We start from the raw sequence: 57,441 nt of genomic DNA on the forward strand, positions 1-57,441 counted from the left end.
GTCGCCAAAGACGAGCGCGTGCTGACCATTCAAGCTTCGGCCAACCGTGACGAGGCGATTTACGGCGACACCGGCGAGGACTTCAACGTTTTCCGCGAAAAACACCCGCATCAGTCTTTTGGCAGTGGTCCGCACCATTGCGCGGGCGCGCAGGTGGCGCGCCGGACCTTGGGGCAGATTATGTTGCCGCTGCTGTTTGACCGCTTTCCGAACATGACGCTCGAGGACCCGTCCAAAGTGGTCTGGAGCGGGTTCGGGTTCCGCGGTCCGCTGAACCTGCCGGTCACGCTGAACTAAGCGGGCCAGCACACCATTCTTTGAGGGAGGAATTTATGGCGAAGATTACGTTCGTTCAGCCAGGTGGCGCGAGCCAGACCGTCGAGGCCCGCGAGGGCGACAGCATCATGCAAACCGCACTGGCCCACAGCATCGACGGCATTTTCGCTGAATGCGGCGGGGCCATGATGTGCGCGACGTGCCACTGCTATATCGACGACGACCGTACTGGCGCAGCGTCCGAGGGCGAGCAAGATATGCTGGAGTGCGCCGAGGATGAGGTCCGCGACACATCGCGACTGAGTTGCCAGATCACAGTGACCGAAGGGCTGGACGGCTTGATCGTTCATCTGCCGGTTCCGGTCGAATGATCGGCCAGATTGTTATCGTTGGCGCGGGGCAAGGCGGATTTCAGGCCGCAGCCTCTTTGCGGCAAGAAGGCTATGACGGGCGGATCATCCTGATCGGCGAAGAACCCGAGGCGCCCTATCAACGGCCGCCCTTGTCCAAAGCCTATATGAAGACCGGAGACGCAGGCCAATTGGCTCTGCGTCCTGCGGCGTTTTACGACACAAATGCCATTGAGTTGCGCAAGGGCACACGGGTCGATGCGATCGATCGTCGGGCACAGCGCATCCAGATCGGCGACGAGGATCTGGCCTATGATCATCTGATCCTCGCGACAGGGACGCGCAACATGCGTCCTCCGATTGCGGGGTTAGAGAATACCCGCGATCTGCGTACCTTGGCAGATGCAGCCGCGCTGAGGGATGCCTTGGCGCGTGCAGAGAGGATCGGCGTCATCGGCGGCGGCTTCATCGGTCTGGAATATGCGGCTGTTGCGCGAGCGGCAGGGCACCATGTCACTGTCGCAGAGGCTGGTGCACGGCTGATGGGCCGCGCAGTGTCATCCCAGATGTCAGACCGCTTTGCCCAGAAACACGGGGAAATGGGAACCGACATTCGCCTTGCCAGTCCTGTGGCAGCTGTCACGCCGGACGGGATGACCTTGGCGGACGGCACGCAGATTTCGGCAGATTTCGTTTTGCTGGCCGCTGGCGTCGTCCCGAACGTTGAACTGGCGCTGGATGCGGGGCTGGACGTGGATAACGGGATCGTTGTTGGGAACACGCTGTTGACTAGCGACCCGTCAATCTCGGTCTTGGGCGACTGCGCCTGTTTCCCCGATCCCGCGACAGGGCGGCTTGTCCGCCTCGAGAGCGTTCAGGCCGCAACAGACCACGCCCGATTGATCGCCAAGCGCCTCGTGACAGGGGACCAGAGCGCGTATCGGGCCGTCCCTTGGTTCTGGTCGGACCAATCCGATTGGAAATTGCAGATTGCGGGGCTTGCCGAAGCGACCGATGCAGCCGAAACTCTGCCTGATGGCACCGTGCTGCGCCTGAAGGGAGATCAGGTGACAGCGGTTGAGACCGTCAACAACGCCAGAGCGCACATGAGGACGCGCAAGGGGATGGGGCAGGGGAGCATCCTGACCAAGGAGGATTTTGTTTCGGCGCAGGTCTGACCAGCGCCGACGCAGAAGGGTTTATGCCCATAACAATGGGCCGGCAGGGAGAGCCGGACCAACACGGAGGAGAACTATGACCATGAACATGACACGCCGGACTGCCTTGGCCAGCTTGGGCGCTGCACTCGCCGCCCCCGCTTTTGTGCGCCGCGCCAACGCTGCCGAAGTCACGCTCAAGCTGCACTGCATGCTACCCGCGCCCGCACCGATGAACTCGGTGTTCTTTGCCCAGTGGATCAGCGATATCGAGACCGCGTCCGAAGGCGGGATCAAGATCGACCTGTATCCGTCCATGCAGCTGGGTGGCAAACCCCCGCAGCTGGCCGATCAGGTTCGTCAGGGCATCTGCGACATCACTTGGACACTGCCCGTATACACGCCCGACCGCTTCCCTGTCGCGGAAACGCTGGCGCTGCCCTACATGGTCACTAACGCCGAAAAGACCTCGGTCGTGATGCACAAGCTGATGGATGAGTTCGGTCAGGACGAGTATCGCGGCACCAAGACGCTGGCCTTCCACACCCATGATGGCGGCAAGATCCACACCCGCGAGGGTCTGATCCAGACCGCTGATGACCTGAAGGGACTGAAACTCCGCGCTCCGAACCAAGCGACCGGTAAAATGCTGGAAAACATGGGGGCAGAGACTGTGTTCTTCCCCGTGACCGACATGGTTGTGGGTCTGTCCAACGGCGTGATCGACGGCTGCTGTCTGCCCTATGAAGTTGTTCCTGCCTTCAAGCTGCAAGAACTGACCAAGTACACCTCGGCGCCGGCGCCTGCGGGCCGCGGCCTTTATGCCAACACCTTCTCGCTGTTGATGAACGAACGCGCCTACGAGGGCATGCCCGACGATCTGCGCAAGGTGATTGACGACCACTCCGGCATTGGCCTGTCCGAGCGTATCGGCAAGCAGTTCGACGCATTCGAAGCCAAGGGCAAAGAGGTCGTCGTCAACAACGGCAACACCATCGGCGAAATCGCAGCCGAAGAGATCGAGAGCTGGCGCGAACTGGCCGCTCCGGTCCACGATGAGTGGGTCCAGAAGCTGAACGATCGCGGTCTGGATGGCGCCGCCATTCTGGCCCGCGCAAACGAGCTGCTGGATGCAGGACAGGCGTCCTAATCTCTGGCCAAATGATTGCAAGAGGGCGCTTCGGTGCCCTCTTGTTGCCTAAGGTAACCAAGTGAAGGGCGCTATCAGCCTTTCTACGCAGCGTACCGCGCGGCAAAGGATCCTTAAAAATATTGCTTTTTAGGGTCCTTCTGGGTTATATCCTGTCCCTACAATATAATCAGGCTCTCAAAAGCGCCAATAAAGCAGGCAAATGCGACTTTTTTGTAGGAAGTTACAGGGCGTTAACTGGCGCTTTGTCGGACTATGCCTATTTGAATGGTATGTTTGTTGCTTCAGACGAGCAGGTTAAAAATGAACAATAAGAAAGGCCAAGATTTGAACAACGGCATCGCCGCTCTCCTCAAAAGCTCTTTTAACGACTACGTCCTTCCTATGATGCAGCGGCCAAGCCAGCTGCAAACAGCAGCGCTGTGCTATCGCGAGGCCGAGGGTGAGAAGCAGGTGTTGCTGATTACCAGCCGCGGCACAGGGCGTTGGGTGATCCCCAAAGGATGGACGATGCGCGGGCTGAATGCAGGGCAGGCGGCCGTCGTCGAAGCATGGGAAGAAGCCGGAGTGCGCCCCTACGCTGAACCTGCCGAACCGCTTGGATCGTTTAACTACAAGAAGATTAAGGGCAGCGGACTGCCGGTCGATGTCGAAGTTCTGGTGTACCCTGTGCGCGTCACCAAACTGGAAGACGACTTTCCAGAGGCCACGCAGCGTAAGCGCGCGTGGGTTCGCCCCCGTGATGCGGCGAATATGGTTGATGAACCCGGTCTTCAGGACATCCTGCGCGATTTCTAATTAATTGGGATAGGTCCGCAGGGCCATTGTTGTAAAACTGTCGTAATTGCCCTAACGCCCTCTGGAACCAAGGAGGGCAAAATGTCGAACAACGATATTGATCCGCGCCATCTAGAGACGCTGGATCGCGATTTGGGGCGTCTTTCGACGCTGGAACAAGCCACCGGCTACGTCAGCCGTCCGTTGATCGGCCTTGGCGCTGGTCTCTTGTTTGTCGTCTTCGCTGCGATTGTGGCTGCCGTTCTGTTTGGCGGCGCAGACCATTCTCTGGTCGTCATCATCGCTGCGGCTTTCGGTGCGTATATGGCGCTGAACATCGGTGCGAATGACGTTGCAAACAACATGGGCCCCGCTGTTGGTGCAAACGCGTTGACCATGGGCGGCGCCATCATCATCGCTGTTGTTTTTGAAAGCGCCGGTGCGCTGATCGCGGGCGGGGACGTCGTTTCGACGATTGCCAAAGGCATCATCGCCCCCGAAAGCATGGGAACCTCTGGCTCTTTCGTCACTGCGATGATGGCAGCGCTGCTGGCTTCGGCGCTTTGGGTGAACCTTGCCACCTGGATCGGCGCACCCGTTTCGACGACACACTCTGTTGTCGGCGGCGTGATGGGCGCAGGCATCACCGCCGCAGGCTTTGCCGCGGTCAGCTGGGGCAAAATGGGCGCGATTGCGGCCTCTTGGGTGATCTCGCCGCTGCTGGGTGGCGTGATTGCTGCAGCCTTCCTGTGGTTCATCAAGTCGAACATCATCTACCGCGAAGACAAAATCGCGTCGGCCCGTCGTTGGGTACCGGTGCTGGTCGGGATCATGGGCGGTGCCTTTGCCACTTACCTGTCGGTCAAAGGCGTGAAAAAGATCGTCAAGATCGACTTCAGCGACGCCCTGCTGATCGGTCTGGCCTCGGCTATTTTGATCTGGCTGGTGATGATCCCGGTCATTCGCAAGCAATCCGAAGGTCTGGAGAACCGCAACAAATCCCTGAAAAAGCTGTTTGGCATTCCGCTGATCGTCTCGGCGGCACTGCTCAGCTTCGCCCATGGTGCGAACGACGTGGCGAACGCGGTTGGCCCCTTGGCGGCCATCGTGCAGGCGACGGAAACCGGTGATTTCACCCATGCCTTCGGCATCCCGACTTGGGTTATGGTCATTGGCGCGCTGGGGATTTCGTTCGGCCTGTTCCTGTTTGGCCCCAAACTGATCAAGATGGTCGGCAACCAGATCACCAAACTGAACCCGATGCGCGCTTACTGTGTGGCGCTGTCAGCAGCGATCACCGTGATCGTGGCCAGTTGGCTGGGTCTGCCCGTCAGCTCAACCCACATTGCTGTGGGCGGCGTGTTTGGCGTGGGCTTCTTCCGCGAGTGGGATGCGGCCCGCCGGATGCGCGCAGCCAAAGCCGTGGTTGGCAACCCCGAGATCGCCCCCGAAGAGCGCCGCCGCCGCAAACTGGTGCGCCGCTCGCACTTCATGACCATCATCGCCGCGTGGGTGATCACGGTGCCCGCAGCAGCTCTGCTGTCGGCTGGCATCTACATGGCCATCAACGGCGTGGTGGGCGCGGGCTTCTAAGCCTCGCCATCAGGTTAACACGACATGTCACCGTCCTTGGGTCGCCCAAGGGCGGTGATTGTTTTTTGGGCGACTTGGCGCGCGCAATACCGTCTTGCTGGTCCGGCGGAGCAGAAGTCTTTGACAGCGCCGCTTTCAAAATGAACCACTTGGTCAAAACTCAATCACAAAGACCAACTGGGAGCCCAATCGTGTTCAAATCGTCGTTCCAGACCCCGTCGCGCCGGTCGTTTCTGAAATCCTCGATCGCGGGGGCTGCTGTCGCTGTGGCGCTGCCCGCCGGAGCCTTTGCCCAAGACGGCAAAGTTCTGAAAGTCGCGGGTATCTACACGGTGCCCGTCGAACAGCAGTGGGTCAGCCGCATCCACATTGCGGCCACCGCCGCCCAAGAGGCTGGCGACATCGAATATACTTACTCGGAAAACACCGCGAACACCGACTATCCCCGCGTGATGCGGGAATACGCCGAACAGGGCTACGACCTAATTGTCGGCGAGATTTTCGGGGTAGAGGCCGAAGCGCGCGAAGTGGCTGCGGACTATCCCGACGTGGCTTTCCTGATGGGCTCGTCGTTCAAAGAGGACCCAGCCGTTCCGAACCTATCTGTCTTTGACAACTACATTCAGGATGCATCCTACCTGTCTGGCATCATTGCAGGCGCCATGTCCGAAAACGGTAAGATCGGCATGGTCGGCGGCTTCCCGATCCCCGAGGTGAACCGCCTGATGCACGCCTTTATGGCGGGCGCCAAAGAGATGAAGCCTGACATGGAGTTTCAGGTGTCCTTCATCGGCAGCTGGTTCGATCCGCCCAAAGCCAAAGAGACCGCCTATGCTATGATCGAGAACGGCGCGGACCTGCTTTATGCAGAGCGTTTCGGCGTGTCCGATGCCGCGGCGGAGAAGGGTATTCTTGCCATCGGCAACGTCATCGACACGCAGCCCGACTATCCTGAAACAGTTGTTGCCTCGGCCATTTGGCACTTTGAGCCGACCCTGAACGCTGCCATCGCCAAGGTCAAAGACGGCACCTTCACCGCCGAGGACTACGGCATCTACTCGTTCATGAAAGAGGGCGGTTGCTCACTCGCCCCTTACGGCACCTTCGAAGGCAAAATCCCTCAAGAGGCGCTGGATCTGGTGGCCGAGCGCGAAGCCGCGATCAAGTCCGGCGAATACGTGGTCGAGATCAACGACGAAGAGCCGAAATCCTCGTAAATGACCGCACTGAGAATGGGCGCGGAACGGGGTGATCCCGTTCTGCGCATGCAAGGCATCACCAAGCGGTTCGGCTCTGTCACCGCGAATGAAGACATCAGCTTTTCCTTGCACAAAGGAGAGGTCATCGCGCTGCTGGGTGAAAACGGGGCGGGAAAAACCACGCTGATGAACATTCTCTTTGGCCAGTATTTGGCGGACGAAGGGATGGTCGAGGCGTTTGGGAAACCTTTGCCCGCAGGCGCTCCTCGTGCGGCCCTAGATGCAGGCGTGGGGATGGTGCACCAGCACTTTACCCTAGCGGATAACCTAACCGTTTGGGAGAACATCGCCCTTGGCACGCAAGGACTAGGGGCATTCAGCCTGCGTCCCGCGCGGGTCAAAGACAAAATCCGCGATCTGTCCGCGCGATTTCATCTGAGCGTTGATCCAGACGCCCGCGTCGGTGCGCTGACCGTTGGCGAACGGCAGAGGGTCGAAATCCTCAAGGCACTGTACCGCGAGGCAAAGGTGCTGATTTTAGACGAGCCGACCGCCGTTCTGACGCCCCAAGAAACCGACGCCCTGTTCGCGACCCTGCGAGAGGCAATCAGCATGGGCCTGTCCATCGTCTTTATCTCTCACAAGCTGCACGAGGTCATGGCGATTGCCCACCGTGTCTTGGTCCTGCGCCACGGGCGTCTGGTGGCCGAGCGCGGGATTGGCGATACCAGCGCCGAAGAACTGGCCAGCATCATGGTCGGCGGCGAGGTGCGCGCACCAGACGTGCCCGCCATGCCTGCCGGCCCCGCGCTGCTCACATTGTCCAAGGCCTCTGCCGGGGTCTTGCAGGACGTGAACTTGTCGCTGAATGCAGGGCAGATCACCGGCATTGCTGGTGTGTCTGGCAACGGGCAGGGGGCTTTGTCGGACCTGATCAGTGGCGTCCTGAGTTTGCAGTCGGGCGAGATGCAGATCGCAGGCCAAACACCTGCGCAATGGGACGCGCGCACGGCCATTGCCCACGGTGTCGGCCGTATCCCCGAAGATCGGCACAAGACCGGTACTATCGCTGATTTTGACCTGACCGAGAACGCAATTCTCGAGACCTACCAGACTGATTTCGCTCGCGCCGGGTGGATGGATTGGACCAAAGCGCGTCGCCATACTGAACACTTGATCCAGACCTACGATGTCCGCTGTCCGGGACCCGACACCCGCATCCGGCTCTTGTCTGGGGGCAACATGCAGAAGCTTATCTTGGGCCGCGTGCTAGAAGAAAACCCACAGATCATTGTGGCGAACCAGCCTGTGCGGGGCCTTGATATCGGGGCGGTGAACTATGTCCATGCGCGGCTCGCCGCTGCGCGCGAAAGCGGATCGGCCATCTTGCTGATCTCCGAAGACCTGGACGAGATTATGAAGCTGTCGGACAAAATCCATGTGATCTCCGAAGGGCGGCTGAGCCCTGCGTTCCAACGCGGCGCTCTGACGGTTGCCGAACTGGGGAAATGGATGGCAGGACAAGGGTTTGCCCATGCGTCTTGAAGCGATTTCTCAGCCAAGTGTCAGCCGCCGGATCTTTCCGCCAATGCTGGCCATAGTGGCGTCTTTTGTTATCGCCGCGCTATTAGCGCAAATCGCCGGTGGCAACCCGTTTGCGGTCTTCGGCCTGATTTTCAAAGGGGCTTTGGGTTCCCAATTTGCGCTGCTTGAAACCTTGAACCGCGCGACGCCGCTGATTTTCACAGGCCTCGCCGTGGCGGTCGCCTTCCGCGCCAAGCTGTGGAACATCGGGGCCGAGGCGCAGCTTTATGCGGGGGCAGTGATCACCGTGGTTTTGGGGACTGGCGCTTTGGCGTGGCCTGCGCCGGTCCTGTTGCCAACGCTTGCAATTGGCGCGGCGCTTGCGGGCGCCATCGTGCTGCTGATCCCGGCTATGCTGAAAACCCGTTTCGGCGTGGACGAAGTCGTCACCACGCTGCTCTTTAACTTCATCTTTTTGCTGTTTGTCTCTTACCTTCTCGAAGGTCCGCTGAAGGATCCGATGGGCATGGGATGGCCCAAATCCGCCCGCCTGATCCCCGAGGCCCGCTTGCCCCGCATCGTCGAAGGCTTGCGCCTTCACTGGGGGTTCGCATTGGCTTTGATCTGCGCGGTAGCGATCTGGGTGATTGACCGAAAAACGACACTCGGGTTCGAGATGCGCGCTGTCGGCCAGAACCCCGAAGCGGCGCGCTTTGCGGGCATTCCAGTCACCAAAGTCATCCTGAAAACGGCGCTGCTGTCTGGTGGCTTGGCGGCGTTGGGTGGCTTTTCCGAAGTCGCAGGGCTCAAGGGATCGCTGACGCTCGATCTGTCTCCGGGCTTTGGGTACACCGGCATCGTGGTCGCAATGCTGGCGCTGCTGAACCCGCTCGGGGTTGTGGCGGCGGCGCTGTTCGTCGCGATCATTTTCGTCGGCGCAGACAGCATGAGCCGCGCTATCGGTGTGCCGACCTATCTGGCAGACATCATGCTGGCCTCGGCGCTGCTGCTCATGGTTCTGGCGATCCTGTTCACCAAATTCCGCGTCAGGAGGGACTGATGGAGCTGCTTGATATCCTGCTCTCGGCGTCCTTTTGGGCGGCGGCGATCCGTATCGCCAGCCCACTGATCTTTGCGACAATCGGCGAGCTGATTTGCGAGCGGGCAGGTGTGCTGAACCTCGGGATCGAGGGGATCATGGTCGCGGGCGCCTTTGCCGGTTGGATTTCGGTCTGGGCCGGTCTGCCCCTGTGGGGTGGGGTTGCGGTCGCGATGTTCGTTGGGATGGCGTTTGGGTTGCTGCATTCGGTGCTGTCCGTGCCGTTCGGGCTGTCCCAACACGTGGTCGGCGTGGGGATCACGCTCTTGGCGACGTCGGTGACATTCTACACCTACCGCGTTGTTCTGCCCGAAGTCTCTTCGCCCCCGAAAATTGAGGCGTTCCAGCCGTTTGAAATCCCGCTTTTGTCGGACATCCCGCTGCTGGGGCCTGCGCTCTTTTCCCAGACGCCATTGACCTATGCAGCGTTCGTCGTGGCGGCCCTGACGGCATTTGTCCTGTTCCGAACACCTCTGGGGCTGGCTGTCCGCGCCGCGGGCGAGAATCCATCTGCCGTCGCGGCCCAAGGGCTGTCCGTCACCGCCATCCGCATGGGCGCTGTGGTCGTTGGCAGTGGCTTGATGGCCGTCGGCGGGGCGTTCCTGACCATGTCCGCGTTCGACAGCTTCTTTTTCGATATGGTCGGCGGGCGCGGCTGGATCTGTATCGCGCTGGTGGTGTTCGGGGCATGGCGACCGGGCAAGGCGCTGCTGGGTGCGATCCTCTTTGCCGCCTTTGACGCGCTGCAAATCCGCGTACAGCAGACCAGCCTCGGCACGGTCATTCCCTACCAGATCTTCTTGATGATGCCCTATGTGCTGTCCATTCTGGCGCTGGTTCTGATGTCGCGTAGCGCACAGGTGCCCGCGGCCCTGATGGTCCCATTCAATAAAGGAACACGATGATGTTCGATCTCTTGGTCAAAGGCGGCACACTGCCCGACGGCTCTGTCATGGATATTGCAATCAAAGGCGACCGGATTGCCGATATCGCCCCTATGATCGAGGACGAGGCCGCCGAGGTCATTGATGCCAGCGGTGATCTGGTGTCCCCACCGTTTTGCGATCCCCATTTCCATCTGGACGCAACGCTCAGCTATGGGCTGCCGCGGGTGAACGCCTCTGGCACGCTGCTCGAAGGGATTTCTCTGTGGGGCGAGTTGCGGGATATCGCGACGGTGGACGAAATGGTCGAGCGCGCGCTGACCTACTGTGATTGGGCGGCGTCGATGGGGCTGCTTGCCATTCGCAGCCATGTGGACACGACGCCCGATCACCTGAACACCGCCACCGCCATGTTGGAAGTGCGCGAAAAGGTCAAAGACTACATTGATCTACAACTGGTCGCCTTCCCGCAGGATGGCCTTTACCGTGCGCCGAACGGGCGCGAGAACCTGATCCGCGCGCTGGATATGGGGATCGAGATTGTCGGCGGCATTCCTCATTTCGAGCGGACGATGCAGGCGGGCGCGGACAGCCTGACCGACCTCTGCCAGATCGCAGCGGATCGGGGCTTGCGCGTGGATATCCATTGCGACGAAACGGACGACCCACTTAGCCGCCATATCGAGACATTGGCCTATGAAACCCAGCGTTTGAGCTTGCAAGGCCGGGTTGCCGGATCGCACCTGACTTCGATGCATTCGATGGACAATTACTATGTGTCCAAACTCTTGCCCCTGATCGCCGAGGCAGAGATCGCGGCGATCCCGAACCCCTTGATCAACATCGTGCTGCAAGGGCGTCATGACACCTATCCCAAACGCCGCGGGTTGACGCGGGTCAAGGAGATGCAGGCGGCTGGGATCACCGTAGGATGGGGGCAGGACTGCGTTCTGGACCCTTGGTATTCACTGGGGACGGCTGACATGCTGGATGTTGCTTTTATGGGGATGCACGTGGCGCAGATGACTCACCCGGCCGAGATGGCGCGCTGCTTTACCATGGTCACCGAAACGAACGCGCAGATTATGGGGCTGTCCGATTTCGGTCTGCGCAAGGGCGCGCTGGCCTCGCTGGTGGTGCTGGATGCAGCAGGGCCGGTGGATGCGCTGCGCTTGCGACCTGCGCGGTTGGCAGTCGTATCCAAAGGCAAAGTCATCTCGCGTAGTCCGCGCGGAGACGCAACATTGTCTTTGCCCGGTCGGGGGGCGAGCGTGCGCCGCCGAGCACCGCGCCACGCCTGATTAGGGGGCGGGGGCAGAGGCGGCCCAGAGCCTACCGACGCCGTTGGCCTGCTCCAGCAGACCGGCCTGCGCAGCCATATGCCAAGCCAAGGTTTGGTTGGAGCTTAGCACGGGAAGCGCCAGTTCAGTCTCCAGCTTGGGGATGATGTCCAGCGTTCTAAGATTGGTGCAGGACAAGAAAATGCCGTCGATCTCGCCCTCTTGGGCGAGGGCTCGCGCTGCGTCGCAGATGGATGCGGGCGCGATGCGTGCGACGTTGGCCTCTTGCTCTTCGCCAAATGATAGGGTGGCGGGAACAGAGATGTCCCGCCTTTCTAACGCCTCTTTCACTGGCCCCGCAACGGTGTCGATGTACGGCGACACCAGTCCCAATCGACGGATGCCCAAGGCCTGCATTGCGGCGAGCGTTGCGGTCAACGGGTTACTGACTTGCTGCGTCGAGACTGCGCCAGACACCAGCTCTGCGACGCGGCCTTCGCCAATCAATGTTGTGCCAGAGGTGCAGCCATAGCCGACGCTCTCGAAATGTGCGGTCGCGGGGAACAGAGCTGCGGCCGAGGGCAACGCAGCCTCCATCGCGTGGATCGTATCGGGGTTCAGAGCGGTGTCTGACGGAATACGCGTCACGTGGAGCCGCGCGACATCTGGCGGGAAGATGCGGCGCATGTCTTCCTCTAGCGTTTCGTCTGCGGCCAGAACGATCAAACCCAGTTTGGGCAATGTGCTGGGGGCCAGCGTGTAGGGAAAGGGCTGCATCCTAGATCTCCGGCAGAGTGCGCGGGGCGCGAGGAGACAGCAGGACCGCGCCTGCGTCGGTCAGATGTATGTTCTCTTCGTGCACGATGTAGGTGCCGTCCGAGACTTGCGCGCCGGGTTCGAGAGTCAGGACCATGCCCGCTTGCAACGGTGTCGTGTCAAGCGGGGTGAAGGACGGCCATTCCGTCAACGTGATCCCAAGGCCATGACCCAGACGTCCCCCGCCTGGGGTAACGCCTTGGGCGGTCAATCCCTGTGCAAAGAGCGCGTGGACATCGCAGGCCAGCATGCCAGGGTGCAAGCGGGTCAGGACATCTTCGGTCGTGTGCCAGAGGGCGTCCTGCACGCGGCGCGCGGCGTCGGACGCTCTCCCGACAGCGTAGTTTCGATCAAAATCGCAGAAGTAGCCGTCGCGCACAGCGCCCGTGTCCAGCATCAGAACATCACCCGCGGCGAGGGGCGTGGGCGGCGCAGGCGAGATCACGTCGCCGTAGCCGTCCGGACCTGCACCGCCCGCCACGTAGCTGATCCAATCGGCGCCCTCTTGCAGGAGCGCGATTTGAAAGTCGCGGAACACAGCGTCCAACGGGCGGCCCACATGGGCAAACTCGGGCACGCGATCATAGGCGCGGCCTGCGATTGCGCAGATCTCTTGGATTTTGACGACTTCGGCGGCGGACTTGATCTCCCTGACCCGCTGGACGGTTGCTGTCCCATCCGCGAAACGGCGGGGGGCAATGCGGCTGGACAGACGGGCATAGTCGGAGAGCGGCATCCGCAGATGCGTTTCCAGCCCCATCGGCACGCCGATCCGTGCATCAACGGCCGTCAAGTCACACAAGGTCTGGGCCAGCAGGCTCACACCATCATCCTCGGGGTGGGGCGCATCCCACGTGATAATGTCCTGCAGCCATGTCCGCCCCATCAGGTCTGCTCCGATCGCCGGAATGACAGCCACGGGGTCGCCTTCTGCAGGTAGGATGATGAACCACGGCCGCGCGGGGCTCTCCCAGAAACGGGTCAAGAAACCGGTGACGTAGAACACGTCCGCTGGTGTGGTCAGGAGCAGCGCATCCAACCCATCCTGCGCCATGCGGGTCTGCAGGTTCTGGACACGCGTGCGATACTCGGCAGCTGGAAAGATCAGGGACCTTTCAGTCATCGGCAGGCCCTTCGCTAAGGATCGCGAGCACGCGCGCGTCAGGGCCCAATTCCAACCCAGCCAGCAAAGCGGCCAGACCTGCGCCGCCAGACGGAGATGTCGCGACCCCCATCGCTGCCAGAGCCGTGATCCCTTGCGCTGCCTCGTCCTCGGTGATGGTGGCAAAGGTATCGGCATCGCGCGACAGGCCATTTAGCGCGATCATTGACGGGGTTTTGCAATCGAGCCGTCCCATGGCGGACACAGGCCCCGTGGTGTCGACGACTCTGCCGTTCTTGACGCTCTCGACCAAAGCAGGGGCGGCGTCGGGCTCGACCACGATGATGTGCGGCAGCTCCGCCCATTTGGCCCGAAACAGGGCAGCGGCGGCGGCAGCCAAGCCCCCCACGCCTGCTTGGAGCAGAATGTGTGTCGGCGGGGCAGGCATCTGCGCCACGGTCTCTTCGGCTAGCATCAGGTAGCCTTCCATCACGCGGTAGGGCAGGTCCATGTAGCCGGGCCAAGAACTGTCAGACAGAAGGGTCCAGCCGTTCTCTTTGGCGGCCTGCGCGGCAGCGGTCATGCTGGCTTCGTAATCATCGCCTTCGATCACCACGCGCGCGCCCTTGTCCTTCAATCGCCCTGCAAATGCGGCGGGCACGGTTTTTGACAGATACACCACTGCCTGCGCGCCAAAAAGCGCGGCACCTGCGGCCACAGACAGCCCGTGATTGCCCGCGCTGGCCGTGACATAGGTGCAACCCGAGAGTGCGGTAGCGATGTCCCCACCGGCGGCAGCGGCCTCTCGGGCGATGGCGTGGGCGGCCCCCAGCGCCTTGAAACTTCCCAGACCCATGCGCTCGCGCTCGTCCTTGGCGTAGACCTCGGTAACACCAGCGGCTTTGGCGACGGCGGGCAAGGACAAGAGCGGCGTTTCGGCGTGGGCAGGGCACCGACGCAGCAAGGCCGCGACGCCGCTCGCGTCATCGCAAGGCATCGGTGCGTCCAGAGCGAGCCCCGTGCCGCGGTATGGATTGGCGAAAGTGATGGGCATGCTCGGACCTCCGGGACTTGGTTTTGACCTCAGACTATCGGAAATGGCGCTCATGTCGCCGGATCAATTCGGGTGCTTTGGGCCGATTTTCAGCGTGATTTATCGGGTTTGGTCCGAAATAGGGATCACTCTGCGAATTGGGCTTCGTCAGTGGCCGATATTCAGACATCCTGCCGCTATGGACAGATTCGACGCACACATCCTGAATGCCCTGCAAACCAATGCCCGCCTAACCGCCGAGGCGCTGTCAGAAACCGTGGGCCTGTCGCCGGATGCCTGCCGGAAACGTCTTGCCAAACTTCGCGCCTCTGGCGTGATAGAGGCAGAAATCGCGGTTCTATCGCCAGAGGCTGTCGGACGGGGGCTTTTGCTGATTGTCGAGGTGTCTCTGCAAAACGAGCGGATGGCCGATATCGACCGCTTCAAAGAGCTGATGCAAGCCGCACCAGAGGTCATGCAGTGCTACTACGTCACTGGGGCCGAAGATTTCGTGCTGATCCTGTCCGCCAAAGACATGGCTGATTACGAGGCGTTTACGCGGCAGTATTTCTTTGCCAACGAGAATGTGCTGAAATTTCGGACAAGTGCTGTGATGGACCGCGTGAAAACGGGCTTTGCCCTGCCGGTCGAGGGCCATTGACCGCGCCCACGGCGTTGTGAACGGACGTTTGTGGACAGGCGCGCAGGGGCAGTCAACCTAAGCGTCATGATACACCGACGTTTTTTCATGATTTCCGCCGCTGCGGCTGTGGCAACCCCGTCTTTGATCCGCGCGCAATCTGGGGGGCTGGATGCTGCGATCTCTGGGCTGTCCCAGTTGCACTCGCTTCAGGTCCAGCAGGGGGACGAGGTGATTTATGCCGCTGCCCCGCGCGGGCCGGGGCTGGACCGCGCGGCCAACATCAAATCCTGTTCCAAGAGCATTGTGGCGTTGCTACTGGGCTCTGCCATTGATCAAGGGGACATTCCGTCCGTCGACGCCACATTGGGGCAGGTGGCTCCAAGCATTTTGCCCGCAAACGCCACCGACGGTGCGGATGAGATCACGATGGAGGATTTGGTCACCCTGCGTGCGGGGCTGGAACGGACGTCCGGCGGCAATTACGGGGCGTGGGTCAGTTCACGAAACTGGCTCGCCGACGCTCTGAGCCGACCGATGGTCGCAGAGCCAGGCGGGCGCATGCTGTATTCAACAGGATCGACCCACATTCTGGGCGCCGCTTTGGCCGAAGCAACGGGGCAGAGCCTGCTGTCCTTGGCGCGTGACCGGCTTGGGCGCCCGATGGGGATCGAGATACCGCCGTGGACCCGCGATCCACAAGGTTACTACATGGGCGGCAACGAGATGGCCTTGCGCCCGCGTGATATGCTGAAAATCGCGGCGATGGTGCGGGATCGTGGCATGTACGACGGCACCCAGGTGATTTCTGAACGCTGGATCGCGGAGTCGGTAAAGCCGCGCGCCCGTTCGCCGTGGTCGGGCTTGGCCTATGGATACGGGTGGTTCTTGTCTGACACCGGCTACATCCTTGGCCGCGGATACGGCGGCCAGATCATTGCGGCCCATCCCGAGCGGGACTTGGCAGTTGCAATCACATCGGACCCCATGCAGCCCGCGCGATCGGGGGGCTATTTCGGCGATTTGATGCAGTTGCTCGAAGGTCCGGTTCTGTCTGTCAGCTAAAATAGTGGCCCGAGGGGATACCTCGGGCCACTGTTTGATTTGGCCTAGCTTTTCACCAGCATCTTGCGTGGCAGGTCGCAAAAGACCTCGGGTGCGCCGTCGGTGATGGCGATGGACTCTGTGGTCTCGTAGCCCCAAGTCTCCATCCACAGGCCCGTCATGAAATGGAAAGTCATCCCGGGCTGCAACTCGGTCATGTCGCCGCGGCGCAGGGACATGGTGCGCTCGCCCCAATCCGGCGGGTAGCTCAGACCGATGGAGTAGCCACAGCGGTTGTCCTTGACGATCCCACGCTTCTCCAAAGACTTAAAGAATGCATCTGCGATGTCGTGACAGGTGTTGCCTGCCCGCGCAGCCTCTAGGCCCGCGTCCATGCCCTCGAGCACGGCCTTTTCCGCTTCGATGATCTCTTGCGGCGGTTTGCCCAGGAAGATCGTCCGCGATAGGGGCACGTGGTAGCGCTGATAGCAGCCCGCGATTTCAAAGAACGTGCCTTCGTTCTCTTTCATGGGCAGGTCGTCCCACGTCAGGTGCGGGGCGGCGGCGTCTGGGCCCGATGGCAGCAGGGGCACGATGGCGGGATAGTCGCCGCCATGGCCGTACCATTCGTCGTAGCGCAGGCCCGCATCGTAGATTTCCGCCACCAGATCGCATTTCCGCACGCCGACCTCAATCTTGTCGGCAATGCGGTGGTGCATCCGCTCGACGATGCGGGCGGCTTGGCGCATGTATTCCAGCTCTTTTTCGGATTTGACCGCGCGCTCCCAGTTGATGAAGCCGGTCGAGTCCTTAAATTTCGCGTTGGGCAGGCCGTTTTGCAGACGCTCGAAGGCGCGGGCCGAGAACCAGTAGTTGTCCATCTCGACGCCGATGGTGCCCTTGTCCCAGCCCATATCGGTCAGGCGGTCGCACAGGTATTCCATCGGGTGGATTTCCGTCGACTGCACGTAATGGTCGGGATAGCCGATGACGTTGTCGCGGCTAACCCAGACCGTGCGATAGGCGCCTTGGGCGTCCTGAGAGCGGCCAAACCAGACCGGATCACCCGTGGGCCCGATCACAACGCACTGGTGCACATAGAAGGACCAGCCCCCATAGCCAGACACCCAAGACATGTTCGAAGGGTCGCTGACAATCAGCATATCGAGCCCTTGCTTTTCCATCTTGGCGCGGATTTTGACCAGCCGCGCGCGGTACTCTTCGGTGGTGTACCGCTCTGGTGTTCGTTGCAGTTTGTTCATGTAGGCCTTTCGTTCAAGTCGTGCCGACCTGCGTTTTGGCTGGGCCAAAAACAGGGCGGGGCATCGCGCCAGAGGTGTCCCAAGGTGGCCTTGCCTGATCGGGTCAGGCGGTCGGGCTTGGTCTCGGTCGGGACCAAATCGGCCCGCCGGTCATGCGATAGCGCGATCCTGTCAATCTCATGAACGCTCGGCAAGTGGGAGAGATGAAAATTCTGGGTCCGCCCATACGGAAGGACAGATTATGTCTTGGATTGACAAATCCTTGCGCCTCGCGGAACAACCTGTGCATGGACCGCACCCGCCTTGATGACCGAGATATCGCCATTCTAGCCACCCTCAGCCGCGAGGGCCGGATCGCCAAAACCGAATTGGCGGCGCGGGTGAACCTGTCTCCGACGCCATGCTGGGAACGGATGAAGCGTCTGGAAAAGGCGGGCCTGATCCGCGGCTACCGCGCCGAAATCGACCTAGAGGCGTTGGGTCCCCACGTGCAGGTCTTTGTCACGGTCGAGTTGGAAAGCCACAAAGCAGAGAGTTTTCAACTGTTCGAGCGTACCGTGGGCCGGATGGACGCAGTGACGGGCTGTTGGGCGATCGGTGGCGGCTATGATTATCTGATGCAGATGGTCACGACAGATGTCGCCACTTTCCAAGAGCTTATGGACGGTCTGCTGGAAAGCCGCGCGGGCGTGCGCCGCTACTACAGCTATATCGTGACCAAGCCGATCAAAGCCGATCCGCCCGCCATGGGCCTCTTGCGCGGGGACTAGAGATTTCCTCTAGCCAAGGCCGCGGGAAAAGAGAACCTCTCTGCCGTTTTCACTTAGAACAGCGAAAACCTCTCTCTGGGGCGGTCTAAGGTCGTGGTGAAAGGAGACCACAGCCATGACCGAGATGTCGAAGCGTTTGACGCCATGGATTACTGACGCGGCCCTCCTGCGCGGCAACGGAGATTTCGCAGGGCAGGGGCGGCTGGCCGTCCGCGATCCTGCCACTGGTGATCTGGTGGCGCAGGTCGCTCTAAGCGACGCCATCGGTGCCCGCGCTGCCGTGGATGCGGCCGATGAGGCTTTTGGCGATTGGGCGGGGATGCTGCCGCAAGATCGCGCTAGCCTGCTGCACCGTTGGCACGACCTAATCCTCGATGCCAAAGAGGATTTGGCCCAGATCATGGTCGCCGAGCAGGGCAAGCCGATCAGCGAAGCGCGGGGCGAGATTGACTACGCCGCCAGCTTTGTCCGGTTCTATGCCGAAGAGGCGCTGCGCCCGAATATCGAGGGCGTCACCAGCCATCTGCCCGATGCAGAGATGGAATTGTGGCGTGAACCCGTGGGGGTGGCTGCACTGATTACGCCGTGGAACTTCCCCAGTGCGATGATCACCCGCAAAGCCGCCGCCGCCTTGGCTGCGGGCTGCACGGTCATCATCCATCCCTCTGCCGAAACGCCGCTGTCCGCGCTGGCTCTGGCCGAACTGGCCCGCCGCGCAGGCTTCCCCGAGGGGGTCATGAGCACTGTGGTGGGCGACGCCGCCACCATCGTAGGCGAGTGGACTGCTGATGCGCGTGTGCGGGCGCTGTCTTTCACTGGGTCAACCGAAGTGGGCAAACTGCTCTATCGCCAGTCCGCAGATACGGTGAAACGTCTGGTGCTAGAATTGGGCGGTCACGCGCCATTCATCGTCTTTGATGACGCTGATTTGGACCGCGCGGTCACTGAAGCTGTCAAAGCCAAGTTCGCGACCTCTGGTCAGGATTGCCTAGGGGCCAACCGCATTTACGTGCAGCGCGAGGTTTACGCCGAGTTTTGCGCACGTTTCACCCAAGCGGTCCAAGCCCTGAGCATGGGAAGCGGCCAGAACGACCCCGATATCGGACCGTTGATCAACGAAAAGGCGATCCAGAAGCAGGTCGAGCAAGTCACCGATGCACTGGCCAACGGCGCCAAAGTGCTGACCGGCGGCGCTGTGGACGAGAGCCTTGGCCCGCTGTTTTTCCAGCCGACGGTGCTGGCCGATGTGCCCGACACCGCTGCGATCATGAGCCAAGAGAACTTTGGCCCTGTCGCGCCAATTACCGCCTTTGACACCGAAGAAGAGGCGATTCAGCGCGCCAATGCCACAGAATACGGACTGGTCGCCTATGTGCACAGTCTGGACCCGCGCCGCATCTACCGCCTGACCCGCGCCCTGCAATTCGGCATGGTGGCGGTCAATCGGACCAAGGTGACGGGCGCGCCGATCCCCTTTGGCGGGGTCAAACAATCCGGTCTGGGGCGCGAAGGTGCGCGCCAAGGCCTCGAAGCATTCACTGACATCAAATACGTCTGCCGCGATTGGGGCTGACAGGAGAGGACCTATGCTAAGAAACGATATGCTCGAACAGTGGGATCGCGAAAACTTCTTCCATCCCTCGACCCATCTGGGCCAGTTTGCCCGAGGCGAGGCGCCCCAGCGCGTGATCAAAACCGCGACCGGCTGCCATATCGAGGACCGTGACGGCACCAAGCTGCTGGACGCGTTCGCTGGCCTGTATTGCGTGAACGTGGGCTATGGCCGCACCGATATCGCTGATGCGATTGCCGATCAGGCGCGTGAACTGGCCTATTACCACTCTTATGTGGGTCACGGGACCGAAGCCAGCATCACTCTGGCCAAAATGGTTCTGGACCGCGCCCCGGACCACATGTCCAAGGTGTACTTCGGCATGTCCGGCTCTGATGCGAACGAGACCAACATCAAGCTGGTCTGGTACTACAACAACATCCTTGGCCGCCCCGAGAAGAAGAAGATCATCTCGCGGTGGCGCGGCTACCACGGGTCGGGCCTGATGACTGGCTCGCTGACGGGTCTGGAACTGTTCCACAAGAAGTTCGACCTGCCGCTGACCCAAGTCATCCACACCGAGGCGCCGTATTACTATCGACGCAACGATGTTTCGATGACCGAAGAGCAGTTCGTGGCCCATTGCGCTGCCGAACTGGAGGCGCTGATCGAGCGCGAGGGCGCGGACACCATCGCAGCCTTTATCGGCGAGCCTGTTCTGGGCACCGGCGGCATCGTGCCCCCGCCCGCAGGCTATTGGGAGGCGATCCAGCCGATCCTTCAAAAGCATGACATCCTGCTGATCGCCGACGAGGTTGTCACCGGTTTTGGCCGTTTGGGCAGCATGTTCGGCTCGCTTCACTACGATCTGAAGCCTGACCTGATCACCATCGCCAAGGGTCTGACCTCGGCCTACGCGCCGCTGTCCGGTTCGATCGTCAGCGACAAGATGTGGAAAGTGCTGGAGCAGGGCACCGACGAAAACGGCCCCATCGGCCACGGCTGGACCTACTCGGCGCACCCCATTGGCGCAGCGGCGGGTGTCGCCAACCTAAAGCTGATCGACGAGCTGAACCTTGTGCAGGCGGCAGGTGAGAATGGCGCCTACTTCCAGGCGGCTCTGCGGAATGCTCTGTCCGAGCACGCAAATGTCGGCGAAATTCGCGGCGAGGGCATGATGGCCGCGATCGAGTTCGTCGCAGACCGCGACAGCCGCACCTTCTTTGATGCATCAGAGAAAGTCGGGCCCAGCGTTGCTGCAGCGCTGCTGGAGCAGGGCGTGATCGGCCGCGCGATGCCGCAGGGCGATATCCTTGGCTTTGCGCCGCCGTTCTGCCTGACACAGGCCGAGGCGGACGAGGTGGCCGAGAAGACCGCTAAAGCCGTGGCAAAGGTTCTGGGATAACTTCCCACCGTTTGTAACAAAAAGCGCGGTCCCAATCGGGGCCGCGCTTCTTTTGCGTCAGGGCAGGGATCAGGCCGTTGCTTTGGCCAGACCCTGATCCAGATCGGCGATAATGTCCTCGACCTCTTCGATCCCGATCGAGATGCGGACCACATTCGGGGCCGCGCCCGCTTTGATCTGTTGCTCTTCTTCCAGCTGGCGGTGGGTGGTCGATGCCGGATGGATGATCAGGCTGCGCGTATCCCCAAGGTTCGCCACGTGGCTGAACAGGTTCAGGCTATCCACCAGTTTGACGCAGGCGTCATAGCCGCCTTTGACCGCCACGGTGAACAGTGCGCCTGCGCCTTTGGGCACGATCCGCTGCGCCTTTTCATACGAGGGCGAGGACGGCAGGCCAGCAAAGGTCACGCCTTCGACGCGAGGATCTTTTTCCAGCCATTCTGCCACGGCCTTGGCGTTTTCGATGTGGCGCTGCATCCGCAGACCCAGCGTTTCGATGCCCATCAGCGTGTAGTGCGCGCCCTGCGGGTTCATAGTCATGCCCAGATCGCGCAGACCCACGGCAATCGAGTGGAATGTGAACGCCATCGGCCCCAGCGCCTCGTGGAACTTCAGGCCGTGATAGGCAGGCTCGGGCGCGGAGAGCGAGGGGAATTTGTCCGATGCGGACCAGTCGAATTTTCCTGAGTCCACGACCACGCCGCCGGTCACGGTGCCGTTGCCGGTCATGTATTTGGTGGCCGAGTGCACCACCAACGTCGCGCCATGGTCGATGGGGCGGCAGAGGTAGGGTGTCGCTGTGGTGTTGTCGACGATCAGAGGAATGCCAGCCTCGTCCGCGATTTTCGCCATCGCGTCCAGATCGGTCACATACCCGCCAGGGTTTGCGATGGTCTCGCAGAACAGGGCGCGGGTGTCTTCGTTGATGGCCGCCTTGATGGCCTCCAGATCGTCGGTGTCCACGAAAGTGGCCGACCAGCCAAAGCGTTTGATCGTCTGGCTGAACTGCGTGATCGTGCCGCCGTACAGGCGCGAGGACGCGACCACATTGCAGCCCGGTCCCATCAGCGGAAACAGTGCCATAATCTGTGCAGCATGCCCCGACGAGCAGCAAATCGCCCCTGCGCCGCCCTCGAGCGCTGCGACGCGGTTGGCCAGCGCCGACACGGTCGGGTTGGTCAGGCGCGAGTAGATGTAGCCGACTTCTTCTAGGTTGAAGAGACGCGCTGCGTGCTCTGCGTCGCGAAAGACATAGGATGTGGATTGGTAGATGGGAACTTGGCGTGCGCCGGTGGCCGGATCAGGCTCTGTGCCCGCGTGGACGGCGAGAGTGCCGAATCCCAAAGATTGCTCGCTCATGATGACTCCTCCTCATTTCACGCGGAGCCTAGAACAATGAGAGGAGGACCATCAATGGGATTTCATAGGTATCGGTGGTGCCCCCAGAAATTCCGGGGGCAGCCAGCTTAGTCGGCTTGTGCCGTGCGCAGCAGATCCGTGATCCGGCGAACAGTCGCGCGGCGGTTGCGCTCTTCGGCCTCTAGGGTTTCGACCTTCAGATACTCTTCGCCATACCCTTGGACCACGAGGTTCTCTGGCGGTACCTCAAAATATTCAGTCAATGCCAGAGCCAGCGACTCCGCGCGGCGGTCCGACAGCGCCAAATTAAACGCGCCATTGCCCACTGCGTCCGTGTGCCCTTCGACAAGGAAAATCTCGCGCGGGTTTTCGGCAATACGGTCACGGATCGCGGTGCCCAATTCAGAGAGGGCTTCGGCCTGCTCGGGACGGATTGCTGCCGACCCGCTAGCAAAGGTTACATTCTCGACCGCAACCGAAGGAGCCAGTGCACGCACCTGCGAAATCTGGCGAATCTGACTGAGGCTAAAGCTGCGATCGGTTTGCGCCTGTTGCGCAAGAGCCGCCCGCAGGGCGTCCTGATCATCCGTGGTAATGCTATCGTTCACATCGGCTTCGGGCAGCTCGGTCACCTCGACGGGCGCGGTTTCGCGGCTGTCGTCGACCAGCACATAGCGGTCACCGTTCGGCTCGACCCGCTCTCGGCGGACGATACGCTTTTGGCTGTCGTAAATGGTGATGATCTGCGTCCCGTCCTCGCGGGTCGAGATGGTGCGGCTGGAGCCATCGTCGTAGGTTTGCGTACGAACCGTGGTGCCGGGCTGACGGAGCAGGGCGCCATCATCCTTGATCACGCGGTAGCTGCCGTCGGGTTGTTCCAGCACAACGCGGTCGCCTGAATTCGATGCCACTTGGCTGCCGTTCTTCAGGATCGACCCGACGGCAAGCGCGGCAAGGCCAGCCAGTGCGGCTTTCTCGAAGTTGGTCATGCCCTCTTCATCAGCCTCGTCATCATCGTTGTTGGCATCTTGGCTGACGCGTGTGTTGAAGTCTTCGTCCGAGCTGCGGGCCGTGTCCTGAGTGATGGTCTCTTCGGTCGCTTCGGCGTCCATGTCAGCGTTGTCCGCATCGGCCAAGGCCGCTGCAGTCGACGCGCCGCCCTCTTCTTCGGCGGCGAGCGATTGCTCTAGCGCCGCTTCTGCTTCAGCTTGCTTCTGGGCTCTGCGGGCCTGACGCTCTTCTTTGGTCAGTTTGTTCTTTTTCTTGGCTTTCTTTTCAGCGTTGGCTGCCTTTTGGGCGTCAGCCTTGGCTTTGGCGGCTTTGGGGGCGGGGTCCGCTTCTGCTTCTGCTGTTGACGCGTTGGTTTCCGCCACGCCCTGCGCATCTTGGGCGTCAGCCTCGGCCTGGGCGGCTTTGGGTGCGGGGTCAGCTTCTGCGTCTGCTGTTGACGCGTTGGCTTCCGCTACGCCCTGCGCATCGGCTTCCGCAGCTGCTTCTGGCGCGTTTTCCGCTGTTTCGGGCGCGACCTCTGTCTGCGTTTCGGCTTCGACCGAAGCAGTAGACTCAGCCTCGTTTTCGGCCCTCACGTCTGCGTTGGCCTCAGCCTCAACTTCGGCGGCCTGAGTTGGTTCGGTCTGCTCTTCAGCCTCGGCTTCTGCAGTTTGTTCCGGATCACCGTTTTGCAGCGCCTCGAATTGTGAGGTCAGCAAATCGGTGTAACATTGTCCTTCGTCGCCGGTCTCTGCGATGCAGGCTTCGACCTGTGCGCGAATGTCGTCGGGGACATCGTTCAAATCCAAAGCCTCTTGCTGGGCAATGCCGTGCTGGGGGATCGACATGCTGAGTGCCAGTACAAGCGCCGTCGAATTCTTAAAGGTTTTCAAAATACGTCTCCCTAACCAATTGCGGCGTCGCCGCGCGTTGGGGCCTCAACCCTTTCAACGGGCCGAGGTTCCTCAGGGCTCGGAATGCGTGTGGTGTGTTTTGCCCGTTTTGCGGGCAGAAATCGGGGGTATCTGAGCGTCAGCTTGCGCGCGGCTCGGCAGATTGTCCTGTGAGTTCAGGTCACTAGAGGTGCACTGGCAATTGTTCGCCGCCTCGCAACTCTGCGTCTGGCGACCGTTGCGATGAAAGACTGAGATTTGTCGTGCTGTTTCAGCGCGTCTGCCGCAATTCGGATATAACCTGTTCTTCCACATAAGCGCGATATCGCGAGCAATTCAGCTAACGCGGCTGTGATTAGACAGGGGCCGTGAAAGGCAGTTTGGCTGCGGTGCCGATCTCATCCAATCCCGCGATTCCGGTTGGCAGGCCTTCTGTCCTCTTTGTCTGAGAGTTTTCATGAAACCCATCCTTCTTGGCTCCTTATTCGCGGTCGCCCTAGGCTCCAGCGCGGCGGCAGAACTGTGTGATTACCGCCCAAGCGCGCTTGTCGGTGCAGGGGCCTCTGTGGCCAAACAGCACTCTGGAGCGGCACTGCAAACGGCTGGCTCTGCGGCCAAAGCTGCGGGCTTTTATACCCTAACTCAAGTTGTCTCTGGCGGCACAGTCACGGCGGCTGGCGCCGCCGGAGCGGGGGCTGCAGCGACAGGCACGACGGGTGTCTTGGGCAGCATGGGCGGCGTTGCGGCTGTCTTGACTGCGCCAGCGACAATCATCGGTGCTGCGATCGTGGGCGGGGGCAGTCTGATTTACGAGGGCTACTGCTATTATGCCGTGGATGATCGTCGCACATCCCCCGAAGAGGTGCTGCCCGTCCTGCAGAACTTGTCGGAGAATGCGGATCCGGATTTTTTGCGCGTGGTCGACCTGACCGTTGCAGCAGAGCAAATGGATGCCTCCGTCACTCCCGAGGATCTGCAAACAGGCGAAACGCATCTGCTGAAGCTGGCCAAAAGTTGGAACACCCATGGCCGCCCGATGACATGGACCAGTTATCGGGTCTCGCGCCTGTATATCGTGAATGGTCAGCTCCGGTACAAGGACTTTGGGCGCGACACGCGGATCGGGGATCTGGGCTTTGTGATCCCGCAGCCAGAGGACGCGCCTGCCACATTGCCAGAGACCCCAACAGAGCCGGTGCCTGCTGATCCCGCAACATCGGACTAGCATAAACTGGCTCGCGGAACGGAGCGAAAGTGGTTCGGTTTTCGCGGCGCGTATGCTCTAACCCGAAATATGAACCGAATTGTATGGCGGGAACGCCTTGTCCTCTATGCGCTTCTGACCTCGCTGACCGCGCTCAGCATCGATGCGTTGCTTCCCGCGCTGCGGCTGATCGAGGCAGAGCTTCCCCCGACCGCAATGCTTGATCCGCACCATGTCGTGTCTTTGTTTATCTTTGGCATGGTCTTTGGCGAGCTTTGCTTGGGGCCGATTTCCGACGCGATGGGTCGCAAGCCCGCGCTTGTCGGGGGGCTGGTGCTGTATGGCTGCGGAACGCTGATATGCCTGTGGGCCGGATCGCTGGAATGGCTGATCCTTGGCCGTATCCTCCAAGGAGCAGGGGTTTCTGGTCCCAAAATCGCGACGCGTGCGATGATCCGTGATCAGTACCAAGGCGATGCCATGGCGCGGGTTATGTCGTTTCTGTTCACGCTTTTCATCCTCGTGCCCATGGTCGCCCCTGCTGTCGGGCAATGGATCGCGGGCAGCTTTGGCTGGCGGATGATCTTTGGCGGATACCTTGTCACCGCTCTGCTGCTTGGCGGCTGGCTGACGCTGCGCCATCCCGAAACCCTGAGACCCGAGCGCCGTGTGCCGCTGTCGGTACGGCGGTTGGGGCGCAATGCGTTCCGGATTTTGGGCTGTGCCCGAGTGAGCCTGTTGATCGTCGCGACGGGATTGGTCTTTGGCGCGCAACTCACGTTCCTGAGCCTTGCCGCTGATGTCTTCGCGGATGTCTATGGGATCACGCATGGTTTCCCCTACCTCTTCGCGGGACTGGCTGCGGGCATCGGCCTTGCGTCTTTTCTGAATGGCAGACTGGTCCAGCGATTTGGCTCCGATGTGATGGCCCGTGCGGGGTTCATCGGGCTAAGCCTGTCTGGGGCCACCATGACGAGTGCGGCTCTGGTTTCGCAGGGCCACCCGCCACTTTGGCTCTTCCTGAGTGCCGGGTTTGCGGCGTTCTGTGCCATCGGCATCCTGTTCGGCAATTTGAACGCCATGGCGATGCTGGATTTGGGGCAGGTCGCGGGGCTGGGGGCATCGCTGATCGCATCGCTCTCCAGTCTAGTGGCCACGGGCGTCGCCCTCGCGGCTTCGGCGTTTTACGCTGGCACGGTCACACCCATGGGCAGTGCGATCCTGTTTGCCGGAGCTGCCGCCTTGCTGCTGTCAGAAATCGCGGCGCGTCGTCCCCGCCGCGCTCCGGTCCCCGCACCGTAGAACTAGCGCATTTTTCCGTTGATCCGGCGCGGGATAGAGTATTCGTTAAGGGCAAATTTGAGCCTTGAAAGGAATTAGAAATGGAACGTCGCCCCCTAGGTCATACCGGCAAAATGGTGTCCAGCATTGGCCTAGGCGGCATGAGCTTTTCCGATTTCTACGGCCCAACCGACCAAGCGGAATCCTTCGATGTGATGGAACTGGCGCTGGAGCTTGGCATCAACCACATCGACACCTCGAACATCTACGGAATGGGGCGGTCCGAGACGGTGATCGGCCAGTTTCTCAAGGCCAACGGCGGCGAGAGCCCTTTTGTCATTGCGACCAAAGCGGGCATTACCAGCAATCCCGACACGGGCGAGCGCTGCTTTGATAACTCAGAGCAGCACTTGCGCACCCAACTCGAAGGCAGCCTCAAAAGATTGGGACTCGAACAGGTAGATCTCTTCTACGTGCACCGCCGCCAACACAGCATCCCGATCGAAGAGGTCACCGAAACACTCGTTGCGCTGAAGAAAGAAGGCAAGATCGGTGGCTTCGGTTTCTCGGAAATTGCACCTTACTCCTTGCGAGACGCTGCTGCGGTGCATCCCGTTGATGCGGTTCAGAACGAATATTCGCTTTCGACGCGGCTGCCAGAGATGGGAATGAATCAGGAATGCGCGCGGATGGGGACGTCGATGGTCGCGTTTTCGCCGGTTGGTCGTGGGCTGCTCACTGACACCCCGCCCGATGCGGCGCGTGCTGCGGGAAACCCGTTCCTTGGGGTGAATCCGCGCTTCACAGGCGAAAACCTGAACCGCAATCTTGAACGTGCGGCGGCTTTTGCCAAGCTCGCGGCCGAAATGGGCGTCAGCACGGCTGGCCTCGCCAACGGCTGGGTCTTGGCCCAAGGACCGCAAATCCTGTCCATCCCGGGCACCCGCTCGACAGCTCACCTGCGCCAACTGGTCGAAGGCGGGCATTTGCAGCTGACCGACAGCGATTTCGCCCGCATAGAAGAGGTCTTGCCCGTTGGTTGGGCCGCAGGCGATCGCTACTCCGAAGCGCAGAACCTCGGGCCAGAGCGCTACTGCTGACCGCACTGCTCCTCGCGTTACGGCTTCTTTTTGCCCAAAAGACTCATGTCGGGCGCGTGGCCGTGGGGCGAGGGCGCTTTGCCGGTCCCAATCCAGAGCACATGACTGTCGCTAAATCTGTGTTCCGGAAGTCGGGTAGCAGAGCCTCGAGTTTGCTTTGGTCCAAACCATGGGGCGTCGCCCACAGGTACCGCATCTCTAGAAGTTCCCGCGCCAACTCCCAGACTGGCGCGGCCAAGCGCATCTGCCACCAGCCGAATTCCTTGATCCGTAGCGGGCGCCCGAGGGCCTCTGATAGGGTGTCGGCGAGTTCCGTGACCGTAAAATTCGCCTCACCAAGGCTGACGTCTGTCCAAACAGGCAACGTGGATCGCTTTTCGGCCAGCCCGACCGCACATCTCGCCCAATCAGGCAGATAGGCATAGGCATGTAGCGTGTCTGGCGGACCAAGAGAGGTGACGACACCGCGGCCCAGCCCGCGCAAGTGCACGTGGCTCATCAGATCGGTATCCCCAGCGGTCCCAGAGATGAAGTCACCAGCCCGTAGAAGGATCGTCTGCACACCTGATGCCGCATAGGCTTGCTCCATCTCTTCGCGGATGCGGCCCTTGCGACTGACAGGGCGATGAGGTGTGGTTTCCGACCAGAGGCCGGGCGTGTCGCCGAACACATAGACGTTGCCCGGGACGATCACAGTGGCGCCCGACGACCGGGCTGCATCCAGCACTTGTGCAGTGATCTGCGGGACCAGTTTTGCCCAATTGTGATAGTTCGGCGGGTTCAGCCCGTTCACGATAACCTGTGCGCCTTCTGCTTGGCGGACCATGTCTCCGGCGCGCCGTTCATAGAGACGCACTGTCCATCCCGCTGCGCCGAACGCCGCTGCCGCTTGTCGCCCGATTTTACCGGAGGCCCCTAGAATTAGCACTGTCTCGCTCATCATCTTCTCCCGAATGCATTGATGATTAGGAGCTTTGGTCATTCTGATGTGAATGGGAATTGAATGAATTCGGGTGTATGATATCCATTTATGAATGAATATTTCGCTCGATGACTTGGATTGGACCTTAATGAAAGTCTTTGCCCGCGTAGCGCAAGCGGGCTCCTTGTCCGGTGCGGCACGGGCGATGGGGTCGTCGCAGCCAACGGTGGGCCGACAGGTGCATGCATTGGAGCAGGCGCTGGGGGTCGAGTTGTTCTATCGCCAGCCGCGGGGGCTGGCCCTGACCGAAGCAGGGCGGACTTTGCTGCCCCACGCGAAAAGGATGGAGGACGCCGCCACGCAAATGCGGCTCGCCGCTGCAGGGGCGGAGCCTAGCCTGTCAGGCACGGTTCGGATCACGGCGTCTGTGGCAATCTCTCACTATGTGTTGCCCGCTGTCTTGGCGGATGTGCGGCGCAGTGCGCCGCATTTGCATATCGATCTCGTGCCCTCGGACCGGACGGAAAACCTGCTCTTTCGCGAGGCCGATATTGCCTTGCGCATGTATCGCCCGCGTCAGTTGGACATGATCACGCGCCATCTGGGGGATATCTTGATCGGAGCTTTTGCCGCGCGTCGCTATTTGGAGCAAAGAGGGAGGCCCACCAGCCTAAGGGATCTGCGCGACCACGACATGATCGGTTACGATCGCAGCGACCTGCTGTTGCGCGGCATGCGCGCCTTGGGGATGGAGGCGACGCGAGACAGCTTTGCTCTGCGGACAGACAATCAATCGGTGTATTGGGAGATGGTGCGCGCAGGCTGCGGGATCGGATTTGGGCAAGTATCGCTGGGTGCGGCGGACCCGACGCTGGAACAGGTGCTCCCAGACCTGCCCGCGCCAGCTTTGCCTGTTTGGCTAACCGCACCAGAAGTGTTGCGTCACACGCCCAAGGTCGACCACGTTTGGCGCGCGCTCGAGCAGGCTATGTTGGCCCATATCGCGGGCCCGTCCACAGCGCCTTGAGGCGCCCATCAACGGGTTAGCGTGCCACGCCAAAGATATTCACGTCCTCGCCACACGATTGTTTACCCTAGGTTAGCTTTTCTCAGAGGGGCAACGGTCTCAGCCCCATACGGGAGGGCGAAGAGATGGCAGAGGGTTCAATCGACGACATGGTCTACCAGTTGCGTCACGGCTACTGGGAATGGCGGGGGGGATTAGACGACCACTGGCGCAAATTCAACTTTGACGACGAAGGCTGGGCCCCGAAAGACGGCAAGCTCAAGGTTCATTTTGACGAAGATGATCCGATTTCCCGCGATATGAAGGACCTTGTGAAAGAGGCATTTCGCTATGTTGCAGACGTCTTGGACATCAAAGTCTCTTTCAAGGTTGCAGACGGAGATGACGGGGACGTCAACATTCATCGCGTTGACGACTGGGATTCGTTCTTTGGCGGGACAGAATATGCGGCGGCCTCTGCGGATTTGGGTTTGAGCCTTATTTTCACTGACCGCGACCACTACCAGTACTATCCAGACATCAGCTTCGATAATTCGAAATTTAATTTCGACAACCCTCGTGACGTGATTGATCACAGGACGACGTTTATCCACGAACTCAGCCATCTGCTCGGACTTGGGCATTTGGGAGATTACAACGGCGGCTCACAGACCGAGAGCGATCTGGTGTTTGACAACGACAGCCGCGGCTATTCACTGATGTCCTATGTGGCACCGAATGAGTACGAGACGGGGCGCTTCCATTTTAACGGCAAGCCGTGGACCTATCGCGAGGTGGATCTGGTTGCGCTGGACGTGCATTACGGCCGCGAGCTCAGCATGGAAGAGCGCGCCACCCAGTGGGGCTTTGACGGGACCGTTTCGCATGATTTCATCAACGAGAATTTTGATATCGTCGAGCAAAACCATGCCGCGGGTGGAAGCTATGCGCCGGCACTGACAATCATCGATACGGGCGGCAAGGATACTCTGAATCTGCGCTCGTCTTTGATTGATGTGGCCGTGCGTTTGGATCTGACGCCGGGGTCCTATTCCGACATTCTGTCGGGCAAGGATAATCTGTTTATCCATAGCAGTTCAGTCATCGAAAACGTCTACAGCGATGACGCCAAGGACCATATCACTGGCAATAATGCCAAGAACGAGGTTTTTGCGGGCGGTGGAAACGATACCGTCACGGGTGGCGCGGGCCGCGATACTCTGCGGGGCGAAGACGGTGACGATAGCCTAGAGGGGGAGGGCGGTAACGACACGCTGCTCGGTGGCGCGGGTCAGGACACCCTGATTGGCGGTGGCGGCAAAGACCATCTTTATGGCGGAGACGACGCTGATGAGTTGCGCGGAAATTCGGGCAAAGACACGCTAGATGGGGCGGACGGCTTCGACACCCTGTACGGTGATGCGGGGCGCGACTACCTGTACCTTGGGGATGGCGGCGTGTTTGTGGGTGGTATCCACAACGACACTTTTGCGGTCAACGAGGTTGGTGCCTTCACTTATGAAGTCAGGGGCGATGGCGGCAATCGCGACACTCTGAGCTTCGTGACGAGCGGCGCTGTCGGGTTCGGGCTGGACTTGGAAAACGGCCTGCTCGAGGATTTGGAAACGGGGACGAGCACCGCGATCACCTTGACCGGAATAGAGCGTATCTTGGGATCGCGCGTGGATGACACGCTGTTTATTGCATCGGTTTCCGGGAATGATCTGGATTACGTCGATGCTCGTGGCGGGAGTGACCTAATCTATGTCCGCACGGACGAGACCAGAGTTACTGGCGGGGATCAGGACGATACGCTTTGGGTGCAGGCGGACGGCGCTGGGGTGTTGGGGGGACGGCACAACGATCAGGTCTATATCGACGGGGTTCACGCTGTTGTCGACGGTGAACGCGGGCAGGATACGCTGACGTTTCAGGCGGATAGCTACACAATGGTCGCCGTGGACGCCCATCATGCGCTTTATGGGTACGACGTCTCTTTGACCGCGCTGAGCGAAGAGGAGTCCGGTGCGTTTTCGCGGTTCGAGCGGATTGAGGTCGAAAGTACACTCCAGCTCAACTTCTATGGATCACGCCGCGGCGACCTAGTGGCGGGCGGGGATCAGGATGACTCTTTGCAGGGGGTTCGTGGGAACGACACGTTCTATGGCGGCGACGGGGCTGATACGCTTGAGGGCGGGACGGGAAACGACAGCCTCTTTGGTGACGCAGGTAAAGATACCCTGATCGGCGGGGCAGGGTCGGACACCCTGTTCGGCGGAGAGGGGGCGGACCGCATTGAAACCGGCGATGGCAACGATTCCGCCGAGGGCGGCTCGGGCAATGACACGGTCATCTGCGGCGATGGCTTCGAACAGATCCTTGGCCAAGAGGGGGATGACCTGTTCCTGGTCGAGGTTGGCGAAAAGCAGATCAATGGCGGACAGGACCAAGACACCCTAGAGTTTCTGGGCAAGTCTGACCGGATCGTCGATTTGGGCCAACAAAAATATCAGGACGACTTTGGCCTGACTGTCGACTTCGTCAACATCGAGAATGTCATCACCAAAGAAGGTGACGATAGCATTACCGGAGACGCATCAGACAACCACTTCTGGTCGAACGGTGGCATGGACACCCTGAACGGTGGAGGCGGCGACGACACACTCGAAGGTGGGGCAGCGACGGATTTGGCCGAGTTCACTTCCGGCGCTGCGGTTGCTGTGGACCTGTCTGCAGGGACCGCCCAAGGCGAGGGCTCTGATATCCTGAGCGGGATCGAAAACATCACCACCGCGGGGGGTAATGACACGATCATTGGCGACGCTTCGGACAGTACTTTCCTTGCTTATGGCGGCGATGACAGTCTCTCTGGAGGTGGCGGGCGCGACCACATGTTCGGCGGGGCAGGCAACGATACCGTGCTCGCTGGCGACGGCGTGGACCACGTCTATGGCGAAGAGGGGTACGATACCCTTGGCTTTGACAGCAGCCTGAGCGGAGTCCGATTCAGCTTGGCCAATGTCGGGTCACAAGACACCGACGTTGGCTCTATTACCGCATCAGGGTTCGAGGCGTTGCGGGGCACCAATGGGGCCGACCACCTGACGGGCGATGCCGGGGATAACATCCTGTCCGGCGCAGACGGCAAAGATACCCTGATTGGCGGCAGCGGCAGTGACACCATCGATGGAGGAGCGAACGCAGACGTCTTTGTCATGCGCGAGGGCGACGGGGACGACAGCTATGTCGGTGGCGCAGGATTGGATTGGCTGGACTTCTCTTCCGGAGGCGCGGGGGTCACGTTCCGCTTGGCGCGAGGCAACGACGATCTGGGCACTTATGGCATGGATACCTGGAGCGGGATCGAAAACGTCGTCGGCACCAAGTTCAAAGACAGTCTCGTGGGCGATACATCGGGCAATGCGCTGTGGGGCCTCTTGGGCAACGATACGCTGGAAGGCGGCTTTGGAAATGACACCTTAGAGGGCGAAGATGGCGAGGATCTTCTGGTAGGCGGGGCCGACAACGACGTTCTGACGGGTGGCGAAAATGCCGATACCTTTCAGTTCAAGGTAGGGCACGGTCAGGATTTGATCACCGATTTCGACGGAGAGGAAGGAGACAAAATCGTGATCGCTGGTGCAGAGGCTTATGAGTTCACGATCATCGATGGTCGCCTCAGCTTGCGGTATGGGGAGACGGACTGGATCAGTTTCAAGAATATCGAGGATCCAGATCAGATCAAACCCTTCGTGGAAATCCTGTAAAACGACGAAGGCCTGACAAAATGTCAGGCCTTTTAGTTTTTGTCGTTATGCGGCGGCTTCGGCGCGCCAGTTTGACATATCGATCATCTCGCGGGCGGTGGGCCCATAGGCGGCCTCGGCACCTTCGCGGGTCTCTATCCCTTTGAATTCGGGGAAAACCCTGAGCAAGCTTTCCATTGCCTCTGGGCAGAGCGCGCGCAGCGCTTGCGGGCCGGGATACATGCTCTCGGTCGCGATGCCCTCGGAATAGATCAGTTCGTGCTTTTCGAACATGATGTGGTGGTAGGTGACACGCTTGCGGCCATGGGCGATGCGGACACCTGCCACGTTCATCTTGACCAACTGGATCGCCCGCGCGAGCAAGTCCTCTTTGGGCAAAAGGAAGGCATGCTGACGGGAAACGACCAAGTCACGCTCTGCGCCAAAGACACGGGCGCTGACCACGATGGGGCGCAGCTTGGGGTTCTCAATCAGGGCCGCTTCGTCATAGTGCGACGTGCCGATCCATTTGATCGGCTGAGGGCCGCCATCCAAAGTCTCGACCAGATCGCCGACTTTCAGCTCCTCAATCGGGCGGTCGCCGTCTGGCGTGCGGATTTGCGTGCCCGTGGTAAAGCATACCACGCCCGTGGAGTCTGTTGTAAAGTCGCTCGTGGTCGCGCCCTGAAACACGATCCCGTCGCCGGGCTGGAACTGGGTATTGTTCGAGTAGTCTGCTGCGTTCGACTGGTTGAGAATGCCGTCATCCAAGAAGTCGGCACGCAGTTCGTTCATCGCGTCGTAGTAGGACGACAGATCGATAAAGTCGTTGTTTGTGCTGATGCCGTCGGTGGTCGAACCGGTGTTGCCAAAGCCGAAATCGGCAATCGTGTCTAGGCCGTCGCCCGCGAAATAGTAAAAGGTGTCGTCGCCGTCGCCACCCAGCATACTATCGTTGCCAGTCCCGCCATATAGGCTGTCATTGCCCGCGCCACCGATAAGCGTGTCATTCCCAGCCTCGCCGACAAGCCAGTCGTTGCCATCCTCGCCCGCGAGGTAGTCATCGCCGCTGCCGCCCCAGAGAACGTCATTGCCCGTGCCCCCGAAGAGCGTGTCATTGCCGCCTTCGCCGAATAAGTTGTCGTCGCCACCATCGCCATAAATCGTTTCCGACCCATCGCCGGAATAGACGGTGTCGTTGCCTTCTCCGCCGTGAATTTCGTTTGAGCCGGTGTAGCGAACCCCGTCTTCGTCATCGATCAGGTCGTTGCCGTCACCACCATAAATCGTGTCGTTGCCGGTGCCGTAATAGATAGTGTCATTGCCTGCACCGCCATAAACAACGTCGGACCCTGCGCCGGACTCGATCAGATCCGAACCGCCTCCGCCATCAATGGTGTCCGCACCGTCGTAACCATAGATGACATCCGCGTCTTCTGTGATCGCGTGCCCCTGAGCGTCTGTGTAGCCGACGCCCATGCTGTCATTGCCATTGGTGCCGTCGACAGGGCCCGCATAGGGCTCGTTCACACGCGACGCGATCATGTCGCCGTCTTTGTCACCGGTGTAACTGGTGACAGAGTTCAGACTGACCGACTGGATGGGTTTGTCCGTCAGGGCAGCCTGATCGGCGTTGTAGGTCGTCTCGGGCGCGATGAATGTGTGCCCGGTCGTGTCCTGAAACACGTAAGCCGTGATGTTCGCTGTTGTGCCGTCGATGTAGGTGAGCGTGATCTGGTATTCTGCGACAGCGTCGAAATCATACGGCCCCGTGCCGTTGACAAAAAACCTGTCGTGACCGCCGCCATTGTCGACATCGTAGGTGTCGTCCGCATCTTCGCTCAGGCGGTCTGCCGTCAGCTGGTAAGTGTGGTCGTATGCCGGATCGGTGCTGTTATAATAGGAGCCGAGGATCGCGCCCGCATTTTCAGCCGTTTCGTCACCTTGGACACTATCAATGAGCGCGAGCTGGCCCAGATACATCACTTGAAACGTTGTAGACATAGCACTCTCACCACTTACGGAACTGTGTTAGCGTCCTCACAATCTACGCTTCAAATGCGGCACAATTAAGTAGAAGTTACGTATATTATACGGAATGGTCTCTGATTGCTCATACGTTTGCAACGGCTTTATCTTTGGTATTTATCGATAGTTTATGTTGCATCCTCTTTGATAAGATCAATGGAATGTAAGTTAGATTTTGAGTTGAAGGATTTGGGTCGCTAATTCCAATAACGTGTTTCGCCACAATTTCGCCCTCTTTCATGTTTTCAGGGAATCAGTGACAATACACGCTTAAGTTGTGTGAATTTTCCGGTTTTCCGAAGGGGAGTCCCGATGGTAGTGACGCTCGATATCCAGCAGCCCCAGCCCTATGATCTGGTAACAGAAACGATCCAGATCGCGGGTATGGCTGCCGCGTTTGAGGGGACGATGACCGTACGTCTCAGCGATGGGCATGACGAATTCGCGACCCATATTCAGGTGGGTGCCACGGGCCTGAAGCAGTTCCAAGGGGCGGTCACAGTCCCGCCCGAGACAGCCTTTACCCTGAGCCGTGTATTTCTGACCCTTGCTGACGACACGGGCAATGAAAACGGACCCAAGGTAACAATCCCGATCCTGTACGGCCCGCTCATTTTGCCGGGCTATTCGGGCTGGCAGCCTTATACGGTGCAGCCCGGAGATACGCTGATCGGGGTTGCGCAGCGCATGTACGGTACGCCAGATTATGGCCCGATCTTTGCCGCCAATCAGGATATTCTCGACAATGCGAACGAGATTTATTCGGGCCAAGTCTTACGGATTCCCCGTAACGACATTTGACCGCAGGGGCATGGGACCAAAGCGGCTGGTAACGGGACAGGCTTTTCGGTAAGGGGCGGCCATCTCCTTTGATTTGGCCAACTCGTCCTCGTTGCGATCGTACCGGCGTTTTTCCGGTTTTCACGCGGTGGGGGCGACCAGCACGAGACCCTTGCCATGACCGACCGCCGTTCCGAACTCTTGATGCCCGCAGGATCGCTGGAGCGTCTGAAGGTCGCCGTTCTGTATGGCGCTGACGCCGTCTATCTGGGCACGCCGGACATGTCCCTGCGGACGAAGTCAAAGTTTTCTTTGGAAGAGATCAAAGAAGGCGTCGCTTTTGCCCACCAGCATGGGGTGCGGGTGTATCTGACGCTGAACCTGTTTACCCACAACAAAGACATTCCCAAGCTGGCCGAGTATGTGGAAACGCTGAAAGACATCCAGCCCGACGGCGTGATCATCGCTGACCCGGGAGTGTTCCATTATGTCCGCAAACACGCGCCCGGCATCAACCTGCACATTTCGACCCAAGCGAACGTTTGCTCGTCCCTGACAGTGGATTTCTGGAAGGATCAAGGCGCCGAACTGGTAGTTCTGGCCCGCGAGGTGACCTTTGCCGAGATGGCAGAGATCCGCGAGCACTGCCCAGATATCCGGCTGGAAAGCTTCGTTCACGGGGCGATGTGCATGACCTATTCAGGCCGCTGTCTCTTGTCGAACTTCATGGCAGAGCGGGGCGCGAACCAAGGGAACTGCGCCAACTCTTGCCGCTGGCAATACAAGGTGCACCTGCGCCTCAAGGACGGTACAATCAAGGAACTGGAGTTGGACGAAAACAACAGCAAGCTCTTCGAATGGGTGCTGGAAGAGGGCGCACGTCCGGGCGAGTTGATGCCCATCGAAGAGGATATTCGCGGCTCGTACATCTTGAATTCCAAAGATATGTGCCTGATGCCCAAGCTGAACGACCTGCTGCGGATCGGGGTGGATAGCCTGAAGGTCGAAGGGCGGAACAAGAGCCCCTATTACGTGGCCACCGTGGCCCGCGCCTATCGCCGTGCCATCGACGACTACTATCGCGATCCCGAAGGCTGGCGGCCTGATGAGTATATGCGCGACCTAGAGGGTGCAGGCAGCCGCGGCTACACGATCGCCTTCCACGAAGGGCGCTTGCAGAATTACGCCCACAACTACGAACACACAAAGGCGATGGCCCCGTGGGAGTACGCTGGCATCGTGCGCGAGGCTCGTGAGGATGGCTTGGTCCTAGAGGTCCGCAGCCGTCTGGACGCGGGCGATGTGATGGAATTCCTGCCGCCCGACAGCCGCGCGGAACCGGTGTTGCTGCGCCTTTATGAATACACCACGATCAAGAGCCCCGAAAAGCCGGTCGAGAGTGTCTTTGGCAGCCGTCAGGACGTGATTTTCATCCCTTACAGCGCGTTCGACCACGAAGACCCCGAGACCGTGCGCCGGAACTTCCCCGCGTTTACCATCGTCCGCAAAGAGTCGATGCTCTTGGACGAGGATTGGCGCCGCCTCAAGCTAGACAAGACCGCGCAACGCATCGAACTGGGCGAGACCGCCCGCGAAGGTGCGTACAAGTCTCAGGTCGGCAAGCTGCAAGACGCCATTGGCTCTGACACCATGGAAAAACGCGCCCGCACGTCCCGCAAGGGTGTCGAAGGCTGCTGCGGACGCGGGTGCAATGGCTGCCTGATGTTCTGGAACGATCCCGAGTACGCCAAGGCGCGCGAACTGCTAAAGCAGAAAAAGCACGGTGAGATGCTGGACCGCGACATGCGGGAGCCCTTGGCCTAAGGGCGCCCCTTAGATAGTGTGCAGATACAGGTCGAAATCCACGTTGCTGATCGTCCGCGCCACGCGGGCGTATTCGGCGGCTTTGACCTCGGTAAAGGTGCGATGCATATCGGCGCCTAGGGCGGTTTTCAGGAACTCAGAGGCTTTGGCTGCGTCAATCGCCTCGCGCCAGTCGCGGGGGATGTTGGCGCGGTCTTCGGTCTCGTAGGCGTTGCCTTTGGTCTGCGGGCCGGGATCGATCTTGTTGTCCAGCCCGTACAGGATACCCGCCAGAACGGTCGCCCCCACCAAATAGGGATTGGCGTCCACGCCAGCAGGGCGATGCTCGATCCGGCGGGATTTCAGATCACCCTCGGGCACACGCAGGGCCACGGATCGGTTGTTCACCCCCCAAGCAGTGTTCACCGGCGCATAGCTCTGATTGGCAAAGCGTCGCCACGAATTCAGATGCGGGGCAAAGACCAACATGGACTCGACCATCGTTTGACGCAAACCGCCCAAAGCGTGCAGCAAGGTGTCAGTCCAACCCGCGCCAGGCTCTTCGGCAAAGATATTACGACCGGCTTGATTCTGCACCGAGACGTGGAAATGCATCCCCGATCCTGGATGCTCTTCGATCGGTTTGGCCATGAAACACGCCGTGACCCCATGTGCGCGGGCTTGCTGCCGGACGATCCGTTTCAGGCACACCAGATCATCGGCGGCCTGCATGATGTCTTCGCGGTAGTTGAGGGTCAGCTCGTACTGACCGGGCGCGAATTCAGAGATCACGGTTTCCGCATTGATCCCCGCCTTTTTGGCGCCCGCATAGATGTCGTTGAACAGGGGCAACATGCCTTGGAGGTGGTCCACGGAATAGACGTCTGTGCGGTAAGTCGGAGCGCGGCCATCCAGCACGTCGCTGGCGGGCTTCACCCTGCCATAGGCGTCCCGTTCGTTTGCCAGCAAAAAGAATTCCAGCTCGAATGCGCCAGCCGGTTTCAGGCCGCGCGCGGCAAAGGCATCAACCTGCCGCTGCATTGCGTGGCGCGGGTCCGATCCCATCGGACGGCCATCAAGTTCGTACATGGACAGCAGCACCTCGGCGCGGGCGGGCTGGGTGTTGTGCAGCAATTTCAGCGATCCGGGGATGGGCCAGGCGCGCAAGTCACCGTCGCCGTGATCCCAGCATAGGCCCGTTTCGTGCACGTCTTCGCTGCAGATATCCAGACCAAGGATCGAGATCGGGATATGCCGACCCGATTTGTACAGAGCCAGCAGTTCGTGCCGCCGGATGATCTTGCCGCGTCCGATCCCGTTGGAGTCGTGCAGCACGATATCGACCGCTTCGACCTCTGGGTGAGCGTTCAGAAAATCTTCGGCTTCAGTCAGGTTCGCGCCGGAAGGGCAGGGCTGGGTCATGAGAGGTCCCGCTTGATCAATGGAATACGGCGCACATTTGCCCGCTACGGGATTTGATCAAATAGAAAACGGGACCGATTGAAAAGCGCGAAATGCGGGGCCGTCAGCGATCAGAGAAAATGGTTACGTAGTAGTAGGGCCGCGCCGATCCAACGCCAATTTTTTCGAACTTCCGGTCCAAAATGTTGTTCCGGTGCAGGCGCGAATCCATCCAATCCGCCACCGTGTAACTTGGGTCCTGCCGACCGTAAGAGATGTTTTCCCCATGTTTGCTGTCATCGTAGCCCGCGGCAGCCATACGCTGTTCGTAGGTCAGGCCGCCCGGTACGTCGTGGCTGAAAAAGTCGTTCCGAACCATAAGTTCCGCATGTTCCCGGGCAATCTCTGAAAGGTGCACATCTGGAGAGAGGGCGGCGCGCCCGACCTTGGCCCGCTCTGCGTTGATCAAGGCAATGATTTGGGCGTCATTGCTGGCAGAAGCGACGGGTGCCGCAACTGCAGGCGTGGTTTCGCTGGGCAATGGCGGGGTTGCGACACAGGCAGAGAGCGAGATTGCGGCCAAAGCGCAGAGGGCAAAGCGAAACATAGAGACACCTTCGGGACGGAGCAGACCGTGCCACTATACACGGACTGCTCGCCCTTGGGGTGTAAAGCCTGCGCATCCGGCAGCTTTCTGCCTGTTAGGCTGGGATTCCCGCGTGGCCCACGTCGATTTGTTCAGCCGATGGCGCAGGACCGCGCTTGACCGCATGAACGACCAGAGCCCAGACCGGCGCACCGCGATCTTCGCGCAGCACAGCGCGGGTAATGCGGCTGTCGAAGCCTGCCTGATCTAGCAGATCCTGTAGGGCGTGTGCACTGTGCGCGTAGCGGCAAGTGTCGCGCAGAACGTAAGCCTCTGGGCCGGTATGCTCTTCGACGGAAAAGACGAACTGCCCGCCACTTTCCAAAGCCAGAGCCACCCAGCCGATGATCTTCTCTAGCGCTCCGAGATAGATGAAGACATCTGCAGCGGTGATCACCTGCCAACGCTCTTGGGGCGGGGACAGGCGGTTCAGGTCGCGTTTGTCCAGATGATCGTAAATGCCCTTGGCCTCGGCGGCGCGCAGCATCTCGGTGGAAATATCCCAGCCTGTGAGTGTGGTGCAGAGGGGGCGCAGCGCTTCGCCCATCAGACCGGTGCCACATCCCAAATCCAGCGCGGCGCCAATGGGGGCCCGAAGCTGCTCGGCCATCAATAGTGGGCCGCAATAGGCCAACCCCTCGATCAGCGCGGTCTCGAACCGCGGCGCGTATTGATCAAACAAGGCTTCGACAAAGGCAGGTGGCATAGCATCTGTCATTGACCGTTCGCGCAGCATATCCAGACGCAAGCTGGCCCCAAGCCGGTCGGTTGGATCAGTGGCAAGCGCAGCTTCGAACGCTTGATCTGCGTCGGGCAGGTCAAATTTTGCCCGAATGTCACCGAGCCGGTACCATCCGGCCGTCCATGCGGGGGCCAACTCTAGAGCCTGCGCATAGAGATCGGCAGCGGCCGCAGGGTCACCGGGCAAGAGCGCTTCGGCATAATCGGCACGGCGATCAGCAATCAGATCGCCAGAAGACATCAAAACGGGAATCATCGAAGGTTCGGAAATAGAACGGAGCACAGCGTCCGCGATCGCGCATTTACGCCTGATTTTTCCCGCGTCAAGCTGGCATAGCGGACAGCGGCGCGGACGGCTGCCCAATCAGCAGCGGCATAATCTGTCGGAGCGCGCAGGTATTCGGTAGAAAACGCCTCTGGAACCGCGCCATATTGGCAAAGCCCATCAGCGGGCGGCCACCGACGGCCCCCGTGACACGAACCAAAAGACGGATACGAAGATCAATGATGCCCGCAACGGACTCGCGTCCCGCCAGCCCCGTGACCCCCTCGGCAGAGCGTCAGGCGGCCTTCATGGCTGGGGCACCTTTGCCCGAAGAGGCTGAGCTCGTGCTAGACACGTTCTCTGCGGTGGTCGAACCGGTGGATCGGTCGCGCGTCGGGCTGCTGCACGAGCTGTCAGTCGGCGTGTTCTGGCCCCATCGCCCCCGCGATCTGGAGCTGTTTGTCGGTCTGGGCCAAGGGTATATCGCACTGGACGCGATCGGGCGCCCCTTGGGCTCTTCGATGTATTTCCCTGTCGACAGTGATTTCGCGATGCTCGGGATGATGGTTACCACACCGCGTTTGCAATCGCTTGGGGCGGGGCGCCGCCTGTTGCAGCACATTATGCAGGACTGTGCAGGTCGTGATCTGCGGCTTAGTGCGACGCGTTCGGGCTATCGGCTCTATGTCGCGGCGGGGTTTGACCCTGTTGGTCTGATTTGGCAGCACCAAGGGATCGCCCGCCCGTTCCGCGCGCCAGAACCGTTGTCTGGCCTGACCATTCGCCGAACGGAACCAGAGGATCACGCCGCGCTGATGGCGCTGGACGCCCACGCCTACGGTGCAACGCGGACCAAGGTGATGGATGCCCTGCTGGCCGTTTCCAGCGGCGTCGTGGCCGAGCGGGGCGGGGCCGTTTGCGGTTACGCGCTCCGCCGGAGCTTTGGCAAGGGCGAGTTGATCGGGCCTGTCGTCGCCGAAGATGACGCGACCGCCATGCGACTTGTTGCGCCTTTGATCCAGGCCTGCGAGGGCAAGTTCACCCGCATGGATACCCCCCAACAGAGCGAACCCTTCAAAGCGTTTCTGGCGGCGGCGGGGCTCGGTGTGTTCGACACCGTGACAGAGATGTATCTGGGCCGTCAGCGCCGCGCCGAAGAGGGGCCGCTGACCTACGGGCTTGCAGCGCATTCGCTGGGGTAACTGAAAAAGGGGCCAAAGCGGCCCCCTACGTTTCAGCTTAGGCGGTCTTTCAGCCCGAAATACATACCAACCAGAGGCAGGAACCACGGCTTGCCGCTGTGCATCGGGATCGTCGGCCAGTCCATGCCTGTCAGCGGGTTGGTGTCCGTCCGTCCCATCGCCAGATCGGCTAGAGATTGCCCCAGCAGGGTCGACATCTGCGCGCCGTGGCCGGAATAGCCCATGCCATAGATCATGCCGTCCGCCTCGCCCGCGCGGGGGTAGCGGTCTTGGGTCATACCAACGAGACCACCCCAGCAGTAATCAATCTGGATGTCCTTCAGATGCGGGAACAGGCGCTCCATGCTGGCGCGCAGGATTTCGCCGGATTTGGCATCCGATTGCTGATCCGACGTGGCCGAAAACCGCGCCCGCCCGCCAAAGATCAGCCGGTTGTCCGGCGACAGGCGGAAGTAGTTCCCGATATTCATCGAGGTCACATAGGTTCGGTTCCCCGGCACGGTTTGCTTGGTCTCTTCGGGGGTCAGTGGACGCGTTGCGATGATGAAAGATCCGACCGAGATGATCCGGCGGCGGAAATAGCCCAAGGGCGATCCCTTGACCCGCCCGCCATAGGCGCCCGTGGCGGCGATCACGCGCCCCGCCTCGATTGTGCCCTTTGTGGTGGTCAGACGCCAGCCTGTTGCGGTTTTGTCCCGCGCGGTGACCGCCGCATTTTCCCAAATCTGCGCGCCATGACGTGCAGCGGCCGTCCCCAGACCCTGCACATACTTGCCCATATGCATCATCGCGGACTTCTCGTAGAGCATCCCACCGTGAAACGCGTCGCCACCCACTTCGCCCGCCAGATCGGACTTGGACAGCCAGCGTGTGTCGGGATCGACTTCGCGGTGGATCAGATCAAAATTGGCCTTCAGCCCGTCCACATGCGAGGGCTTGGACGCCAGCTTTAGCTTGCCAGAGCGACGGAAATCGCAATCGATCGCTTCTTCGCGGATCACATCCTCAATCATATCAATGGACCGGTCATAAGCGTGGTAGAGCCTATGCGCCTGTTCGGCCCCCAGATGCGCCTTGGCATCAGCATATCCGTGGGCGACCCCGTTGTTCAGGTGCCCCCCGTTGCGCCCCGAACCGCCAGCGCCCACATGGTCGGCTTCCAGAACAGCAACGCTGACCCCTTCGCGGGCCAGCTTGCGGGCGGCGTTCAGGCCGGTGAAGCCTGCGCCGATGATCGCCACATCGACCTTGCCTTCGACGGGGCCCTGCCTCGCGGCGGCAAAGGGCGCCGCCGTGTCATGCCAGTAGGACATGTATTTCATAGCGGCCTCCGTTTACAGGCCCACAACGGCGGGCAGTTCGGACACATCCTTGATCTCGGTGTAGCCATAATATGGGTTCGCGGGCTCGTGGCCGCGGTTCACCCAGACCTTGTTCGTGATCCCCAAGTCGTGGGCGGTCATCAGATCGTAGCGAAAGCTGGAAGAGACGTGCAGGATATCCTCCGGTCCGCAGCCCAGTTGATCCAGCATGTATTCGAACGCCTTCATTTGCGGCTTGTAGGCACCAGCGCTTTCGGCCGTAAACACATGCGCAGTCGGAGCGCCGAGTTTCGCAATATTATGCGGGATCTGCGCGTTCATCGAGTTGGTCAGCGCCACCAGCGGGATTTCCTGCGCGATTTTGGCCAGACCGGCGGGCACATCCGCATGCGGTCCCCAAGTGGGCACGCGGTTATAGATATCCTCGGCCACAGCAGGATCAAAGGGGATGCTGTTCCGCTTACAGGTCCGCTCCAGCGCGTTGTGGACGATCTCGGCATAGGGTTTCCACGCGCCGAGCACCTCGTCGAGACGGTAAGCCGAGAAATCGGCGATGAATATGTCCATCTGCGCTGGTGTCAGCATCGCACTGTAGTGATCGCGTGCCGCACCAGCCATGTCGAACAGGATCATGGTGCCGTGGCAGTCGAAGGTGATGAATTTGGGGCGGAAGGTCATGTCAGCGGTCCTTGGACGTTCTCTGGATGCTGTCAGTCTGGCGCGGGCGGCTAGGCACAGTGCGCCGCGTTTGCCGGTTTCGTGGCATGAAATTCCGTATCCCCGATCGTCCACGGCACGGGATGCCGCCAAGGGGCGATGTTCGGTGACTGGCACGGGGGCGGGCAGGGCACGTTGGTGGCAGACCAATGGAATGGACCTGACATGACCAAACTCTTGCCCGTAAACACCGCGCCGACCTTTGACCCCGTGCACGCGACGGCGGCGCCCGACCTCCTGATCGACGGCAATCCCGCCTATCAAACATGGGAGCTGGACGCTGCTATCGCCGAAGCCTCTAAGTGGGGTAAAATCCGCACCGGAATCTGGGAGACGACCCCCTGCAAGACAATCTCGATGAAGGGCGAAACTTTTGAATTCTGTCACATTCTGTCGGGTAAGTGTGTGATCACCGAGGACAGCGGCGAAAGCCATACCTTTGCCGCGGGCGATAGCTTCATCATGAAGCCCGGCTTTGTCGGCACGTGGGAGACGCTGGAAACCCTGCGCAAAATCTTTGTGATCGCGTCCTAAGTCATGGCGGATCGGTATACGCCCGAGCAGATGCTGGAACGGCTGGTTGGTTTCCCGACAGTAGTGGGGCAGGGCAACGGCGCGCTGATGGAGTTTGTCAGAGCCTACCTGACCGGCCACGGCATCCCGCATCATCTGCTGCTAGGGCCCGAGGGCGACCGGTATAATCTGCTTGCCACTATCGGCGATCCCTTAGTGCCGGGGTACATCCTGTCGGGTCATGTGGATGTCGTGCCTGCGGCTGAACCCGAGTGGCTGGCCGATCCGTTCACCCTGCGCCGCGACGGCGACCGGCTGATCGGGCGCGGGGCCTGCGATATGAAAGGCTATGTCGCCGCCGTTTTGGCGATGGCCCCCGATCTGGCCGCGATGCCCCTGTATGCGCCCATCCACATCGCCCTGTCCTATGACGAAGAGGCAGGGTGCAAAGGTGTGCCGCACCTGATCGCCGCCCTTCCTGACCTGATCGCTGCGCCCTTGGGCTGCTTTGTCGGCGAGCCGTCGAACATGACGCCGGTTCTGGCGCACAAGGGCAAAGCCGCCCTAAGCCTGACCGCCAAAGGGATCTCTGGCCACAGCTCCCGCCCCGATCTGGGGGCGAACGCGATCCATGCCCTGCTGCCGGTTTTACTGGCGGCGGCAACACAGGCAGAGGTGCTGAAATCCGGCGACACGGACGAGCGGTTTGCGCCGCCCTGTTCATCCCTGCAAATCGGGACGGTGTCGGGCGGCCAAGCCGTCAACATCATTCCCGACCACGCCACGGCTCAGATCGAGGCCCGCGCCATCGCGGGTGTCGATCCCGAGGCATTGCTGGCGCCGATCCTTGCGGCCTGCGGGCCGTCTGTCCGCGCCGAAATCATATCCTCCTATCCCGCATTGGCTTTGGCACCAGATGCGCCCCTGGCCCAGATCGCAGAACAGATTTCGGAGAATTCCCCAATCGGCGCAGTGAGTTATGGCACCGAAGCGGGCCTGTTCCAGAAAGCGGGCATCCCCTCTGTGATCTGCGGGCCGGGCGACATTTCCCGCGCGCACAAGCCCGAGGAATACCTCACGACCCAAGAACTGCATGCCGCAGCGCAAATGGTACTGGCATTGGGCCGATACCTGTCCGATTAACCCCTCGGACTGACAGCATTTTCTGCGGCGGAGTAGGGCCCTGCCAGTCCAAACTGCCGCGGCGCCGCAGCATCAAACCGATCATGCCGCAGTGGCGCTCCTACTCTGGCGATGAACAGCACGGACCCAAAGACAATGGATACCCTGAACACCCCCGAGCCAACGCAAATCACCTTGGTCTCCTTTGGCCCCGAGCATATTGACGGGGCCGTGCGTCTGTCCCAGCAGGCCGGTTGGCCCCACCGCGCCGAGGATTGGGCCCTAACCCTGTCCACCGCCCAAGGGGTTGTGGCGCTGGATGGCGGACAGATCGTTGGCACGGCCCTGTGTTCCGACTTTGGCGATGTGGCAACCCTGAACATGATCATAGTGGACGAGGCCTGCCGTGGACGCGGTCTTGGCCGCCGCTTGATGGATGCAATCATTGCGCTGGGGCAAGGGAAAACCCTACGGCTGGTGGCGACCGCTGATGGCCTGCCTTTGTATGAAAAGCTGGGGTTCGTCGCCCATGGCCAGATCCACCAGTACCAAGGCATCGCGCAGGCGCGGGCCCCTGAACAGCCTGTAAAAAAGGACAAGGCCGACCTGCATGACCTGACCAAGATCGATCAGGCCGCGTCCGGCATGTCGCGCCATGCGTTGCTGGAACAGATCGCCGCCACCGGCACCGTCCTGACGACCGCTGGCGGCTTTGCCATGGTGCGCGCGTTCGGCCGCGGGATGGTCGTTGGCCCCGTGGTGGCCGAGGATGCTATCGCCGCCCGTGCCCTGATCGACGCAGCGGCAACCCACGCCAAAGGCAAATTCCTGCGGATCGACCTGACCTCGGACGCTCTTGACGGGCACATGGAAACGCTGGGTCTGACCCATGTGGGCGGCGGCACCGCCATGCAAAGGCCCGCTCACGCGCCCCATCCCACCCCTTTCAAAACCTTCGCCCTCGTGTCTCAGGCACTCGGCTAATTCCGGAGCAAGATTATGCTGACCAATTCCCTTGTCGAGCTGGACCGCCAGCACCTGATCCACCCCGTGTCGTCCTTTCAGGGCCACGAGGCACGCGGCGTCCGCGTCTTGACCTCGGCCAAGGGCGCGCGCGTCACCGATGCTGAAGGGCGCGAGTTGATCGACGGTTTCGCGGGCCTGTGGTGTGTGAACGCGGGCTATGGGCAGGAGTCTGTGATCGAGGCCGCAACCGAACAGATGCGCCGTTTGCCCTATGCCACTGGGTACTTTGATTTGGGGGCCGAGGCGCCGATCAAGCTGGCTGCCGCGCTGGCCGAACGTGCCCCCGGTGATCTGAACCACGTCTATTTCACTCTGGGCGGGTCGGACGCCGTTGACAGCACTATCCGCTTTGTCCGCTACTACTGGCATGCCAAGGGGCAGCCGGAGCGCGACCAGTTCATCTCGGTCGAGAATGGCTATCACGGCTCGTCCTCGCTCGGGGCCGGCTTGACCGCGCTCAGCGCCTTTCATGACGGGTTTGGCTTGCCCTATCCGTGGCAGCATAAAATTTCGTCGCATTATGTGTATCGCAACCCCGTGGGCACCGATCCGCAGGCGATCATCGACGCTTCGGTCGCCGAACTGCGGGCCAAGATCGAAGCCATCGGCGCGGACAAAGTCGCGGCCTTCTACGTGGAGCCGATCCAAGGCTCGGGCGGCGTTCTGGTGCCGCCCAAGGGCTGGATCAAGGCGATGCGCGAGGTCTGTACCGAATACGGTGTGCTGTTCATCGCAGACGAGGTGATCACCGGTTTCGGCCGCACCGGTCCGCTGTTTGCCTGCGCCGAAGAGGGCATCGTCCCCGACCTAATGACCACCGCCAAGGGCCTCACCTCTGGCTATGTGCCCATGGGCGCGGTGCTCATGTCGGATCACGTCTACCAAACCCTGAGCGACGGGGCAGGGGCCAAGGCGATCGGCCACGGCTTCACCTACTCTGGTCACCCTGTGTCGGCGGCTGTGGGGCTAGAGGTTTTGGCCCTGTACGAGGGCGGCCTGTTGGAGAATGGCGAGAAGATGGGCGCGCGTCTGATGGACGGTCTGAATGACCTGATGGATCATCCGCTGGTCGGTGATGTGCGCGGTCGCGGGATGCTGGCCGCCGTGGAACTGGTCATCGACAAGGACGCCAAGACTCCGCTGCCCGCCAGCGTCCAGCCTGCCACGCGCCTGTTTGACCGTGCATGGGAGCATGGGCTGATCGTGCGCTCGTTCGCCCAAGGAATCTTTGGCTACGCGCCGCCGCTCTGCTGCACCGAAGAGGAAATCGATATGATCATCGAACGTACCCGCAAAGTGCTGGACCTGACCCTAGAAGATCCCGAAGTCCGCGAGGCGCTGCGCTAATGGCGCTGCTCTACATCTCTTTGCCAGACCGCGCCGCGGTTTGGCAGCCTATCTTCGACGCTGCGGGCGTACCGATGATTATCGGCGAAGAGGCCGTCCTCGACCCCGCCGAAGTCACTTATATCGCCTGTTGGCAGCCTCCCGTCGACCTAAGCATTTATCCCAACCTAAAGGCTGTGATCTGCGTAGCGGCTGGCGTGGATCACATGCCCCCGATGCCAGAGGGGGTTGTGCTGACGCGTACCATCGCGAGCAGCATCGCCCCCATGGTCCGCGATTGGGTGGTTATGGCAACGCTCATGCTGCACCGCCAGATGCCCGCTTACATAGAGCAAGCGAAGACAGGAACATGGAAATCCCAAGGCATCCAATCCAGCCAGAGCCGCCGAGTGGGGATCATGGGTATGGGGCGGATCGGCGCCTTGACCGCGCAGACGCTGTCGAGCCTCGGGTTTGATGTTGCGGGCTGGAGCCGCTCGGGGACCCATGTGGACAGTATTGACGTGTACGGCGCAGAGGATCTGCCTGCATTCTTGCAGCGCACCGACCTGCTGGTCTGCCTGCTGCCCCTGACCAAGGAAACGCGCGGTATTCTGGGACAGGATGCGTTCAATCAACTGCCCGCAGGCGCAATGCTGGTTCACGCGGGCCGGGGCGGCCAACTGGATATGAAAGCGCTGAAATCGGCGCTCGACTCCGGTCAAATCCACAGCGTGATGATGGATGTGACCAATCCAGAACCCTTGCCCGCTGACCATTGGGCTTGGACTGATCCGCGCGTGATTATCACCCCCCACGTGGGCTCGGTCACCGATTATGCCGAGGGTGCAGAACACGCGCTCAACGTGATCCGCGCGCTTCGCTCGGGCGAGGATATCCCAGGTTTGGTGGACCAATCGCGGGGCTACTAAGACGCCTTTTCGGGCCGCGGTGCGAAATGCCGCGTCTCGCCCCAGTTCAGCAGAATATTCCGCGACCCCACACATTTTAAGCGTTTTGCCTGTGCGCTTTGGGGCGAAGCTGATTGTAACAGGGAAACGATAGGCCAGCTTATAGGTCAATAAAACAAGGGTTGCGCGCAGAAAATACCTTTGCCGCGCACCGCTGCGACAGACAGAAGGTTCTGCTGTTTGCCCCACGTTTCCCAGCATCTGATCTAGCGCCCTCGGGCGTGCTCGACAACAAAGGACCGCCCCAAATGGCAACCACGACTGCCGTGAAACCCTTGACCGCGTTCAGCTACCTGACCTTTGACGTTGTCGGTACGCTGATCGACTTCGAAGGCGCGATCAAAGACGCCCTAGCCACCATCGCCGACAAGGAAGGCATCGTCGTGGACGGAGAGGCCGCGCTGGCCGTTTACCGTGATGCCCGCTATGAGCCCGGCGCGGGCCTGTTCCCCGATGACCTTGGGCGCTGCTATGGCCGCATCGCCGAAGCGTTCGGTCTGCCCGATACCCCCGAATACCGTCGGTTCATGATTGACAGCGTGGGCGACGCGAAACCGTTCCCCGACAGCGCCGCTGCGATGGCCAAATTGAAGCAGCACTACAAGCTGGTTGCGATGACAAACGCGCAGCGATGGGCCTTTGACAAGTTCGCCGAGAAACTGGGCCATCCGTTCTATGCAGGCTTCACCACCGACGACACCAAGACCGAGAAGCCTGATCCCGCCTATTTCCACCATGTCTTTTCGTGGGTCGAGACCGATGGCGGCTCCAAAGCCGACATCCTGCACACGGCCCAAAGCCAGTACCACGACATTGGCATCTCTCGCGCCTTGGGCATGACCAACGCATGGATCCAGCGCCGCCACGCACAGAACGGCTACGGCGGCACGATCGAGCCCAAAGAGTTCACCGAACCCGATTACCACTTCCACTCGCTTATGGAACTGGCCGAGGCCGCTGACGCAGCGTTTGGCAAATAAGATCAGCGGCTTATGCGGCAACAAGATCGCAAGGCCGTCTTCCTCTCCAACAGAACAACAGGGAATAAACACATGACCAAGAACACCCCGAATAACTGGACCAGCCGCGACGACGCGATGGTCGAAGGGATGATCCGCCGCGGTGCCTCGCGCCGTGAACTTCTGAAGATGCTGATGGCGTCGGGCGTTGGCATGGCCGTTGGTAGCTCGCTGCTGACCCGCGCCACGCAGGCCGTTGCAGCGACCCCCGTTTTTGGCGGCAGCATCAAGGCGGCGGGCTGGTCGTCCTCGACCGCGGATACCCTTGATCCGGCCAAGGCGTCGCTCTCCACCGACTACGTGCGCTGCTGTTCCTTCTACAACCGCCTGACCTTCCTCGCCGAAGGCGGCGTGACCGAAATGGAGCTGGCCGAGAGCCTCTCGACCGATGACGCGCAGACATGGGAAATCAAGCTGAAGTCCGGCGTGGAATTCCACGACGGTTCGACGCTGACCGCCGATGACGTTGTTTTCTCTCTGAAACGCCATCTGGACGAAGCGGTTGGCTCCAAAGTGAACTCGATCGCCAAGCAGATGACCGAGATCACCAAGCTGGACGACACAACTGTCAAGGTCGTGCTGGCCGCGCCCAACGCCGACCTGCCCACCATTCTGGCGCTGCACCACTTCATGATCATCAAGGACGGAACCACAGACTTCACCACCGCCAACGGCACAGGCCCCTTCATCTGCGAAGTGTTCGAACCCGGCGTGCGCTCTGTCGCAGTGAAGAACCCGAACTATTTCAAGGGCAACACTGTCTATCTGGACAGCTACGAGTACTTTGCGATCCCCGATAACAACGCCCGCGTAAACGCCCTGCTGTCCGGTGATATCCAAGTGGCGGCTGCCGTGAACGCCCGCTCGCTGCGGATGCTCGAAGGTCAGCCTTCGGTCGCGACCTCGATCACCACTTCGGGCAACTACACCAACCTGAATATCCGCAAGGACCTGGACCCCGGTATGAAAGAGGGCTTCATCGAAGGCATGAAGTACCTGATCAACCGCGAAGCCATCCAGAAATCGGTGTTCCGTGGTCTGGCCGAAATCGGCAACGACCAGCCCGTGTCGGCCGCGAACAAGTACCACAATCCCAACATCGCGCCCAAAGCCTATGACCCCTAGCAGGCCAAGTTCTACTTTGAAAAGGCCGGCTTGATGGGCGCCGAGGTTCCGATTGTGGCGTCCGATGCGGCGACCTCTTCGGTGGATATGGCGATGATCGTCCAGCAGGCGGGGTCCGAGATCGGCATGAACCTCAAGGTCGATCGCGTGCCGTCCGATGGCTACTGGTCGAACTACTGGCTCAAGGCGCCTGTGCACTTCGGCAACATCAACCCGCGTCCCACGCCCGATATCCTGTTCTCGCTGCTCTACACCTCGGACGCGCCGTGGAACGAGAGCCAGTACAAGTCGGACAAGTTCGACTCCATGCTGGTCGAGGCGCGCGGCGCACTGGACGAAGAGAAGCGCACCGCGATCTACTGGGACATGCAGGAGATGGTCGCAAACGAGGCAGGCACCATCATTCCCGCCTACATTTCGAACGTCGATGCGATCTCCTCGAACCTCAAGGGTCTGGCTCCGAACCCGCTGGGTGGCCAGATGGGCTATGCCTTCGCCGAGTATGTCTGGCTGGACGGCGCGGCCTAAGCCAATTTCCGGCCCGTGCCCATCGGCGCGGGCCACTCCATTGAATTCCCAGTTGGCCGAGGTGTTCGTTTGCCCAAATCGCTCTTGCCATGGATCCTTGTTTCCCAGCGGCTTGGCATTGCCTTGCTGACGCTGGTCATTGTGTCCTTTGCCGTCTTTTTCGCCACCGAGCTGCTGCCCGGTGACGTCGCTGAAATCCTGCTGGGGCAGGCCGCGACCCCCGAAGCTGTGGCCGGACTGCGCACGGCGATGGGATTGGACGAGCCCGCCATGCACCGGTTTGTCGGCTGGCTGGTCGGTCTGGCGGGGGGCGATATGGGCACATCGTATGTGAACAAGATGGCAGTTAGCGATCTGATGGGCGGACGTCTGGTCAATTCCTTGCGTCTGGCAGCCGTGACGACCTTGGTATCTGTGCCGATTGCGCTGGCGCTTGGGATCGGCGCTGCCATGTGGAAGGGTTCGATGTTCGACCGCGTGGTGTCCGTTGCGACAATCTCGGTCATTTCGGTGCCAGAATTCATGGTCGCGACGTTGGCCGTTCTGATCTTTGCCGTGTGGCTCGGCTGGCTGCCCGCGCTGGCCTATGGCGCGAATGTGGACAGCTGGAGCGCGATGCTGCGGGCCTATGCGATGCCCGTAATCACCCTGTCTTTTGTGGTGTCCGCGCAGATGATCCGCATGAGCCGCGCCGCCGTGATCGAGACGATCAACACCCCCTACGTCGAAATGGCGCTGCTGAAGGGCGCGTCGCGCCGCCGCATGGTTCTGGGTCACGCGCTGCCCAACGCTTTGGGCCCAATTGCCAATGCGGTTGCCCTGTCGCTCAGTTATCTGGTGGGCGGTGTGATCATCGTCGAGACGATCTTCAATTACCCCGGTGTGGCCAAGCTGATGGTCGATGCGGTCGCCACCCGCGATCTGCCCCTGATCCAGTCCTGCGCGATGATCTTTTGCGTCAGCTACCTGTCGCTGATCACGCTGGCCGACCTGATCGCCATCCTCTCCAACCCGAGGCTTCGTCGATGATGATTGAACGATCCAATGCATTCGTGATCCCGACCCCGAAGCGTCTGGGCTATTCCTTTAACTGGGCGGGCCGCGTTGGTCTGGCGGTGATCCTGTTCTGGGCCGTGGTCGCCATCGTCGGCCCGTGGATCGCACCGCACCCCCCCGGCGAGATCGTGGATTGGGATTATTTCGGCCCCGTCACCGCGGATTTCTGGATGGGCACCGATTATTTGGGCCGCGACATTTTTAGCCGCATCCTGATGGGCGCACGCTATACTGTGGGGATCGCGCTGGCTTCGGTCGTGCTGGCCTGTGCGGGCGGCGTCATCCTTGGAATGGTGGCTGCGGTCATCGGCGGGTGGTTCGATATGATCCTGTCGCGCCTCTTGGACGCGTTCAATGGCATTCCTTCGTTGCTGTTTGGTCTGGTGGTCGTGGCGGCGGTCGGCTCCTCGATCCCAGTTCTGATCCTGACCTTGGCGGCAATCTATCTGCCCGGCTCATACCGCTTTGCCCGCGCCTTGGCGGTGAACGTGAACGCCACCGATTACGTCACTGTCGCCCGCGCACGGGGCGAGAGCACGCCCTATCTGATCACCCGCGAAATCTTTCCGAACATACTCGGCCCCGTGCTGGCCGACCTTGGTCTGCGGTTTGTATTCATTGTGCTGGTCCTGTCTGGGCTGTCCTTCCTCGGCCTCGGGGTGCAGCCGCCGAACGCGGACTGGGGGGCCTTGGTCCGTGAAAACATCGAAGGGCTGTCCTTGGGTGCGCCTGCGGTGATCTTTCCGTCCATCGCTATCGCGACCCTGACCATCTCGGTGAACATGTTCATCGACAACCTGCCCACCAAAATTCGGGATCGGAGCGAATGATGACCCAGCCTCTTGTCACCGTGAACGACCTGCGCATCGGCGCGGTCACCGACGCAGGCCGCAAGGTCGAGATCATCCGAGGCGTGTCCTTTGAGATCGCCCCCGGCGAAATCGTCGCGCTGATCGGCGAGTCTGGCAGTGGCAAGACGACCATCGCTCTGTCCCTGATGGGCTACACCCGCACGGGCTGTTCGATCACCGGCGGGCAGATCACCCTTGACGGGAACGATGTCACCGCGCTGCCCGAACGCAACCGCGCGGCCTTGCGCGGGACCGAGGTCAGCTACGTGCCTCAGTCTGCAGCGGCGGCGTTCAACCCGTCCAAGCGGATCATGGATCAGGTGATCGAGATCACCGCAATCCACGAGCTGATGCCCAAAGCCGAGGCCGAAGCCAAAGCGGTCGACCTTTTCCGCGCCTTGGCCCTGCCGGACCCCGAAAACATCGGCCACCGCTATCCGCACCAAGTCTCTGGCGGCCAGTTGCAGCGCCTATCGGCTGCGATGGCGTTGATTGGCGGGCCCAAACTGGTGATCTTTGATGAACCCACCACGGCTCTTGATGTCACCACCCAGATTGAGGTCCTGCGGGCCTTTAAATCCGTGATGCAGCAGGGCGGAATGGCCGGTGTCTACGTCAGTCACGATCTGGCCGTCGTAGCGCAGATTGCCGACCGGATCATTGTACTGAAGGGCGGGGAAATTCAGGAAACCGGCAACACCGAGCAAATCCTAACCCATCCTGCGCATCCCTACACACGCCAGCTTCTGGCTGCGTTCGAACCCGTGCCCCACCAGCCGTTTCAGCCCGAAGCAAAGGCGGTTCCCAAACCGATCCTAGAGGTGATCCACCTGCACGCAGGCTACGGCGCGATCCGCAAGGGCGAGCCGGAAATCAAGATCCTCAAGGACGTGAATTTCACTCTCGAAAGGGGCCGCAATTTGGGCGTCATTGGTGAATCCGGCAGCGGCAAATCCACACTTGCCCGCGCCATCGCCGGTATCCTGCCGCCTTACCAAGGGGGCATTCTGCTGGATGGCCAAGAATTGCGCGGTGACCTGAAACGCCGCAGCAAAGAGCAGCTACGCAAGGCCCAAATCGTGTTCCAGTTGGCCGATACGGCCCTGAACCCCGCCCATTCGATCGAGCAGATTCTTGGCCGACCGCTCGCCTTTTACCACGGTCTGAAGGGCGCGAAACGCGAGGCGCGGGTCAAAGAACTGCTCGACATGGTGCGCTTGCCCGCGAACCTGCGGCACCGGCTGCCGGGGGAACTGTCTGGCGGTCAGAAGCAGCGCATCAACCTGGCCCGTGCCCTAGCGGCGGAGCCTGAGTTGATCCTGTGCGACGAGATCACCTTGGCCCTCGATACCGTCGTCGCGGCGGCCATTCTGGACCTACTCAAGGAACTCCAGCGCGAACTCAGCCTCAGCTACATGTTCATCAGCCACGATCTGTCCACGGTCGAGGCGATCTGCGACGACGTGCTGGTGATGCTCAAAGGCGAGGTGGTCGAGGCGCTGCCCGCTGCCCGCATGTCCGCCGAGGCGCAGCACCCCTATTCGCGGTTGCTCATTTCCTCGATCCCGCAGCTGGATACCGGCTGGCTGGCAGGGCTGGAGCAAGACCCCAATCTGGTCGCCCAATTTGCGAACCGCTAAGGACACGCCCCGCAGGTCGGGGCGTTATCCCACCCGATCTCCGAACAGACGCGTCAGGGGGATCTGGTTTTTCACAAACGGCGTCTTCATCACGACAAAGCTGAAGTATTTGTCGATCCCGACACCGCGGTCGATCAGTGCTTCGATGATGTTCTGATAGTCGGTGATCGACGCACAGACAAATTTCGCCAGATAGTCGTAACCGCCCGAGACCAGATGGCATTCCACGCAGCTATCGACCTTTTCCAGCGCTTCCTGAAAGCGGGCAAAGTCAATCTGGCGGTGGTTTTTCAGGGTGAACTCGGTGAACACCGTCAGCGTATCCCCCAGCTTTGCCACGTCGATCTGAGCGGTATAGCCGGTGATATAGCCCGCTTGCTGCAGCTTTTTCACCCGCATCAGGCAGGGCGAGGGCGACAGCGCCACCAGTTCCGCCAGCTCGACATTCGTAATGCGACCGTTGCGCTGCAACTCGGCAAGAATCTTTACGTCGATCCGATCGAGTTTCAGCTGGCTACTCATAACAGGGTCCTTCGGGGTCTTTACTATGGGTCACTATTGGGCGAGTCCGCGGGCAGGGGCAAGGGTTTGACATTCGACAGGAAATGCCGCCCGACCTGCGCAATCCGGCACATCCGGCTGCACGGCGCGGGCTAGGGTCAGGCAACAGACCGGAGAGACGACCCATGCCCGCCCCCTTGATGCAGATCGACACCCCCGACAATTTGCCTGACAGCGCCGACGTCGTCGTGATTGGCGCGGGCATCGTGGGCGTCAGCGCGGCCTATTGGTTGGCGCGCGGGGGCATGAAAGTTATGCTCTTGGAAAAGGGGCGCATTGGCGCCGAGCAGTCCAGCCGCAACTGGGGCTGGTGCCGCCAGCAAAACAGGGACGCACGGGAATTGCCCCTGTCCACCCGCAGCTTGGCCCTGTGGGAAGACATGACCGCCGACATCGGCGAGGACATGGGATTTCGGCGCTGCGGGCTGCTGTATCTGTCGAACGATCAGGCCGAGATTTACGGCTGGGACCGCTGGGGCCAGTTCGCGCGGGGGCAGGGTGTGGACACGCAAATGTTGACTGCGGATCAGGCGTCCGAGAGCGGCGCGGCCACGGGGAAGCGCTGGCTCGGGGGTGTTTGGTCGCCCACCGATGGCATCGCGGACCCGTCCCGCGCGGCCCCGATCATTGCCAAGGGCGTGATGCAGCATCAGGGCGTTGTGCTGCAAAATTGTGCGGCTCGCGGGATTGATGTGCAGAACGGAAACGTTAGCGCTGTCATCACCGAACGCGGAACGATCAAAACACGGCAAGTGGTCATGGCCGGCGGCGCTTGGGCCGCGAGTTTCCTGCATCAGTCGGGGCTGTTCTTCCCTCAGGCGGCGGTCCGTAGTTCGATCCTGTCCGTGCAACCGGGGGCCGAAGGGCTGCCCGATGCGCTGCATACGAACGAGGTTTCGGTGACCCGCCGCGGGGATGGGGGCCATACGCTGGCCGTATCGGGCCGCGCCAATCTGGACCCGACGCCGGGGGCCTTGCTGGGGGCCAAACACTTCTTGCCGATGTTCGCGAAACGCTGGCGCGCGCTGCGACCGGGGGGCTTGCAGGCGTGGCAAGCGGGACACGAGACCCGCCAGACATGGGCGCTGGACCGTGAAACCCCGATGGAGCGGATGCGGATATTGGACCCGAGACCGTCGAAGGCCTTGGTCAACCTGACCCTGACCCGAGCCCGCGATCTGCTGCCTGAAATGAAGAAGGTCGCCGTGCAGGCCACTTGGGCCGGTTACATCGACAGCACCCCCGATGGCGTGCCGGTGATAGACAGCGATATCGGGATTGGCGGGCTCACCCTTGCTGCGGGCCTGTCGGGTCATGGCTTTGGCATCGGGCCGGGCGTAGGGCATCTGGTGGCCGACATGCTGCTGGACCGCACCCCGATCAC

Annotated in this window: 50 protein-coding genes (2 of these 50 running past the window's edge); 36 read left to right on the plus strand and 14 right to left on the minus strand. The window is 60.7% G+C overall.

From position 1 onward, the window contains the following. The 11 genes from BM225_RS00275 to BM225_RS00325 all read left to right on the plus strand — a co-directional run. Positions 1 to 297, plus strand: the final stretch of a protein-coding gene (locus BM225_RS00275) for a cytochrome P450 (protein WP_072705961.1). The gene continues 882 nt to the left of window position 1, outside the view; the window shows 297 of its 1,179 coding nt (coding positions 883–1,179); its start codon lies off the left edge, out of view; it ends in the stop codon at positions 295 to 297. Positions 298 to 332: 35 nt separating this feature from the next. After that, positions 333 to 647 (plus strand): 2Fe-2S iron-sulfur cluster-binding protein, encoded by a 315-nt coding sequence (locus BM225_RS00280; RefSeq protein ID WP_072705962.1) that lies wholly within the window; start codon positions 333 to 335, stop codon positions 645 to 647. Beyond that, positions 644 to 1,804, plus strand: coding sequence for an NAD(P)/FAD-dependent oxidoreductase (locus tag BM225_RS00285; RefSeq protein WP_092463608.1), 1,161 nt, complete (start codon positions 644 to 646; stop codon positions 1,802 to 1,804). Before BM225_RS00280 ends, BM225_RS00285 begins: the two co-directional genes overlap by 4 nt. Before the next feature lie 76 nt (positions 1,805 to 1,880). Further along, complete coding sequence (locus BM225_RS00290; protein ID WP_092463611.1) at positions 1,881 to 2,933, plus strand: TRAP transporter substrate-binding protein; 1,053 nt, start codon at positions 1,881 to 1,883, stop codon at positions 2,931 to 2,933. Positions 2,934 to 3,236: 303 nt separating this feature from the next. After that, on the plus strand, positions 3,237 to 3,731 hold the full coding sequence (locus BM225_RS00295; protein ID WP_092463613.1) for an NUDIX hydrolase: 495 nt from the start codon (positions 3,237 to 3,239) through the stop codon (positions 3,729 to 3,731). A gap of 81 nt (positions 3,732 to 3,812) precedes the next feature. Then, a complete protein-coding gene (locus tag BM225_RS00300) occupies positions 3,813 to 5,303 on the plus strand; it encodes an inorganic phosphate transporter (protein WP_092463616.1) in 1,491 nt (496 codons plus the stop codon). Between the two features lie 191 nt (positions 5,304 to 5,494). Continuing rightward, positions 5,495 to 6,520 carry a BMP family ABC transporter substrate-binding protein gene (locus BM225_RS00305; RefSeq protein ID WP_420809836.1) on the plus strand — a complete coding sequence of 342 codons (1,026 nt, stop codon included), beginning with the start codon at positions 5,495 to 5,497 and terminating at the stop codon, positions 6,518 to 6,520. Then, the gene (locus tag BM225_RS00310) at positions 6,521 to 8,047 is read left to right on the plus strand and encodes an ABC transporter ATP-binding protein (RefSeq protein ID WP_072705966.1); all 1,527 of its coding nucleotides are present in this window, start codon (positions 6,521 to 6,523) and stop codon (positions 8,045 to 8,047) included. It begins immediately after the preceding gene. Further along, positions 8,037 to 9,086, plus strand: a complete 1,050-nt coding sequence (locus BM225_RS00315; RefSeq protein ID WP_072705967.1) for an ABC transporter permease — start codon at positions 8,037 to 8,039, stop codon at positions 9,084 to 9,086. The genes BM225_RS00310 and BM225_RS00315 overlap by 11 nt, the downstream gene beginning before the upstream one ends. Further along, entirely contained in the window at positions 9,086 to 10,030 is a 945-nt protein-coding gene (locus tag BM225_RS00320; RefSeq protein ID WP_072705968.1) for an ABC transporter permease, read from the plus strand. The genes BM225_RS00315 and BM225_RS00320 overlap by 1 nt, the downstream gene beginning before the upstream one ends. Beyond that, a complete protein-coding gene (locus tag BM225_RS00325) occupies positions 10,030 to 11,310 on the plus strand; it encodes an amidohydrolase family protein (protein ID WP_072705969.1) in 1,281 nt (426 codons plus the stop codon). Before BM225_RS00320 ends, BM225_RS00325 begins: the two co-directional genes overlap by 1 nt. On the opposite strand, the gene BM225_RS00330 is transcribed toward BM225_RS00325, so the two are convergent. From BM225_RS00330 to BM225_RS00340, 3 genes are read right to left on the minus strand one after another with little or no spacing between them, the layout of a single operon-like run. Next, complete coding sequence (locus BM225_RS00330) at positions 11,311 to 12,066, minus strand: maleate cis-trans isomerase family protein (RefSeq protein WP_072705970.1); 756 nt, start codon at positions 12,064 to 12,066, stop codon at positions 11,311 to 11,313. A gap of 1 nt (position 12,067) precedes the next feature. Further along, complete coding sequence (locus tag BM225_RS00335) at positions 12,068 to 13,228, minus strand: M24 family metallopeptidase (protein WP_072705971.1); 1,161 nt, start codon at positions 13,226 to 13,228, stop codon at positions 12,068 to 12,070. Further along, the gene (locus BM225_RS00340) at positions 13,221 to 14,261 is read right to left on the minus strand and encodes a pyridoxal-phosphate dependent enzyme (protein ID WP_092463619.1); all 1,041 of its coding nucleotides are present in this window, start codon (positions 14,259 to 14,261) and stop codon (positions 13,221 to 13,223) included. Before BM225_RS00340 ends, BM225_RS00335 begins: the two co-directional genes overlap by 8 nt. Before the next feature lie 178 nt (positions 14,262 to 14,439). On the opposite strand from BM225_RS00340, the gene BM225_RS00345 reads away from it, so the two are divergent. Continuing rightward, positions 14,440 to 14,901, plus strand: a complete 462-nt coding sequence (locus BM225_RS00345) for an Lrp/AsnC family transcriptional regulator (protein ID WP_092463623.1) — start codon at positions 14,440 to 14,442, stop codon at positions 14,899 to 14,901. 66 nt (positions 14,902 to 14,967) lie between these two features. Next, positions 14,968 to 15,945 (plus strand): serine hydrolase domain-containing protein, encoded by a 978-nt coding sequence (locus BM225_RS00350; RefSeq protein WP_092463626.1) that lies wholly within the window; start codon positions 14,968 to 14,970, stop codon positions 15,943 to 15,945. A 44-nt stretch (positions 15,946 to 15,989) separates the two neighbouring features. Here BM225_RS00350 and doeA read toward each other — a convergent pair whose 3' ends face one another. Beyond that, a complete protein-coding gene (gene doeA / locus BM225_RS00355) occupies positions 15,990 to 17,186 on the minus strand; it encodes an ectoine hydrolase DoeA (protein ID WP_092463629.1) in 1,197 nt (398 codons plus the stop codon). Between the two features lie 287 nt (positions 17,187 to 17,473). Between doeA and BM225_RS00360 the strand changes: the two genes are divergently transcribed. The 3 genes from BM225_RS00360 (at position 17,474) to BM225_RS00370 (ending at position 20,913) form a co-directional block, all read left to right on the plus strand. Next, positions 17,474 to 17,956, plus strand: a complete 483-nt coding sequence (locus BM225_RS00360; protein ID WP_072705976.1) for an Lrp/AsnC family transcriptional regulator — start codon at positions 17,474 to 17,476, stop codon at positions 17,954 to 17,956. Positions 17,957 to 18,071: 115 nt separating this feature from the next. Further along, positions 18,072 to 19,529 (plus strand): NAD-dependent succinate-semialdehyde dehydrogenase, encoded by a 1,458-nt coding sequence (locus tag BM225_RS00365; RefSeq protein WP_072705977.1) that lies wholly within the window; start codon positions 18,072 to 18,074, stop codon positions 19,527 to 19,529. Positions 19,530 to 19,542: 13 nt separating this feature from the next. Further along, positions 19,543 to 20,913, plus strand: coding sequence for an aspartate aminotransferase family protein (locus BM225_RS00370; protein ID WP_072705978.1), 1,371 nt, complete (start codon positions 19,543 to 19,545; stop codon positions 20,911 to 20,913). 69 nt (positions 20,914 to 20,982) lie between these two features. Here BM225_RS00370 and BM225_RS00375 read toward each other — a convergent pair whose 3' ends face one another. Both BM225_RS00375 and BM225_RS00380 read right to left on the minus strand, forming a co-directional pair. Next, entirely contained in the window at positions 20,983 to 22,272 is a 1,290-nt protein-coding gene (locus BM225_RS00375) for an O-acetylhomoserine aminocarboxypropyltransferase/cysteine synthase family protein (protein WP_072705979.1), read from the minus strand. Between the two features lie 107 nt (positions 22,273 to 22,379). Further along, on the minus strand, positions 22,380 to 24,155 hold the full coding sequence (locus BM225_RS00380; RefSeq protein WP_083595636.1) for an OmpA family protein: 1,776 nt from the start codon (positions 24,153 to 24,155) through the stop codon (positions 22,380 to 22,382). A 457-nt stretch (positions 24,156 to 24,612) separates the two neighbouring features. On the opposite strand from BM225_RS00380, the gene BM225_RS00385 reads away from it, so the two are divergent. The 3 genes from BM225_RS00385 to BM225_RS00395 all read left to right on the plus strand — a co-directional run bounded on the left by BM225_RS00385 (position 24,613) and on the right by BM225_RS00395 (position 27,740). Beyond that, positions 24,613 to 25,380, plus strand: a complete 768-nt coding sequence (locus tag BM225_RS00385) for a hypothetical protein (protein WP_072705981.1) — start codon at positions 24,613 to 24,615, stop codon at positions 25,378 to 25,380. 69 nt (positions 25,381 to 25,449) lie between these two features. Further along, a complete protein-coding gene (locus BM225_RS00390; protein ID WP_072705982.1) occupies positions 25,450 to 26,661 on the plus strand; it encodes a multidrug effflux MFS transporter in 1,212 nt (403 codons plus the stop codon). Positions 26,662 to 26,741: 80 nt separating this feature from the next. Continuing rightward, on the plus strand, positions 26,742 to 27,740 hold the full coding sequence (locus BM225_RS00395; protein WP_072705983.1) for an aldo/keto reductase: 999 nt from the start codon (positions 26,742 to 26,744) through the stop codon (positions 27,738 to 27,740). Between the two features lie 43 nt (positions 27,741 to 27,783). Here the strand turns inward: BM225_RS00395 and BM225_RS00400 are convergent, their stop codons facing one another. Next, positions 27,784 to 28,680: a Rossmann-fold NAD(P)-binding domain-containing protein gene (locus tag BM225_RS00400; protein ID WP_072705984.1), complete on the minus strand. Its 897-nt coding sequence runs from the start codon at positions 28,678 to 28,680 to the stop codon at positions 27,784 to 27,786. A gap of 94 nt (positions 28,681 to 28,774) precedes the next feature. On the opposite strand from BM225_RS00400, the gene BM225_RS00405 reads away from it, so the two are divergent. Both BM225_RS00405 and BM225_RS00410 read left to right on the plus strand, forming a co-directional pair. Beyond that, positions 28,775 to 29,689, plus strand: a complete 915-nt coding sequence (locus BM225_RS00405) for a LysR family transcriptional regulator (protein WP_072705985.1) — start codon at positions 28,775 to 28,777, stop codon at positions 29,687 to 29,689. A 125-nt stretch (positions 29,690 to 29,814) separates the two neighbouring features. Then, entirely contained in the window at positions 29,815 to 33,435 is a 3,621-nt protein-coding gene (locus BM225_RS00410; RefSeq protein WP_083595637.1) for a M10 family metallopeptidase C-terminal domain-containing protein, read from the plus strand. 45 nt (positions 33,436 to 33,480) lie between these two features. On the opposite strand, the gene BM225_RS00415 is transcribed toward BM225_RS00410, so the two are convergent. Further along, positions 33,481 to 35,418, minus strand: a complete 1,938-nt coding sequence (locus BM225_RS00415; protein WP_072705986.1) for a Hint domain-containing protein — start codon at positions 35,416 to 35,418, stop codon at positions 33,481 to 33,483. Between the two features lie 336 nt (positions 35,419 to 35,754). On the opposite strand from BM225_RS00415, the gene BM225_RS00420 reads away from it, so the two are divergent. Then, entirely contained in the window at positions 35,755 to 36,243 is a 489-nt protein-coding gene (locus BM225_RS00420) for a LysM peptidoglycan-binding domain-containing protein (protein WP_072705987.1), read from the plus strand. 156 nt (positions 36,244 to 36,399) lie between these two features. After that, positions 36,400 to 38,046, plus strand: coding sequence for a U32 family peptidase (locus BM225_RS00425; RefSeq protein ID WP_072705988.1), 1,647 nt, complete (start codon positions 36,400 to 36,402; stop codon positions 38,044 to 38,046). Between the two features lie 9 nt (positions 38,047 to 38,055). On the opposite strand, the gene BM225_RS00430 is transcribed toward BM225_RS00425, so the two are convergent. The 3 genes from BM225_RS00430 to BM225_RS00440 all read right to left on the minus strand — a co-directional run bounded on the left by BM225_RS00430 (position 38,056) and on the right by BM225_RS00440 (position 41,069). After that, positions 38,056 to 39,447, minus strand: a complete 1,392-nt coding sequence (locus BM225_RS00430; RefSeq protein ID WP_092463635.1) for a glutamine synthetase family protein — start codon at positions 39,445 to 39,447, stop codon at positions 38,056 to 38,058. Positions 39,448 to 39,550: 103 nt separating this feature from the next. Then, the gene (locus BM225_RS00435; protein WP_092463638.1) at positions 39,551 to 40,033 is read right to left on the minus strand and encodes a CAP domain-containing protein; all 483 of its coding nucleotides are present in this window, start codon (positions 40,031 to 40,033) and stop codon (positions 39,551 to 39,553) included. Between the two features lie 94 nt (positions 40,034 to 40,127). Continuing rightward, complete coding sequence (locus tag BM225_RS00440) at positions 40,128 to 41,069, minus strand: class I SAM-dependent DNA methyltransferase (RefSeq protein WP_092463640.1); 942 nt, start codon at positions 41,067 to 41,069, stop codon at positions 40,128 to 40,130. 251 nt (positions 41,070 to 41,320) lie between these two features. Here BM225_RS00440 and BM225_RS00445 point away from each other — a divergent pair, with 251 nt between their 5' ends. After that, complete coding sequence (locus tag BM225_RS00445) at positions 41,321 to 42,280, plus strand: GNAT family N-acetyltransferase (protein ID WP_143095330.1); 960 nt, start codon at positions 41,321 to 41,323, stop codon at positions 42,278 to 42,280. Positions 42,281 to 42,312: 32 nt separating this feature from the next. Here BM225_RS00445 and BM225_RS00450 read toward each other — a convergent pair whose 3' ends face one another. Together BM225_RS00450 and BM225_RS00455 are read right to left on the minus strand one after the other, a co-directional pair. Beyond that, positions 42,313 to 43,602: an NAD(P)/FAD-dependent oxidoreductase gene (locus BM225_RS00450; protein WP_072705992.1), complete on the minus strand. Its 1,290-nt coding sequence runs from the start codon at positions 43,600 to 43,602 to the stop codon at positions 42,313 to 42,315. A 12-nt stretch (positions 43,603 to 43,614) separates the two neighbouring features. After that, the gene (locus BM225_RS00455; protein ID WP_072705993.1) at positions 43,615 to 44,280 is read right to left on the minus strand and encodes a haloacid dehalogenase type II; all 666 of its coding nucleotides are present in this window, start codon (positions 44,278 to 44,280) and stop codon (positions 43,615 to 43,617) included. Positions 44,281 to 44,484: 204 nt separating this feature from the next. Here BM225_RS00455 and BM225_RS00460 point away from each other — a divergent pair, with 204 nt between their 5' ends. The 11 genes from BM225_RS00460 to BM225_RS00505 all read left to right on the plus strand — a co-directional run bounded on the left by BM225_RS00460 (position 44,485) and on the right by BM225_RS00505 (position 55,496). Beyond that, on the plus strand, positions 44,485 to 44,853 hold the full coding sequence (locus BM225_RS00460; protein WP_092463776.1) for a cupin domain-containing protein: 369 nt from the start codon (positions 44,485 to 44,487) through the stop codon (positions 44,851 to 44,853). Between the two features lie 3 nt (positions 44,854 to 44,856). Beyond that, positions 44,857 to 45,975 (plus strand): acetylornithine deacetylase, encoded by a 1,119-nt coding sequence (gene argE, locus BM225_RS00465; protein ID WP_072705994.1) that lies wholly within the window; start codon positions 44,857 to 44,859, stop codon positions 45,973 to 45,975. A 135-nt stretch (positions 45,976 to 46,110) separates the two neighbouring features. Beyond that, complete coding sequence (locus BM225_RS00470; RefSeq protein WP_072705995.1) at positions 46,111 to 46,938, plus strand: GNAT family N-acetyltransferase; 828 nt, start codon at positions 46,111 to 46,113, stop codon at positions 46,936 to 46,938. A gap of 15 nt (positions 46,939 to 46,953) precedes the next feature. Continuing rightward, positions 46,954 to 48,327, plus strand: a complete 1,374-nt coding sequence (locus BM225_RS00475; protein WP_092463643.1) for an aspartate aminotransferase family protein — start codon at positions 46,954 to 46,956, stop codon at positions 48,325 to 48,327. Further along, a complete protein-coding gene (locus BM225_RS00480; protein WP_072705997.1) occupies positions 48,327 to 49,238 on the plus strand; it encodes a 2-hydroxyacid dehydrogenase in 912 nt (303 codons plus the stop codon). Before BM225_RS00475 ends, BM225_RS00480 begins: the two co-directional genes overlap by 1 nt. A gap of 287 nt (positions 49,239 to 49,525) precedes the next feature. Beyond that, positions 49,526 to 50,257, plus strand: coding sequence for an HAD-IA family hydrolase (locus tag BM225_RS00485; protein WP_072705998.1), 732 nt, complete (start codon positions 49,526 to 49,528; stop codon positions 50,255 to 50,257). Between the two features lie 72 nt (positions 50,258 to 50,329). Then, a complete protein-coding gene (locus BM225_RS00490; RefSeq protein ID WP_245780384.1) occupies positions 50,330 to 51,421 on the plus strand; it encodes an ABC transporter substrate-binding protein in 1,092 nt (363 codons plus the stop codon). 33 nt (positions 51,422 to 51,454) lie between these two features. Continuing rightward, positions 51,455 to 51,949 carry a periplasmic substrate-binding domain-containing protein gene (locus BM225_RS22030; RefSeq protein ID WP_245780385.1) on the plus strand — a complete coding sequence of 165 codons (495 nt, stop codon included), beginning with the start codon at positions 51,455 to 51,457 and terminating at the stop codon, positions 51,947 to 51,949. Between the two features lie 69 nt (positions 51,950 to 52,018). After that, positions 52,019 to 52,978, plus strand: a complete 960-nt coding sequence (locus tag BM225_RS00495) for an ABC transporter permease (protein WP_072705999.1) — start codon at positions 52,019 to 52,021, stop codon at positions 52,976 to 52,978. Continuing rightward, positions 52,975 to 53,835 (plus strand): ABC transporter permease, encoded by an 861-nt coding sequence (locus BM225_RS00500; RefSeq protein ID WP_072706000.1) that lies wholly within the window; start codon positions 52,975 to 52,977, stop codon positions 53,833 to 53,835. The genes BM225_RS00495 and BM225_RS00500 overlap by 4 nt, the downstream gene beginning before the upstream one ends. Next, positions 53,835 to 55,496: an ABC transporter ATP-binding protein gene (locus BM225_RS00505; protein ID WP_072706205.1), complete on the plus strand. Its 1,662-nt coding sequence runs from the start codon at positions 53,835 to 53,837 to the stop codon at positions 55,494 to 55,496. Before BM225_RS00500 ends, BM225_RS00505 begins: the two co-directional genes overlap by 1 nt. A 24-nt stretch (positions 55,497 to 55,520) precedes the next feature. On the opposite strand, the gene BM225_RS00510 is transcribed toward BM225_RS00505, so the two are convergent. Continuing rightward, positions 55,521 to 56,018 carry an Lrp/AsnC family transcriptional regulator gene (locus tag BM225_RS00510; RefSeq protein WP_218157033.1) on the minus strand — a complete coding sequence of 166 codons (498 nt, stop codon included), beginning with the start codon at positions 56,016 to 56,018 and terminating at the stop codon, positions 55,521 to 55,523. 164 nt (positions 56,019 to 56,182) lie between these two features. Between BM225_RS00510 and BM225_RS00515 the strand changes: the two genes are divergently transcribed. Further along, positions 56,183 to 57,441 carry the 5' portion of an NAD(P)/FAD-dependent oxidoreductase gene (locus BM225_RS00515; protein ID WP_072706001.1) on the plus strand. Its footprint extends 67 nt past the window's final position, so the window shows 1,259 of its 1,326 coding nt (coding positions 1–1,259); the start codon lies at positions 56,183 to 56,185; its stop codon lies beyond the right edge, outside the window.

The organism is Donghicola eburneus (genome assembly GCF_900115865.1).
In the GTDB taxonomy this organism is placed as follows: domain Bacteria; phylum Pseudomonadota; class Alphaproteobacteria; order Rhodobacterales; family Rhodobacteraceae; genus Donghicola; species Donghicola eburneus.

Coding starts and splice junctions, on each gene's coding strand:
- BM225_RS00280 (WP_072705962.1), top strand. CDS start 333: ATGGCGAAGATTACGTTCGTTCAGCCAGGTGGCGCGAGCCAGACCGTC.
- BM225_RS00285 (WP_092463608.1), top strand. CDS start 644: ATGATCGGCCAGATTGTTATCGTTGGCGCGGGGCAAGGCGGATTTCAG.
- BM225_RS00290 (WP_092463611.1), top strand. CDS start 1,881: ATGACCATGAACATGACACGCCGGACTGCCTTGGCCAGCTTGGGCGCT.
- BM225_RS00295 (WP_092463613.1), top strand. CDS start 3,237: ATGAACAATAAGAAAGGCCAAGATTTGAACAACGGCATCGCCGCTCTC.
- BM225_RS00300 (WP_092463616.1), top strand. CDS start 3,813: ATGTCGAACAACGATATTGATCCGCGCCATCTAGAGACGCTGGATCGC.
- BM225_RS00310 (WP_072705966.1), top strand. CDS start 6,521: ATGACCGCACTGAGAATGGGCGCGGAACGGGGTGATCCCGTTCTGCGC.
- BM225_RS00315 (WP_072705967.1), top strand. CDS start 8,037: ATGCGTCTTGAAGCGATTTCTCAGCCAAGTGTCAGCCGCCGGATCTTT.
- BM225_RS00320 (WP_072705968.1), top strand. CDS start 9,086: ATGGAGCTGCTTGATATCCTGCTCTCGGCGTCCTTTTGGGCGGCGGCG.
- BM225_RS00325 (WP_072705969.1), top strand. CDS start 10,030: ATGTTCGATCTCTTGGTCAAAGGCGGCACACTGCCCGACGGCTCTGTC.
- BM225_RS00330 (WP_072705970.1), bottom strand. CDS start 12,066: ATGCAGCCCTTTCCCTACACGCTGGCCCCCAGCACATTGCCCAAACTG.
- BM225_RS00335 (WP_072705971.1), bottom strand. CDS start 13,228: ATGACTGAAAGGTCCCTGATCTTTCCAGCTGCCGAGTATCGCACGCGT.
- BM225_RS00340 (WP_092463619.1), bottom strand. CDS start 14,261: ATGCCCATCACTTTCGCCAATCCATACCGCGGCACGGGGCTCGCTCTG.
- BM225_RS00345 (WP_092463623.1), top strand. CDS start 14,440: ATGGACAGATTCGACGCACACATCCTGAATGCCCTGCAAACCAATGCC.
- BM225_RS00350 (WP_092463626.1), top strand. CDS start 14,968: ATGATACACCGACGTTTTTTCATGATTTCCGCCGCTGCGGCTGTGGCA.
- doeA (WP_092463629.1), bottom strand. CDS start 17,186: ATGAACAAACTGCAACGAACACCAGAGCGGTACACCACCGAAGAGTAC.
- BM225_RS00360 (WP_072705976.1), top strand. CDS start 17,474: ATGGACCGCACCCGCCTTGATGACCGAGATATCGCCATTCTAGCCACC.
- BM225_RS00365 (WP_072705977.1), top strand. CDS start 18,072: ATGACCGAGATGTCGAAGCGTTTGACGCCATGGATTACTGACGCGGCC.
- BM225_RS00370 (WP_072705978.1), top strand. CDS start 19,543: ATGCTAAGAAACGATATGCTCGAACAGTGGGATCGCGAAAACTTCTTC.
- BM225_RS00375 (WP_072705979.1), bottom strand. CDS start 22,272: ATGAGCGAGCAATCTTTGGGATTCGGCACTCTCGCCGTCCACGCGGGC.
- BM225_RS00385 (WP_072705981.1), top strand. CDS start 24,613: ATGAAACCCATCCTTCTTGGCTCCTTATTCGCGGTCGCCCTAGGCTCC.
- BM225_RS00390 (WP_072705982.1), top strand. CDS start 25,450: ATGAACCGAATTGTATGGCGGGAACGCCTTGTCCTCTATGCGCTTCTG.
- BM225_RS00395 (WP_072705983.1), top strand. CDS start 26,742: ATGGAACGTCGCCCCCTAGGTCATACCGGCAAAATGGTGTCCAGCATT.
- BM225_RS00400 (WP_072705984.1), bottom strand. CDS start 28,680: ATGAGCGAGACAGTGCTAATTCTAGGGGCCTCCGGTAAAATCGGGCGA.
- BM225_RS00405 (WP_072705985.1), top strand. CDS start 28,775: ATGAATATTTCGCTCGATGACTTGGATTGGACCTTAATGAAAGTCTTT.
- BM225_RS00410 (WP_083595637.1), top strand. CDS start 29,815: ATGGCAGAGGGTTCAATCGACGACATGGTCTACCAGTTGCGTCACGGC.
- BM225_RS00415 (WP_072705986.1), bottom strand. CDS start 35,418: ATGTCTACAACGTTTCAAGTGATGTATCTGGGCCAGCTCGCGCTCATT.
- BM225_RS00420 (WP_072705987.1), top strand. CDS start 35,755: ATGGTAGTGACGCTCGATATCCAGCAGCCCCAGCCCTATGATCTGGTA.
- BM225_RS00425 (WP_072705988.1), top strand. CDS start 36,400: ATGACCGACCGCCGTTCCGAACTCTTGATGCCCGCAGGATCGCTGGAG.
- BM225_RS00430 (WP_092463635.1), bottom strand. CDS start 39,447: ATGACCCAGCCCTGCCCTTCCGGCGCGAACCTGACTGAAGCCGAAGAT.
- BM225_RS00435 (WP_092463638.1), bottom strand. CDS start 40,033: ATGTTTCGCTTTGCCCTCTGCGCTTTGGCCGCAATCTCGCTCTCTGCC.
- BM225_RS00440 (WP_092463640.1), bottom strand. CDS start 41,069: ATGATTCCCGTTTTGATGTCTTCTGGCGATCTGATTGCTGATCGCCGT.
- BM225_RS00445 (WP_143095330.1), top strand. CDS start 41,321: ATGCCCGCAACGGACTCGCGTCCCGCCAGCCCCGTGACCCCCTCGGCA.
- BM225_RS00450 (WP_072705992.1), bottom strand. CDS start 43,602: ATGAAATACATGTCCTACTGGCATGACACGGCGGCGCCCTTTGCCGCC.
- BM225_RS00455 (WP_072705993.1), bottom strand. CDS start 44,280: ATGACCTTCCGCCCCAAATTCATCACCTTCGACTGCCACGGCACCATG.
- BM225_RS00460 (WP_092463776.1), top strand. CDS start 44,485: ATGACCAAACTCTTGCCCGTAAACACCGCGCCGACCTTTGACCCCGTG.
- argE (WP_072705994.1), top strand. CDS start 44,857: ATGGCGGATCGGTATACGCCCGAGCAGATGCTGGAACGGCTGGTTGGT.
- BM225_RS00470 (WP_072705995.1), top strand. CDS start 46,111: ATGGATACCCTGAACACCCCCGAGCCAACGCAAATCACCTTGGTCTCC.
- BM225_RS00475 (WP_092463643.1), top strand. CDS start 46,954: ATGCTGACCAATTCCCTTGTCGAGCTGGACCGCCAGCACCTGATCCAC.
- BM225_RS00480 (WP_072705997.1), top strand. CDS start 48,327: ATGGCGCTGCTCTACATCTCTTTGCCAGACCGCGCCGCGGTTTGGCAG.
- BM225_RS00485 (WP_072705998.1), top strand. CDS start 49,526: ATGGCAACCACGACTGCCGTGAAACCCTTGACCGCGTTCAGCTACCTG.
- BM225_RS00490 (WP_245780384.1), top strand. CDS start 50,330: ATGACCAAGAACACCCCGAATAACTGGACCAGCCGCGACGACGCGATG.
- BM225_RS22030 (WP_245780385.1), top strand. CDS start 51,455: ATGGGCGCCGAGGTTCCGATTGTGGCGTCCGATGCGGCGACCTCTTCG.
- BM225_RS00500 (WP_072706000.1), top strand. CDS start 52,975: ATGATGATTGAACGATCCAATGCATTCGTGATCCCGACCCCGAAGCGT.
- BM225_RS00505 (WP_072706205.1), top strand. CDS start 53,835: ATGACCCAGCCTCTTGTCACCGTGAACGACCTGCGCATCGGCGCGGTC.
- BM225_RS00510 (WP_218157033.1), bottom strand. CDS start 56,018: ATGAGTAGCCAGCTGAAACTCGATCGGATCGACGTAAAGATTCTTGCC.